This is a genomic window from Agrobacterium sp. 5Ca50, from assembly GCF_055381905.1.
The window spans coordinates 1080450-1138120 of the sequence record NZ_AP026438.1; the positions used below are offsets into that span (position 1 = coordinate 1080450).

Here is a 57671-nt window from a genome sequence, read left to right on the forward strand (position 1 = left end):
TCCGAGTGCAGGGTGGTGCCCCTGCGCCGTGTTTTGCCTTGCCGCCATTACTTCTTCAGCCAGACATTGGCGAAATTGTCATCGGTGCCGAGCGCCGTGGTGATGAGGTCCTGAACCTTGTCGCGATAGAGCGTCGGGAAGACAATGTCGTGGGTCCAAACCATCGGTACATCCTGCGACAGGATCTTCTGGACCTTGGAGTAGATTTCCTTGCGCTTTGCGTCATCCTGCTCGTGCGCCCCCTGATCGAGCAGAGCATCCACTTCCGGGTTGGAATAACCGTTGATGTTACCGCCGGTGCTGCCGGCATTGTCACCCTTGACGGTCTTGTAACCGTAGGAAATGCCAATACCCGGATCGGCGGTGGTGTAAACGAAGTTCTGGGCAATATCGTATTCGAAAGTGGTCAGGCGCTTGAACCAACCGGCAACGTCAACGGACTGGATATCCACCTTGATACCAACGGCACCTAGCGCCTCGCGCAGATATTCCGCCTGCCGCGACCACAATTCACCATAGGGTAGAGGCACCAGCTTCAGGGTGAAACGTGTACCGTCGGCACCAGCCTTGTATCCTGCCTCATCCAGCAAAGCGGCGGCCTTTTCCGGATCATAAGAATAGGTCGTCTCGACGCTTGTGTCCTTGTAGGCCGACAGGCTGGAGAACGGGCCGTTGATCGGCTTGCCGTAACCCGCAAAGATGGTGTTGATGATGAAGTCGCGATCGATCGCCTGGGTGATCGCCTGACGAACTTTCTGGTTGGCAAGAACCGGATTGCGGTTGTTGATGTGCACGTAACCGATTGGCTGCAGGAACTCCCAGCCACCCTCGTTGACGGCAACACCTTCAAGCGCCGAGAGGCGGGGAATGTCGAAGTTCTCGACGTCACCCGAGCGAAGTACATCGACCTGTCCGGTTTCAAACGCAATGGCGCGGGAATTGGCATCCGGCACAATCTGGAAGTCTATTTCATCAAGATAGGGTTTGCCCGCATCCCAATATTTATCGTTGCGAACCAGGCGGATGATGCTGCCTTTTTTCCACTCCGAGAACTTGAACGGGCCGGTGCCGATAAATTCGGAATTTGCAGGCGCGGTGCGCAGATCGGTAACGCCGACATATTTATGAGCCGGAACGATAGCCACGTTGAGTGACCAGAGGAAGGCCGGGTAGGGTGCCTTGAGGGTAAAGACGACTGTTAGATCGTCAGGCGTTTCGATGTGGTCGATCTGGGCGCTGAGATCTTTTGAGCGTGCATGCTGTATTGGCAGGAAATCGCCGATGCTGAAGGCGACATCCTTTGATGTGAAGGGCTCACCATCATGCCAGGTAACGCCAGGGCGCAGCTTGAACGTATAGGTCTTGCCATCGGCGGAAATCTCCCAGCTTTCCGCCAGCCGCGGAATAGGGGCGATCTCCTTGGCCGAATAACCAAGCAGCGAATCATAGATCTTGTTGCCGACAAAGGTCGCCGGACCCAGGCGGTTGATGCCGGGATTGAGCGAGATGGGCTCCGGCTGGACGATCAGGTTCAGTGTTCCGCCACTTTCAGCTGCAAAGGCTGCCGACGATAATGCGGCGCCGACAAGTGCCCCGGTTAAACCAAGCGTAAATGATCTCCAGCTGCGTGCCATTCTTCCAGAATCCTTAATTTCTATAATTTTTATAGATATGATACATAAACGAGCGGAAGGCGCGGCATGTCTGTTCTAAATTTTTGCCGATAAATGAAAATCTTCTATCGCCGAGCACCGACCCGGCATGATTTTCGTCATCTGATGATCCGCAGTTTCGAGGCATGCGTACAGGCTGCAGAACGGGCAGGGCGGAAGTCTATTCCGCAGATTGCTTCTTAAACAGGCAGATATTTCCCCCTGAGCTGAGAAGTTTGGAAGTTTGCAACATTCTCGGAATGCCTAAAATCTATAAATATTATAGACATTATCAATTAAGGTTATTCCGATGAAATCTCATTCTCACCGCTCAGCACTGGGACGTGTTGCGTCGAGCCTTGCCATTATCGTTGCGCTTGGGGGACAGGCGCTGGCAAGTGAGCCGCAATATGGCGGTACGCTGCGCATTGCCTCCCTGCAGGCGGATCTCGATGCGTTCGATCCGCTGACCGGTTACAGCACGGATTCCTGGGAAATCCTGCGTGCTGTTACCCGCCAGCTGGTCACCTATCCCGGCGCATCCACCGACATCAAGGACGATACAAAGCTGGTGCCGGACCTTGCCAAGTCCTGGGACGTGTCTGATGAAGGCAAGACCTATACCTTTCATCTGAAAGACGACGTCTTCTTTTCCGGACCGATTGACCGCAAGATTGTAGCAGGCGATTTCGTCTACAATATCAAGCGCTTCTGTGATCCAAACAAGCAGGTTGCCGCCATCAACTACTTCAACCTGGCGATCTCAGGCTTCAAGGCCTATTGCGAAGAATTTGCCAAGGTTCCGACCGGTGATCTCACTGCAACCAAGGCCTTCATCGACGCCCACGAAATCTCTGGCGTCAGCGCCCCTGACGACAAGACGCTGGTCATCAAGTCGGATTCGAAGAACTACGACTTCCTCAACATTCTCTCGATGAACTTCGTGTCGCCACTGCCACCGGAAGTCGCGTCGAAATATTTCCCTGACTCAGCCGAGTTCCGCAAGAACTTCCCGTCCAGCGGTCCTTATTACGTTGATAGCTATCAGGACGGCCAGAAGCTGGTTTTGAAAAAGGCCAAGAACTTCAAGCCGGAAAGTGACGAGGCCCGCAAAGCCTATGTCGATGAGATCGTCGTTGATTTTACTGCCAATAGCGAAGACAGCATCGTCCAGAAGATTGAGGCAGGTGAGGCGGATCTTTCGCTTTATCTCGACACGCCGCCAAGAACCGCGATCAGACGTTTCCAGACCCAGAAGGCGGAACAGCTGCATTCGTCCAACAGCGGCGCGGCCAACTTCATCACCTTTAATGCTCGCCCGGAAGCACAGAGCGACGGTGCCAATGCGTTGAGAAAGCCGGAAGTGCGCCAGGCGCTGACCTATGCCGTCAACCGCGCCCACCTCGTGCAGGTTCAGGGTGGCCCGATTGCCGCCGTGCCGCTGTCGCAGATCATCACCTCGACAATTCTCGGTTATGAGGCGTTTGATCCTTATCCAACCGAAGGCAACAAGGGTGACGCGGCAAAGGCAAAGGAATTGCTTGCCAAGGCTGGCTATCCCAATGGCGTGAAGTTTGATGCGATCTATCGTACCACAGCCCAGTTTGAGGCGATTGCCGTTGCGGTGAAGGAAGATGTGGCTGCGGCCGGTATCGAGCTGAACCTGATCCCGGTTCCACCGACCCAGTGGTACGCCTTCATTCAGGATGCCAAGAGCAGATGGGACATCTCGCTTGGTGGCCAGTTTGCGCCAGATTGGCAGGGTCCAAGCACCCGTATGCTTCTCGGCGGTTGGTTGAACTCGGATGCCTCGCCATGCGGCACGGGCAACGTCAACTCGATCTGCTACAGCAATGCCGAACTCAACAAGCTGGCAGCCGAGGCATTCCCTTCGGACAATCCAGGTCCGCTGTGGACCAAGGCCGACAAGATCGTCTCCGCCGACATTCCGTGGATCCCGCTGTTTGAAAAGCGCAAGATTGCGATCACCTCTGATCGCATCACCCACTGGGCGTGGTCGTCGCTGGCTGTTCAGGCCGACATCACCAACATTGCAGTGAAGAACTAGTCCGATGAGCGTCTTTTCCGTTCACGATTTGCAGGTTCGTTTTGGCACCGTCGAGGCTGTCAGAGGCGTATCATTTGATGTCGAAGCGGGAAGGACGCTGGCAATTGTCGGTGAGTCCGGATCGGGCAAGAGTGCCAGCCTGCTGGGGGCAGCTGGTCTGATACCAGCCTCGGCAAAGGTTCGCGGCAGTGTTCTCTACCGGGGGCGGGAGATACTGGGCGCGTCACCGGCGGCGTTGCGGAAGATAAGAGGGGCTGAGATCGGCTTTATCTTTCAGGACCCGCTGAGCAACCTTCATCCACTCAAGACGATTGACGACCAGATCGGTGAGGCGATATCGGCGCACCGATCCATCGGCAAAAAGGAGAAGCGCGAGCGTGTTCTCGCGCTTCTCCACGACGTTGAAATTTCAAACCCGGAAAAGCGGCTGGATGATTATCCGCGCCATCTTTCGGGCGGTATGCGCCAGCGCGTGATGATTGCCATTGCCATTGCGCTGAACCCCGGCCTGATCATCGCCGATGAGCCGACCACGGCGCTCGACGTCACTGTTCAGGCATCCATTCTTGATCTGCTGCGACGTCTGCAGGAGAGGCACGGTACCGCACTGGTCTTCGTCAGCCATGATCTGGCTGTCGTGTCCGATATCGCCGATGATGTTGTGGTGATGCGAGACGGTCTTGTGGTCGAACGTGCCGCTGCCGATGCGATCTATACCACACCGAAACATGCCTATACGCGCGAATTGTTGAGTGCGGCGCGGCTGGACGGTCCCAGAAATTATACGCAGCCACCGGCCGTCAGCTCCGCCCAGTCGCTGCTTGACGTGGACGGTCTCAGCCGTTCTTTCGTTGCAGGCCAGCCGGTGCTGGAGGACGTGACGTTTTCGATCGCCAAGGGCGAAATTCTCGGACTGGTCGGTGAGTCCGGGTCGGGAAAATCAACCATCGGTCGGCTGATTGCCGGTCTTGACCGGCCCGATGATGGCTCTATCGCGCTGTCCGGCGTCAATTACGCAAGGGCCGGGCGGCCGACCACGCTGACCGGTGCAGCACGCCGCGACATTCAGGTGGTTTTTCAGGACCCTTACGCCAGCCTCAACCCCAGGCGAAGCGTTGAAGCCATTCTTGGAGACAGTTTCGTGATTGCCGGTGAACGGGACCGCACGCGCCTGCGCCAGCAGGTCCGTCAGTTGCTGGCAGAGGTGGAGCTGCCGGAGGCCATTGCCACGCGTTTCCCTTCACAGCTCTCAGGTGGTCAGCGGCAACGGGTGGCCATTGCACGGGCAATTGCCTCGCGCCCGTCGCTTGTCGTGGCGGATGAGCCGGTGTCGGCGCTCGATATCACCACACAGGCCAAGATCGTCGAGCTGCTGCGTCGCCTGCGCGACCGGCTGGGAATTTCCTTCCTGTTCATTTCGCACGATCTCGGTGTGGTCGGTGAATTGTGCGACCGCGTCATCGTGCTGGAGAAGGGGCATATCGTCGAGGCCGGCCCGACAAGGCGCATCTTCGAGCGGGCAGAGCACGCTTACACAAAGCGTTTGCTGGCCTCGATGCCTGGCGGCAAACGTCAACCCGTCAATACCGTGGTGAAGGCCGTGTCCTATGTCGGTTGATGTTATCGAAGAGGCACCGCGCCGTCACTGGTTGCCGAAATTTGCCGCTGTCTTGTGGCGTGAACGCAGCGTGCGGATTGGCGCGATTATCGTCTTTGCCGTGCTGGTGGCGGCCGTCCTGGCACCTCTGGCCGCCTATCTGACCGGGCATGGCCCGACCGACCTGTTTCCGGATGTGGCGCTGGATGAGATGGGCCTGCCGGTCGGACCATCCTGGGCCTTTCCGCTGGGGGCAGATGGCAACGGTCGTGATGTGTTTGTGCGCACACTTTATGGCGCGCAGATTTCACTGCTGGTCGGCATTCCCGCCACCACGGCAGCGATGATCATTGGGACGCTGATTGGCATGATCAGTGGTTTTCTTGCCGGTCGGGTCGACCGGATCGTCAGTCAGGCCATCGATGTCGCCATGTCGTTTCCGTTTGTTGTCACGGCGCTCAGCCTGCTGTCTTTGAACAGGGGCGAGCAGGGCATGCCGGTAATATCGCCTGTGATTGTCGTTATTCTGGTCATTGCGCTGTTTTCCTGGACCTACTTTGCCCGCCTGACGCGCGGCATGGTGCTGGAACTGCGCTCCAGCCCGATGATTGAGGCATCGCTGGTTTCTGGCGCTTCAAAAGCCCGCATCATCTGTCTCGATATCCTGCCCAACATCCTGCCGACCCTGCTGGTCTATTGGGCTGTGCAGCTTCCGGCCAATATCGTGGCCGAAGCGACGTTGTCCTTTCTCGGGGTTGGTATTCAGGCACCGATGCCAAGCTGGGGCAACATGATTGCCGAGGCGCAGCGCACCTCGCTTTATCAGGACCAGCCCTGGTTTCTGGCCGGCCCCGCACTGGCTCTTTTTCTCACCGTGGTCGGCTTCAATACAATGAGTTCCGGGCTCAGAACCGTGCTCGATCCGCATCAAAGGCGTTTGTAATCCATGACCAGAAACCTTCTTTCCACCGTGTTTCGGTCCGCCTCGACACTCGTCATCGTGCTGATCCTGTCGTTCTTCATCACCCGTATTGCCTATCGCAATCCGGCCGCCATGCTGGCACCGCGCAACGCCACGCAGGAAACCATAGATGGCGTGGCGCGGGCGCTGCGTCTCAACGAACCATGGTATGACCAGCTGTGGTATTACCTGTTCCGCGGGCCGGACATTCAGGGCGCGCCGATGGGGCTGATGCATTGGCCGCCAGCACTCGGCTTTTCCTTCCGCAAACAGGCACCGGTTACTGACCTCATTTTGGCCAAGGCGCCGGTGACGATCTCGCTGGCACTGGGTGCGCTGGTCATCTGGATGACGATATCGATCATTTCAGGCGTTGTCGCCGCACGGTGGCATGGCCGCTTCATCGACCATGTGCTGGCCTTTTTTGCCTATGTCGGCCTGTCCATTCCGACCTTTCTGAGCGGCATTCTGATCTCCTATTTCTTTTTCTACCAGCTGACCAACCACGGCTATGGCTGGTTTCCGAGCAGTGGTTACGTGCCGTTGACGGAAAATCCGCTGGAATGGGCAAGGCACCTTATCCTGCCATGGGCAACGCTGGCGATCGCCGAAATCGGCATTTTCCAGCGCATCGTCAGGGCAGGCATGCTCGACGTGCTCGGCCAGGATTACATCCGCACCGCCCGTGCCAAGGGCTTGAGTGAAAGCAGGATCTACCTGTCGCACGCGTTGAAGGCAGCCCTTAATCCGATCATCACGCTGGGTAGGCTTGAGCTTGCCGTCATCATGGGGGGCGCCATCGTCACCGAAACGATCTTCGGCCTCGACGGCATTGGGCGCATGGCGATCACAGCTGCGCTGGACGGCGATTTCCCGCTGGTCATCGGTACGACGATCTTTGCCGCAGCGGTTTTCGTGGTGTGCACCCTGACCGTTGATCTGGTCGCGCAATGGCGTGGTCCGGCGTGACGCCGCGTGACCTGGCCAGTCCTGTTCGACGCGCTGATGGCAGCCCGTGCCGCTCAAACCCGACAATTATGCAGATGGGCCTTCAAGGCCCGTCGCCAACACAACAGACATTTGCGCAGCATCTTTTCCTGATGTTGCGCCATCATGAAGGAGAATGACATGACCGCAGTGGATGCAACGCTTTCCCGCACCTATTTGCGCCCCGCAACTGCCCGGGAAGAGACGCTTGTCGAGCGCTTCCAGCCGGTGTTTGACCGTATTGCCGAAGGCAGTATTGAGCGTGAGCGCAACCGCACCTTTCCTTTTGAACAGGTGCAGTGGCTGAAGGATGCCGATTTCGCTCTGGTGCGTGTGCCAATGGAGTTTGGCGGTTTTGGCGCCTCGCTGGAACAGGTGTTTTACCTGCTGGCCCTGCTGGCAGAAGCAGACGCCAATGTCGCCCATATCTGGCGCAACCATCTGGCCTTTGTCGAAGACCGCCTGAATGCACGGCCATCTGCCGCCAATGAGCGTTGGTTGAAGCGTTTCCGCGACCGTGAATTTGTCGGTGGCGGCTGGACGGAAGCCAATAACGGCACCTATGCCACCATTAAGACCACGGTCACCAAAACCGATGACCATTATCGGGTATCCGGCGCGAAGTTTTATGCCACCGGCAGCCTTTATGCCGACTGGCTGGATGTCATCGGCAAGGACGCCGAAGGCACGCTGATCACCACACTCGTTAACCGCCACCAGCCTGGCGTTGAACTGACGGATGACTGGCCGGGTTTTGGCCAGCGCACGACGGCCAGCGGCAGTGCGGTTTACAAGGATGTCGTGGCGCATGAGGGGGATGTCTTTCCGGCCAGCGAACGTGTTGTCTATCAAGGGCATTTTTACCAGACGGCGCTGTTGGCCGTTCTGACCGGCATTACCCGTGCTGTGCTGCGCGATGGTATCAAGGCGCTCAAATCCCGCGGCCGCAATTACCCGCAGGGCCTTGATCCGGTGCCCGCACAGGATGCGCAGTTGCTTCAGGTTATCGGTGAAGTGTCGGTGCGGGCCTTTACGACCGAAGCAGCACTTCGTCGTGCCGCCAGTTCGCTTGACCTGATTGCCGCCGCCCATGCGGTGGGCAATGTCGAATTGCGTGACCAGCGCGCAACGGCAGGCGAAGTGGCTGTTGCGCAGGCGCAGATCGCCATCGTCGAGAGCACGCTTTATGCTGCCACCCATGTGTTCAACGCGCTTGGTGCATCGGCGACATCGGAGGAAACCGCGCTTGACCGCCACTGGCGCAATGCCCGTACGCTGGCGTCGCATAATCCGGTTGCCTACAAGGCGCGCATCCTCGGTGACTATCTGGTCAACGACAAGTCCCCGGTGTCGAGCATCGCGCGGCTTGGTCGTGGCGGGCAGGGCAACTGAGGAGCGGCGCAATGACAAAACCCTATCTTGCCCTTGCACTGGCCGGGCCGCATTTGCTTCAACTGACCGGCAGCCGTGAACTGCTGTCGCGTTGGGATGCCTTGCCCGTTGCATTCACGGTGCTTGGCATCGACCGCATTGACGGCAGCGAACCTGCATCCGTCACCCTGGCCAGCAGTGCTGCCGGTGCCACACTGGCAGGCGCGACCGAAAATGGCCGTTTCCTGATTGCCGCCGCGCCACAACGGGACCACCCCTATAATCTGGCACGTCGTGTCGCGTCGCTTGCCCATCTCTCCGGCGGGCGCAGTGGTCTGCTTGTCGGCATTCGCGATGCCTATGCACCGGAGGGTCCAAAAGATGCTCCGGCATGGGGCGGGGCAGGGCTTGGCGGTGGCGCACAGCTGAATGCAAAGACAGCCTATGACACAGCCGTTGCCGTGCGGGCTCTGGAGCAAAGCTGGCCGCATGATTCCATCATCGGTGATCGCGATAGCGGCATTCTCGTACAGTCAGATCGTATCGTGCATGTCGATATCGCCAACAGCTTTTCGATTGCCGGGCCGCTCAACGCGCCGGAACCACAAACCGGTGCCTCCGTCATCGCCTGGTATGGCCATACGAAAGCGGATGCACCGCCAGCGGGAGAAGATAACCCGATTGAGCTGGTGCTGGGTGGCGCAGGTACCGTGCCTGTCGTTTCCCTGGGAGAGACGCCTCCCACCGATGCTGTGTCCGGTGTCTTGTTGAAAGCAGGCAACGAGCAATCGGTGCGGGAGTTGCTGGATGTCGCCGAGCGCTGGCTGGCGGATGGTTTTGCACCAACCGCGCCTGGCGGTTCGCTCCGGGACGCCCTCAACCTTTCGGCGCCACGACCGCTGCCATCGACGGTGCGCCCCGCGTTTCCGGCGCCAAAACCTCACGTCTCTCTGTAGACGGTATTGGAGACATTTCAGATGACAAACAAACGATCTGGCCACGTCCTGCTCGGCATCAACGTGCTGGTTCTCGGATATCTTCCGGCGGCGTGGAAAACCCCATTGCTGGAAAAGGATGCCTTCATTGATCCAGCCTATTGGGAAAATATTGGCAAGACCGCAGAGCGTGGTACGCTGGACGCGCTGTTTCTGGCAGACGGTCCGCTGCTCGGTGACCCGGCCTATGATGCCAATCCGGTACGGCTGGAACCGTCGGTCAACTGGGGGCATGTGGCGGCCGCGACCTCTCGTGTCGGTCTGGTGGCAACGGCCTCTTCAACCTTCAACGATCCGTTTGAACTGGCCGAGCGCTTCTTGTCCTGGGACCACCAGACGGGTGGACGTGCGGCATGGAATGTCGTGACAACCCGTGGTGTACCGGCGGCCCGCAACTTCGGCATTTCAGACATTCCAGCCCGTGATGACCGCTATGAGCGGGCCAGCGAATTTGTCGACGTCGTTCGGGCGCTGTGGGCGTCTGCGGCTAACGGGCGCGACATTGATCACCACGGCGAGTTCTTCGATATTTCCGGGCGCCTGCGTGTGCCACCATCCAAACAGGGCCAGCCAATCATCTTTCAGGCCGGTGGCTCGCCGCAGGGCCGCACACTGGCAGGTCGCATCGCGGAAGGTGTGTTTGCCGCAGAACTGACCAAGGCGCAGGCCATCGAGCATTATCGTCTGGTCAAGGGATTTGCCCGCGACAACGGCCGCTCGCCGGATGATGTGAAAATTCTGCCCGGTCTGTTGCTGAGCCTCGGCAGCACGGAAGAGGAGGCGCGTCGTCGTAGCGATGAAATCCATGACGCCGGTCCGGCATCCTATTCCGTGGGCTGGCTATCGCAGGCCATCGGTTACGATGCCTCGAAACTGGAACTGGACGAACCGTTTCCCGATGAAGTTCTGGGTCCGATCAAGGACGCCAAGACCTTCCTTGGCAGCATCGGTTTTCGTGAATCCATTATCACGCAAATCCGTAAAACCAACCCGACGGTGCGCGAATATCTCAAGCAAACCCGTTACACCGGGTCGGGCCATGCCGGGTTTGTCGGCACGCCGGAACAGCTGGCCGACCACATTGAAGACTGGTTCCATGCCGGGGCCATCGATGGTTTCAACCTGCAGCCGGATCGGCTGATCGATGGTCTGCCGGTTATAGCAGATGAGCTGGTGCCAATTCTGCGCAAGCGTGGCCTCTATCGTCACGAATATGAAACCGAAACGCTGCGGGATCATTTCAAGGCGGCGTCACCAACCCCGGCTTTTTGAGGACGCTGGTTTTCCTCATGCCTTGTGCTTGTCACAGGCATCCAGTCGCCGCGCGTCTGCGCGGCGGAAAGGGTCTTTTCATCCCAAAGACTTGGGATGACTGTGTTCCTGTGACAAGCACAGGGAAGAGGGAGTGTGAGGCACGCTCCATAGTCCCATTAGTTTTCAGGTCGCCACACTTCTGGCGCCCACATGACCATTGCGTCCGGCAAACCAGCCATTGATGGCAGCGATGGTGCCGATCACCACAAACAGGATGGCGCAGCCGGCAAAGCTGCCGGTCCAGCCGCGGATGAAACCGACAATCAGAGGTCCGGTGGCCGCCAGCAGATAACCCACGCATTGCGCCATGCCCGAGAGATGGGCGGCAATATGTGCATCACCAGAGCGCAGCACGATCACCGTCATGGCGGCTGCAATCAACCCGCCTTGGCCGACACCCTGAATAACCGCCCAGATCCACACGGTTGAAAGTGGCGCAAACAGCAGACCGATCAGGGCACCAACTGCCAATGCGCACAGCGTGACGTTGATGATGGACTGATTTTTGCCACGCACGGCAATATGCGGAACAACGAGGCAGGCGGCGGCCTGCACCATGACCGATATTGATACCACGGCACCGGCGGTAACACCGTCAAGGCCGCGATCCCTGAGGATAGGGACCAGCCAGCCAAACACGCTGTAGGCCAACGCCGACTGCAATCCCATGAACAGGGTGACATTCCACGCCAGCCTGTCGCGCCACAGACCTTCAACACGAAAGCCGCTGCGCGCCGCGCCGCGCTTGACCATGAACACCTGCGGCAGCCAGATGGCACCAACCACCAGTGCCGGAAGCGCCCAGGCCGCAAGTGCGGCATTCATCGAGCCGCCGAGCATGGCTTCCAGTGGCAGGGTCAGGCCGGCCGCACCCGCCGCACCGGCGCACAGCGCCATGGTGTAGAGGCCGGTCATCAAGGCGGCCTGTTTGGGAAAATCACGTTTGACCAAACCTGGCAACAACACATTGCCAACCGCAATGCAGGCACCGGCCAGTGCCGTGCCGATGAACAGCAGCGGCATTGATGACAGGCCGCGCAAGGCGGTGCCAAGCGACAACAGCAGCAACACGCCAAGCAGCGTCCATTCGGAGCCGAAACGCTGTGCCAAGCGCGGTGCAAAAGGCGAAAATGCACCAAGGCAAACCACGGGAAGCGTGGTCAGCAGACTGGCACCAAGGGCAGACAGGCCAAGCTCGGAGCGAATTTCCGGCAGCAGGGCGGAGGCGCTGGAAAACACCGGTCTGAGGTTAAAGGCAATCAGCACTAGGCTGGCACCAAGAATGACACGGCCAATTGTGCTGAATGCCGGTGGTGCCGGCGGCGGAACAATGTCCACCTCGGCATCAACTAGGGTTTCGCCAAGCGGTTCCAGTGTCTCGGCAAGCGTGTTTTCAAGCGTCTGCGCAGGATGAGCGGCAGTGGCGTGAGCTGGGGTAGGGGAATGAGAATTCATGAAAGCAGCAATCGATCAAGGGTGGAAAAGACGGGCGCCATAAAGCGTCGCACCGCGGCGGCAGCCTTGTCGGCATCGCCCGTTTCTATGGCGTCGACAATGTCGGCATGGGCCTGCATGTCGGGTTCGGGAACTTCCTCATCAAGCGTCGCTTCAATGGTCTCGGTGATGGAGGAGGAGAAGAAATTGTAGATTTCGATCATCGCCTGATTGCACGACGCGGCTATCACCGCCCGGTGAAACGCCAGGTCGCGGGCAATGAACTGTGTCTTGTCGCCACCGGAATAATTGCCGCGCTCGGCCAGCAGGCGTCGCAATTCGGTAATCATCTCAGGGGTGTGGCGGATGGCGGCCAGCCGTGCGGCCTCGACATCAAGCGCGCAACGCGCCTCGAACTGGTCACGCAAACTTGCTCTGCGTGCCTGTGTCAGCGGTGCCGCCATGTCTGTGGTTGACAGCACATAGGTGCCGGAGCCTTGCCGGGTCTCCAGCAGCCCTTGCGCCACCAGAACGCGCACGGCTTCGCGCACCGTGCCGCGGCTGATCGACAGCATCTCAGACAGGGTGGTCTCATTGGGCAGCTTCTCGCCAACCTGCCAGCGCACGGCGATGATCTCGCTGCGAATGGCGTTGATAGCACGTTCCGTCAGGCTTATTTTTTCAAGGTTCTGCATGATCTAATCATAAAGTCATCTGATGACTTTGGATTATGCCTGCGCATCTGTTTTGTCAATCATCAAGGTGGGGGTGCATACCGTCAATTGTTTGACGTTGACGGCTCAACAAATGCTCCTCATGCCTCGTGCTTGTCACAGGCATCCAGTCGTCACGCGTCTGCGTGACGAAGAGACTCTACCATCCCCAAGACTGGGGATGACTAGATTCCCGCAACAAGTGCGGGAATGAGGGAGATCGGAGCGTCACTCGGTGCCCCCACCTCTACCCTTGTGGGAGAGGAAGAAAAATCATGGTCTTAGCAAAGCTAAGTCACAGATTTTTCAGGTGAGGGGTTGCCTTTATTGCACGGTGTGTATGCATTCTACTGCAACTTGAGCTTTCGCCACGCTGGCTGTCTTGCTCCAACTGTCCCACACCCCGTCCTCATGCCTCGTGCTTGTTACAGGCATCCAGTCGGCGCGCATCTGCGCGGCGGAAAGGCCCTTTTCATCCCCAAGACTGGGGATGGGCCTGGATCCCTGTGACGAGCACAGGGGAGAGGGAGGCTTGGGCACCGTCAGCAGTTTTAAGGTTTGCCGCCAGATTAGGTGGCCTCTCTTAGTCTTCTGTGAGCGCTTCTAACATCCGTTCTCTGCGTGAATGGACAGAATGAAATCACGTTCGTTGCGTTTTACCGTGATTATCGTAGCGGCACCATTGCAGGCCTGTGATCGACTGCGGAAACGATAGCGGACAGCGAAGCGGTTATCATCAATTGGATGAACGTCGATCAACGTAATTGGCTCGGCAAGCGATGAGTAAAACTTTGTCATCGCAGTTGCGCTAAAGGGGCCCTTTTTAGTTTTTTCAGGCACAATGAAGTTAGTGGCCAATTTACCATCACCGGAGTGCAAGGCAGCGTAAAAGGCTTCTATTGTTGTCGCTGCGGTGCCGTAACTTGTTGTTATATCCCGTGCTGAAGAAATCTCAGTTACCCAAGCCAGCAGAGGGCGGTGGTGGTGCCCTGTCATCGCCGGCATTGGGTCTTTAACATCTACAAATACGTAGGTGTCGCGCAGCGCCGCCATATCCTTGGCTGTTTTTTCGGTCGGGACAAGCTGCACCTCATCGAACATGGTGTCAGCATCAGCAAATTCGTCGCCGGTAATGCAAATAGGCTGATCGAGCTTGAGAATATATCCGGGTTCGGGAGTGTCGCCCTTCTGCACATCCTCAAAATTCGGCGGACCTGCAAACATGCGGTGGGTGAGGTGGCCGCTCAGCGCAGATGGTTCTTTGTTGGAAACGTCGTAACAGGTTGCCTGAGCAAATGATGCAAACGATAAGAGTGTAACCGTGGTACAGAGCAATATATATGTTTTCATTATTCCCCAGCCTCGCAGCGATGGAAAAAGGCTTCGCTCGCGCAACTCATCTCTAATTGTTCATTTTTATGCTAATCTTGATCCCTCGAAATAGCGCGCAATTCCAATGTGACTAGATTGCCGAATTGCATTTGGGGGTTGGATCGACAGATTGGCTTTCACATTCTGTCTTTGTTGGACGTATAAAAAGTTTTTCATACTCTGAAGGGAACTTTACTTCATTTTCTGTAATGTTGAGCTTGCCGGATCTCAATATGTAGGTGAGGGGAGTGTGGCTATGACTTCGGCAATTTTTACAGTAAACTCTGTCATTTAAGTAAAAGTCCGCAGCAAAGTTTTTTGTTATTTTTGCACTTCGATCTTCGCACCATTCACACTCAAAAAAATCTCGCATAGTGTTGTTTAATGTGCGCGAAAGTTCATCCAAACGGCCCTCGTAAAGATTGCCATATATTCCCAACGCCCTAAATAGTATCTCATTTGTACTTCTTTCGCTCGTGGCCAAGTAGATGGAGAATTTATGGATAGCCATCTGTAGAAGTAGAAAAAGTACGACCGGTAGACAATCATATACGCGGTAGTTTTGATCGCCTTGCTCGTCGGAAAAAATACCGTTTAGACCTAATCGAGGCGTTAGTAACGAGGTATGCCGCGTTGTTACGAGATGCGTCGCTTTTTGCATCCTAATTTGCAGGCCGTTTGGCATATTTTTGTTGAATATTATATCGTTAATGAGCGCTCCGCTAAAGGGAGACTTTATTGGTAGAAAAGATATCGCGCTGTCAAATAGTGCTATTCGTTGCGATGCGTCGATCTGAATGACTTGTTTTTGCTGCAGGGTTCCATCCGCGAATGACCGGATGAATGCGTCGTCGTCTGACACCAATTTTGAGAGAATGATCAAATTTTCAGACAACGGTTTCCTTAATAAGGAAAAAGCAACATTAAACTTTCTTTTTTCCAACGCGATAAGTGCTTCGTATATGAAGTGTAGTGTGTCGGATAGAAGTGCCGTGAAGATATCGATCTTCATCGGAATGCATACTGTGCCGCCAATTTCGGCTAACGCGATAAGCACATCTTCTCGGTTAACTCCGTCAGAGACATCCCTGAGTGCTGTTTCGACAACTTTATGCCAGTGGTTAACTTGGTTAGATTGAGACGCCTCTAGAAGCAATCTAGCTGTTTGATCGTGCAGCCAAAAACAAAACTCATGCCGCGGAATGGCGTCCCGCGGCATGAGTTGTAGTCTGTCTTCTGGGATGATCCCGAGAGGACGAAGCGGCATCCTTAGCTGCAACCGCTCGTCGCGCCGCATGTGTCGCACTTCTCGCAGGTGCCGTTACGCACCATGGTGAAGTTCTGGCACTCGGAGCACATGTTGCCGGTGTAGCCCTGGGCAATCGAGCGCATGCGGCGTTCGTTTTCCACCTTCTTGGCTTCCGTCTTGGCAGATGCTGCGTCGGCAGCGGCCTTGTCGGAGAAGAGGGCAGTTGCTGCCTGTTCGGTCTCGGTTGCCAAGGATTCCTCGGCAATCTCTTCCGCCAGTTCCTTGGCGCGCTCTTCGTAATCGCGCTTGAAGGCGACGATTTCAGAGGTGGAAACGGCGGTTGCCACTTCCAGCTTGCGCACGGCACTGCCACTGAATGAGGTTACGCTTGCCGAGGCACGCGCTGGCGCCGCTGTTGCTGCACCCTTAGGCTCGGAGGAAGCGCGTTCGCTGTTGGAAACCAGCGTTGGCTTGTAACCGCGGGTCCAGCCAGTGGAAACCAGGTTGGTCTTGCCTTCCTGAATGCCCTTGCCGAGTGCCGTGTTGGAGAAGTCCGACGTGTCGACATGGGCCAGATCGTGACGGCCAAGATAGGACACGGCCAGTTCGCGGAACACGTAGTCGAGGATCGATGTTGCGTTCTTGATCGCGTCGTTACCGATGACCATGCCAGCCGGTTCGAACTTGGTGAAGGTGAAGGCCTCCACATATTCTTCCAGTGGCACGCCATATTGCAGGCCGAGCGAGATGGCGATGGCGAAGTTGTTCATCATCGCACGGAAAGCAGCGCCTTCCTTGTGCATGTCGATGAAGATTTCGCCGATGCGACCGTCACCGAATTCGCCGGTGCGCAGGTAAACCTTGTGACCACCCACAGCAGCCTTCTGGGTGTAACCCTGACGACGGTTTGGCAGCTTTTCACGCTCGCGGCTGACACGCTCGACAACACGCTCAACGATCTTTTCGGTGATGGTGACGGCCTGTGCCGCAACTGGCTGCTGCATCAGCTCTTCCAGTGCGTCTTCGTCGTCCTCATCCTCAACCAGCGAGGAATTGAGCGGCTGCGACAGCTTGGAACCATCGCGGTAAAGGGCGTTGGCCTTCAGCGCCAGCTTCCAGGACAGCATGTAAGCTGCACCGCAATCTTCAACCGTTGCATCATTCGGCATGTTGATCGTCTTGGAGATCGCACCGGAGATGAATGGCTGGGCAGCCGCCATCATGCGGATGTGGGATTCTACCGAGAGGTAACGCTTGCCGATCTTGCCGCATGGGTTGGCGCAATCGAACACGGCCAGATCTTCGTTCTTGAGGAACGGCGAACCTTCCAGCGTCATCGCACCGCAAACGTGAACGTTTGCTGCTTCGATGTCCTTCTTGGCAAAACCCATGTGCTCCAAGAGGTTGAAGCTCATGTCGGACAGCTGCTCGTCGGAAACCTTCAGCGTATCCTTCAGGAAGTCCGCACCCAGTGTCCACTGGTTGAACACGAACTTGATGTCGAACGCGCTCTTGAGGGCAGCATTGACGGCTTCAATCTTCTCATCAGTGAAGCCCTTGGCCTTCAGCGTGGTCGGGTTGATGGCCGGTGCCTGGTTGAGGTTGCCGTGACCGACAGCGTAAGCTTCGATTTCGGCAATCTGGCTTTCGGAGTAACCGAGAGAACGCAGGGATTCTGGAACAGCGCGGTTGATGATCTTGAAGTAACCGCCGCCGGCCAGCTTCTTGAACTTTACCAGCGCAAAGTCAGGCTCGATACCGGTTGTGTCGCAATCCATGACGAGGCCGATCGTGCCAGTTGGCGCGATAACCGTGGTCTGGGCGTTGCGGTAGCCGTGCTGTTCGCCAAGTTCCAGCGCCTTGTCCCACGCTGCCATGGCATGTGTGACGAGATCAGGGTCGGTGCAATCTGCGTGGATCAGGGCAACCGGGTTTACCGACAGCTCTTCATAACCATAGGCCAGACCGTGGGCGGCGCGGCGGTGGTTACGGATAACGCGCAGCATGTTGTCGCGGTTTGGTGCAAAGCCCGGGAACGGACCTAGCTCGCCAGCCATTTCAGCAGACGTGGCGTAGGAAATACCGGTCATGATCGCGGTCAGAGCACCGGCAATGGCGCGGCCTTCGTCGCTGTCATAAGGAATGCCCGAAGACATCAGGAAACCGCCGATGTTGGCGTAACCGAGACCCAGTGTACGGTATTCGTAGGAACGCTCGGCAATCTGGCGCGATGGGAACTGAGCCATCATGACAGACACTTCGAGAACAACGGTCCACAGGCGAACGGCGTGTTCGTAGTCTGCAATGTTGATGCGCTTGGTGGCTGCATCCTTGAACTGGATGAGGTTCAGCGAAGCAAGGTTGCAGGCCGTGTCGTCAAGGAACATGTATTCCGAGCAAGGGTTGGACGCGCGGATCGGGCCGGCAGCTGGCGACGTGTGCCAGTCGTTCATCGTGGTGTTGAAGTGCAGGCCCGGGTCAGCCGATGCCCATGCGGCATGGGAAATCTTTTCCCAGAGGTCACGTGCCTTCAGGGTCTTCATGACCTTGCCGTCGCGGCGTGCCGTCAGGTTCCAGTCACCGTCATTTTCAACGGCGCGCAGGAAGTCGTCCTTCAGCGAAACGGAGTTGTTGGAGTTCTGGCCCGAAACCGTCAGGTAGGCTTCCGAATCCCAGTCCGTGTCATAGGTCTTGAACTCGATGTCCTTGTAACCCTGCTGGGCAAACTGGATAACGCGCTTGATGTAGTTTTCTGCGACCTGATCCTTCTTGGCAGCGCGGATTTCGCGCTTCAGGGCAGGGTTCTTTGCAGGGTCGAAGCAATCGCCATTGTCGGCTTCGCAGTTCACGCAGGCCTTCATGATGGCCTTGAGGTGCTTGGCAACAATCTTGGAACCGGTAACGAGGGCAGCAACCTTCTGCTCTTCCTTCACCTTCCAGTCGATATAGGCTTCGATGTCCGGGTGGTCGACATCAACAACCACCATCTTGGCCGCACGGCGGGTCGTGCCGCCGGACTTGATGGCGCCAGCTGCGCGGTCACCGATCTTGAGGAAGCTCATCAGGCCGGAAGACTTGCCACCGCCGGAAAGCTTTTCGCCTTCGCCACGCAGGTAGGAGAAGTTGGAACCGGTACCGGAGCCGTATTTGAACAGACGGGCTTCACGCACCCACAGGTCCATGATGCCGCCTTCATTGACCAGATCGTCTTCAACGGACTGGATGAAGCAGGCATGTGGCTGCGGATGTTCGTAAGACGACTTGGACTTGGTCAGCTTGCCGGTGAAGGGGTCAACATAGAAGTGGCCCTGGCCGGGACCATCAATGCCATAAGCCCAGTGCAGACCGGTGTTGAACCACTGTGGAGAGTTTGGTGCAACGCGCTGGCTGGCCAGCATGTATGCAAGCTCGTCACGGAAGGCGAGAGCATCTTCTTCGGACGAGAAATATTTGCCCTTCCAGCCCCAGTAGGCCCATGTACCGGCCAGACGATCAAACACCTGGCGCGCATCGGTTTCAGAACCGTAACGCTCGCCTTCCGGCAGTTCCTTCAGGGCCTTCTCGTCGGCAACCGAACGCCACAGGAAAGATGGAACGTCGTTCTCTTCAACCTTTTTCAGGAACTTCGGAACGCCAGCCTTGCGGAAATACTTCTGCGCCAGAACGTCGGTCGCAACCTGGCTGAACTGCGCGGGAACGTCGATATCCGCCAGACGGAAAACGATAGAACCGTCCGGGTTCTTAATTTCGCTGACGGCCTTGCGGAAGTCGATTTCCGCGTAAGGCGATTGGCCTGGCTTCGTGAAGCGGCGTTCAATGCGCATTGTGTTCGTTCCTCGTCCAATTGGCGCCCGTCAAGGGGGCGCAATAATCCGGTCCGACTTCGCGTTATCGCGCGCAGCCGGGTGTTGCCGATCTGAATGGGATGTTCATCCGTAGATGGTCATCCTGTATCTCGTGGTGATTTCGGCTGCAAGCATACTATATATAGTATTAACAGTTTCTTGCTACCAGTCCCCGCATCATATTTACGGCGGTAAATTCAGATCACAAAAAGTCTCACGCTCCATGCCTCTCATGGCCGAAACGCAGACAAACGCGTGTACTGAAACTGAAAAGAACCGGCCTCGTTCACCGATTCAGTTACCGCCGCAACATGTTTGCTACTTTCGAGATTTGCAGTGATTCCGTCAAGCCTTAGTTTGCAACCTCTTGTTAACCACAAGATATTGTGTGGGGAGGCTGTGGAAAACGGGGAAAGCAAAACCTGCTATAAATTTCAGATACTTGGCGCGGATTGCTGAAACATTGTCCACAGCGACTTACTGCACGTGAACTCGCGAAAAGCCCTATTTACTGGGCTATCTTTAAAATGTCACATTTTGTTACAGCTATTTTTGACGGCAATTCCATCCCCAGTTTTTTGCCAAAAACCGCGAAAATGCCGATCTGGCCAAAAAAGCGCAGATAAGTAAAGTTTTCGCTTGTCTGTCACCAAAAGCACCACACTTTGCCGTGGCTGCCCATTACATTCGTCTCAAACAATATTTGCGGGCGGGCACATTTTTTGTCGCAGTTGTGGTTGGCTGATTCTCTCAGCACCACTAGGGCTAGGGGCTGGGCCGGATCTATGGATATTTCGTCTGCAGAAAAATGCCCTCAGAACGCGTGTCCTGAGGGCAGATATGTTACGCGGATTTCACACAGCCCAGCGCCGCACGCTAGCGGCGGCGATGGCGATGACAGCCATGGCCGCAAATGCAATGGAGATATCGCGGTAAAGCGCCTCGAAACCAAACCAGCCGATCCAGGGTTGGCTGGCAAGCGGTGATGTGAAATGCCCGAGAAACATCGACGCCGTGACCAGTCCTGCAATGCGGCCGCGCAGGGCAGGTAGTGCGATCTTGATTGTCAGCGACATGATGCTGGGCATCACCACACCAAGTCCGGTGCCGAGCACACACAGCGCAACCAGTGCCGACACCATGCCACTTGCCTGCGCAAGCATCAGAAAGCCGGTTGCCATGAGAGCAAGCCCGCCGGCCAGAATGCCAGGCACCGCCAAACGCGATCGCAACAGGCCAAAGCTCATAGCAACGAGCGCGCCAGCCAGATTGAAGGTGCCAATGGCATAGCCGATAGCGCTGGCACTGTTGATCTCCAGATGCCGCAGGAAAAACGGCAGCTGTGATGGCACGGTGTAAAACAGCACATTGATCAGATAGGTCGCCAGTGCCAGCAACAGCACCTGCGACCAGTTTGCGGACACCACAGCTTTTGCCGGGCCCCCTGATGGTGCTGTCTTTTTGGCCGGCTCGCTCAGAAATGCCAGCACTGCAGGCAGAATAAGGAATGAGGCGGCATAGATCGCAAAAGGCACCCGCCAGTGAATATCGGCCAGAATGCCGCCGGTCACCACAAAGGCAACACCGCCAAACTGCGTAAAGGCCTGTTGCAGTCCAAGATAGCTTTCCCGCTCGGTGCCGGTAAAATAATCGCCAGCCAGCGTGGTGCCGACGGTCATGATGCCACCAATCGCCAACCCGAGAACGGCTCTGCCAACCAACAGGAAAAACAGATTGTCCGCCAGAAGGCCGGACATGCCGGAGAGGCCATACAGCACCATGCTGATGATCAGCAGCTTTTTGCGGCCAAACCGGTCTGCCAGAATGCCGGCAATGGGTGCCGACATCGCCACGAATATCGCCGGCAGTGTCAACACCATGCGGCTCAAAAGCGCGACATGCTCAGTATCGGCAAAGGTCTGCTCAATGGCGGGAAGGGAAGGTGCCACCGTGGTGCCGGCCATGATGGTCAGGGTTGCCACGAACAACAAGGTGCCCTTCAGGGCAAAGCTACGCTCTATCATTATGCCGTCTTTCGGTAAGGCGTGACCTCACGTCCCTGTTTCAGCGTGTAGGCCCACCATTGCAGCTTGGCCATCATGGTCTCGAACGCAGTTGTCGCAGAGGCGCCGGCATCCAGCCGCCCATCCGGGCCAACGCTTTTCCAGGGATTGGCAAAGCTGACCACATCCCGCGTGGTCACCGCATGCAGTTCGGAAAACACCGGACGAAGCTGCTCGACGGCGCGAAGCCCGCCGGAAATGCCACCATAACAAACAAAACCGACGGGTTTTGCGTTCCATTCATCATAGGCGGAATCGATCAGGATCTTAAGCGCACCGGAGTAGCTGCGATTATATTCCGGCGTGATGACGATGAAGGCATCGGCAGAGTTGAGGCTTTCGCGCAGTCTTTTCGCCGGCTCCACATCCGTACAATGTCCTTGCGGCAGGTTCAGTTCACGCGGGTCCAGCACCTCAACCTCGATATGTGGCATTGCCGCCAGTTGCTCACTGACCCAGGCCGTCATCACATCGGCAAAACGCACGGAGCGGGCACTGCCAATAATGACGCGGATGGAAAGTGTTTTGTCAGTCATGGAAAATCCTTTGGTGTTGAATAATCCGTGTGGTAATTCCTCAAGTAAGGTTGAGGTCAATAGTGATGACAAAAAAACTTCGGCAATTGCCGATTATGCGGGACTTGAGTGTGGGCGAGGTGGCGGAACGCGCCGGTGTTGCCGTGTCCACCTTGCATTTTTATGAGGCGGAAGGGCTGATCAAGGGCTGGCGCACCAGTGCCAACCACCGACGCTACGGGCGTGATGTGCTGCGCCGCATCGCCATTATCAAGGTTGCGCAACGTGCCGGTATTCCACTCAAGGAAATACAGGGCGCGCTCGGCGCATTGCCGGATGAGCGAACACCCAATTCGAAGGATTGGCAGCGATTGGCGGCGGATTGGCGCTCAGACCTCGATGACCGTATTGCCCGGCTGACACGGCTGCGCGACCAGTTGACCGGCTGTATCGGCTGCGGCTGTCTGTCCACCGATGAATGTCCCTTGCGCAACCCCGGTGACGTGCTGGGTGAAAACAGTGTTGGTCCGGTGCTGCTGGAGCCGAATGGCTGACACAAAAAAGGCCGCGCCAAGCGCAGCCTTTTGAGATGTCATAGAATGACGTGCAATGACGCGGATCAGCCGCGCGAACCCTTGGCAATTGGCTCCTGATAGGAGAAGCCCATGTCCCATGGGAAATAGATCCAGGTGTCCTGGCTGACCTCTGTCACGAAAGTGTCGATCATCGGCACGCCTGATGGCTTTGCGTAGACACAGGCAAAATGCGCTTGTGGCAACATGTCGCGCACTTCCGAAGCGGTCTTGCCGGTGTCGGTCAGATCGTCCACCACCAGAATGCCCTTGCCCTGTTCGGTGGTCAGTTCAGGCGAAATGCCTTTCAGCAGGTTCATCTCACCCTGATTGACGTAATCATGGTAAGAAGCGATGCAAACCGTCTCGATGAGACGGATGTTCAGTTCGCGCGAAATGATTGCGGCAGGTACAAGGCCGCCGCGCGTAATACAGACGATAGCGCGGAAATCCTGGTTTAGACCTGCGAGGCGCCATGCAAGTGCGCGCGCATCTCTGTGGAATTGATCCCATGAAACGGGGAAAGCTTTATCGGGGAGAGAAGACATGAGAAAAGCCACCATGAGCGTGTTGTGTTGATGGCTTTCGCTAATAGCGGCAACACCGCTGAAAAATCAAGCTTTCCACAGGTCGCCTGGTTCGTTTCACACAGCTGTTATAAAATTACACTAGCTGCTTTCCTGTTTCCTAATTCCCGCAGGAGAAGAAAAAATGCGTATTTTTAGCAAATTTGTCGCCGCATTGGTGATTGGCACAACTTTGACGACGCCTGTGTTTGCGCAGGATAAGCCGGCAAAGAACGTCATTCTGCTGATTTCGGATGGCGCAGGGATCAACACATGGCACGCCGCCAGCTATTATCGCCACGGCGCGCTGGGCCATGAAGTGTATGACGATTTCGACGTGAAGGTGTTCTCGTCCACGCATCCGCTCAACACCTCCAACACCCCGACCAAAACTGCCGAAGGCACCGTGACGTTCGATCCTGCCGAACTCTGGAAGTCGGAAAAGTCTGACAGCGTGTTTGAAGGTTCGCTCGGTAACTATCCCGGTTATTTCACCGGTTATGATTATACCCGGGCTTATTACACAGACAGCGCCGCAGCAGCCACCGCACTCGCCAGCGGCGTCAAAACCTATAACAATGCCATCAACTGGTCGAATGACGACGAAAAGCTGAAGCACATCGGCGAATATGTCGTTGAAAGCGGTCGCGCCCTTGGTGTTGTCACCAGCGTTCAGTGGAGCCATGCAACACCGGCCGGTTTCCTTGCCCATAATGCAAGCCGCAATGAATATGCCGCCCTCGGCAAGGAAATCGTTGAAAGCGGTCTCGCAACTGTTGTCATGGGGTCCGGCCACCCGCTGTTTGACAATAACGGCAAGGCAGTCGAGCCAAAGGATGACAAGGCCTATCGTTACGTTGGCGGCAAGGACACCTGGGACAAATTGAAATCTGGCGAAACCGCCTACAAGCTGATTGAAACCAAGGCTGACTTTGAAGCCTTGGCAGCCGGTTCGCTTGACCTCGGTGACAAGACCAAGGTCATCGGCACCGTTCAGAACAACGCGACCACCCAGTTCAACCGCAGCGGCGTTGGTTTTGGCGACAAGCTGGACAACCAGCCTGAATTGGCCACCATGACCAAGGCAGCCTTGAACCTGATCTCCAAGGATGAAGACGGTTTCTTCCTGATGGTCGAGGGCGGCGCGGTGGATTGGGCAGCCCATGCCAACAACCTGCCACGCATCATTGAAGAGCAGATCGAATTCAACGAAGCCGTTGAAGCGGCCGTCAAATGGATTGAAGAAAACAGCTCTTTCGATGAAACCATGATTATCGTCACCACCGACCATGGCAATGGCCTGCTGCAGGGACCGGATTCCGATAACAAAGCCTATTCCGACATCATCAACCAGGGCGCTGGCGCCATGCCGCTGGTGCGTTGGAACTCCGACACCCACACACGCGAGCTGGTTCCGGTTTTCGCCAAGGGTAATGGTTCGGATTTTTTCACCAAGAATGCCAAGCCGCATGATGGTCTGGCCCGTTACCACGTTCCTGCTGCAAGCCAGGTTTACGTTGATAACACCGACATCTTCCGCGCGTCGGCTGCCGCACTCGGCATCACCATTGACCAGAAGACCAACTGATCAAACGGCAGATAACAATGGAAAAGGGCGGCAAAATTGCCGCCCTTTTTCTATTCGGTCTGGTGGGGACTTGAAGCTTTAACGCGACAGCAGCGTCAGCGCGGTCATCGAATCCAGAAGCGTGCGGGTCACGCCGCCAAACAGCATTTCCCACCAGCGCGAATGGGTATAGGCACCCATGACCAGCAGATCGACACTGTCATCCGAAAGGCGGTTTTCAATTGCCGCATGGGCCGAAAGCGTGCCTGAGGTCGCTTTGGTGGCCACGGTCACCTTCACGCCGTGGCGCGCAAGGGTTGCTGCGAGTTCTGCGCCAGCCATAGCCGGTGACTGCGTCGCGGTTTCTGGCGGATCAACCGTGAAGATCTCGACGCTTTCTGCTTCTTTCAGGAACGGCAGGGCATCAAAGGCCGCACGGGTTGCTTCGCGTGAACCGTTCCAGGCAATCAGCACCCGCTTGATCGGTTTGGGTTCTGTGAGAATATAAGGCACTAAAAGAACCGGGCGGCCGCTTTCAAACAGAAAGCTTTCAATATCGGAACGGCTGTCGGAAAGGCTGGACGAATCGCTCTGTCCGGCAATCACGATATCGGTGCAACGGGCGCTGTCGACAGCGGATGCCGAGGTATAACCAACCGAGGAAACGAAGCTGCGCCACTCATGCGACACACCATTTTCCGAGAGTTTTTGCTCGAAAATCCGGGCGATTTCCTTGGTCTCTTTCTGCGCAATATCCTGAATAGCCTGAATGGAGGCGGGGTCGGGAATTTCCATGGGCGCAACAACGGGGACTGCCGCCATAGTTTCCATATGCAGGCCAATCACATGCGACGAGAACCTGTTCGCCAGAGCAATGGCGAATTCACTAACCTTTGCTGCGTTTTGAGTGCTGTCCAAAACGGTCAGAATTGTTTTGTAGCTCATGACGATCTCCTCAATGGTATGCGTCTCAAGTGTCTTGAGACTGGTCCTTCTCGAAATATGTCGCCTTGATCCTGATCAAGTTGTCACCGTCTTTCGGTCCGGTGAAAAGATAACGCGCCAAAGCACTTAACGGTTCACGTGCTGGCGGCAGCCTTTTCACGCCCGATCTGTTCCAGCATGTCTGAAACCGCCTGTGCAGCAGCATGCAATACCGCCGCATCACGAGCGCGAACGACGATTTCTGTCGAGAATCGCTGTCCGTCATATTTTGGGTAGGAGCCAATGCTGGTTTCAGGATGGTTCTTCTGAACTTCGCCCAGTGCCGTGCCGATATCGCCTTCGCCGTATGGGCTGGCAACCGACTGCGACAGCAGCTTCACACCGGTTTTCAGGTGCGGGACGACATTATGCACCATGGCCTGAAAGACCTGCGGCACACCGGCCATCACATAGACATTGCCGATGTTGAAACCGGGGGCGGTCGACACCGGATTTGCGATATGGGCAGCACCTTGGGGCAGACGCGCCATGCGCTGGCGGGCCTCGGTAAATTCCATGTCACGGGCGCGATACATGTCGGCCAGCAGGCGCATGGCTTCCGCCTCATGCACGCACGGCACACCAAAGGCTGCCGACACCGCATCGGCGGTTATATCGTCATGGGTCGGACCAATTCCACCCGATGTAAAGACATAATCATAACGGCTGCGCAGGGCATTCAATGCCTCGACAATGGCATCCTGCTCATCTGCGACAATGCGCACTTCCTTGAGGTCGATACCCGACAGGGTAAGCACATCGGCGAGGTGTCCAATATTCTTGTCTTTGGTGCGGCCTGAGAGCAGTTCATCGCCAATGGCAAGCATGGCGGCGGTAACGGAAACGGGTGCAGTGGTCATGAAAAATCCGCGGTTGTGTCTGTAGAACGTAGCGCGATGCCGATGGAATGCAAGCGCGTCATTGCTACGAAAAAGTGAATGCAAGACAAAAAGCGTTCAACATCATTGAACACTGCGTCTTGATGTGATCGGCTGGTGAGGTTGCCGTATCCGGGCTACATCTTTGTCACCTAATTGATGAGCGGCAGGATTATGCTGCGACAACTTCTTAAACGGGTCTTCGGCCCCCAAGCAAAGGAAACCGAGAAAATGGCAAAAGTACTGGTTCTGTATTATTCCTCCTACGGCCACATTGAAACCATGGCATATGCCGTAGCGGAAGGTGCAAAGTCTGCCGGTGCAGACGTTGTCGTAAAGCGCGTACCTGAACTGGTTCCGGAAGACGTTGCCAAGTCCTCGCACTTTAAGCTCGATCAGGCAGCGCCAATCGCAACGGTTGATGAACTGGCTGAATATGATGCGATCATTGTTGGCGCCGGCACACGTTTCGGCACAGTTGCCTCGCAGATGCGCAATTTCTGGGACCAGACTGGCGGTCTGTGGTTCAACGGCAAGCTGGTGGGCAAGCTCGGTTCGGTATTCACCTCCACAGCGACCCAGCACGGCGGCCAGGAATCCACCATTCTCAGCTTCATCCCAACCTTCCTGCACCACGGCATGGCCGTTGCCGGTCTGCCATACGCCTTCCAGGGCCAGATGGGTGTTGATGAAATCAAGGGTGGTTCGCCTTACGGTGCGTCGACCATCACCGACGGTGACGGTTCGCGCCAGCCTTCGGCCATCGAACTCGAAGGCGCAAAGTACCAGGGCGCGCACATTGCCAAGCTGGCTGCAAAGCTCGCTTCCTAAGATTGCGATAGGTCTTTAAATGCCGCCGCCTGTCAGACCCGACAGGCGGCTTTTTGTTTTGGGATTTTCAGGATCAGGCGGTCAGTCGCGGTGAATGCGCGGCCTGCGGGAGATCATACGTCGTAACGAATGTTTTTGTTGGACAAGGGCAGGGGCATTGCTTTAAATAAAATTGGTTTATTGGTCAGACCAATATTAAGGCGATGAAACCCATATGAAAACTGTTCGATTGTCTGATGCCATTGCAGAACAGATCGAGGTGCTGATCAGTGCGCGCGGGCTGAAAGCGGGTGACCGCCTGCCTGCCGAACGGCAACTGGCACTGGAACTGAAGGTGTCGCGCTCGTCGCTGCGTGAAGCCATCCAGCAACTGGCCAGCAAAGGCCGTCTGACAAGCCGCACCGGCGGTGGCAATTATGTCCAGGAACCGCCACGCGGCTGGTCGCAGAATGCACTTGTCGATCCGCTGTCACGGCTGTTTGCCAGCGATCCGGCCTACCGGTTTGACGTGCTGGAAATTCGCCACGCGCTGGAAGGGGCTGCTGCCTACCACGCCACCTTGCGCGCAACGGATGAAGACAAGGCTCGAATCTCCGAATGTTTCGAAACTCTGATCAGCCTGCAGGGCAGTGACGATTCGATGGCACTGGCCAAGGCGGATGCCGCCTTTCACCTGTCCATTGCCGACGCCTCGCACAATCTGGTGCTGATTGAAGTGATGAAAGGGCTGTTTGATCTGCTGAAAGCCAATATTTCGCAGAATCTCGAGAAACTTTACGTCATTCCAAAGGTGACCGAGCCGCTGTCATCGCAGCACCGCGAATTGCGCGATGCCATTCTGGCCGGTGACGGCGAGCGCGCGCGCCGGGCGGCGCATGTTCATATCGATTTTGTCCATTCATCGTTGAAATCCATCGACGAAGACGAAGCGCGCCTAGCGCGCTCATTTTATCAAGGTAGTGTGAGGGGGTAACACCATGATTATTTCTGCGTCTACAGATTACCGCGAGGCCGCACGACGCCGGCTGCCGCCGTTCCTGTTCCATTACATCGATGGCGGTGCCTATGCCGAACATACGTTGCGCCGCAATGTCAGCGACCTCTCTGACGTCGAGTTGCGCCAGCGTGTGTTGAAAAACATGTCTGATCTTAGCATCAACACACAGCTGTGGGACGACAAGCTGTCCATGCCGGTTGTGTTGGCGCCGGTTGGCCTGAGCGGCATGTATGCCCGCCGTGGCGAGGTGCAGGCGGCGCGTGCGGCGGCCAAGAAGGGCATTTCCTACACCATGTCCACCGTGTCGGTATGCCCGATTGAGGAAGTGACGCCGGAAATCGACCGGCCGATGTGGTTCCAGCTTTACGTGCTGAAAGACCGCGGCTTCATGAAAAACGTGCTGGACCGTGCGGTCGCGGCCGGTGTGAAAACGCTTGTGTTCACCGTGGATATGCCGGTGCCAGGCGCCCGTTATCGTGACGCCCATTCCGGCATGAGCGGCCCCAATGCCGAACTTCGCCGTTACTGGCAGTCGGTCACCCATCCGCGCTGGGCCTTTGATGTGGGCCTCAACGGCAAACCGCATGATCTCGGCAACGTTTCGAAATATCTCGGCAAACCAACCGGCCTGGCTGATTATATCGGCTGGCTTGGCGCCAATTTCGATCAGTCGATTTCCTGGAAGGATCTGGAGTGGATCCGTGAATTCTGGAAAGGTCCGATGATCATCAAGGGCATTCTTGACCCGGATGATGCCAAGGATGCCGTGACCTTTGGTGCCGATGGCATTGTGGTCTCCAACCACGGCGGCCGCCAGCTGGATGGTGTTCTTTCGTCCGCACGCGCCTTGCCGGCCATTGCTGACGCGGTGAAGGGCGACATCAAGATCCTCGCCGATTCCGGCATTCGCTCGGGCCTCGATGTGGTGCGTATGCTGGCACTGGGTGCCGATGCGGTGATGATTGGCCGCGCCTTTGTGTACGCGCTAGCCACCGCCGGTGAGGAGGGGGTTCTCAACCTTCTCAATCTTTTCGAAAAGGAAATGCGCGTTGCCATGACGCTGACGGGGGCAAAATCCATCTCCGACATTTCGTCTGACCTGCTGGTAAAGGCAATGAGGCAGCTTTGATGCATGCACTGAACACTGACGCCGCAACCCTGTTGCGCGAATTTGGCGGTATTGTTGGGGCAGGCCACGTGCTGACCGCCGCCAAGGCGACACGCCGGTTCCGCAAGGGGCACCGTTTTGGTGATGGCAACGTGCTGGCCGTGGTAAAGCCGGGAACGCTGGTGGAGCAGTGGCGGGTCGTCAAAGCCGCCGTTGCCGCCGGACGAATCGTCATCATGCAGGCCGCCAATACCGGCCTGACCGGCGGCTCGACACCTGACGGTAATGATTACGACCGCGAGATCGTTATCGTGTCGACACTGCGCCTGAAGGGCATTCAGGTGATCAATGACGGCAAACAGGTCATCTGCTTGCCCGGTGCGACGCTCGACCGGCTGGAACAGACACTGAAACCGCTGGGGCGCGAACCGCATTCGGTTATCGGTTCATCCTGCATCGGTGCCTCGGTACTCGGCGGCATCTGCAACAATTCCGGCGGCTCGCTGGTGCGACGCGGACCGGCCTATACCCAGCTGGCCCTTTATGGCCAGGTGGATGAGGCGGGTGAACTGCACCTCGTCAATCACCTCGGCGTTAAGCTGGGTGACAACCCGGAAGATATTCTGTCACGGCTGGAAAAGGGCGCCTACAGCCCGGACGATATCGTCAATGATCCGACGCTCGTCGCATCGGACCAGAACTATGCCCAGCATGTGCGCCAGGTTGATGCGCCAACACCGGCCCGTTTCAACGCTGACGTCTCCCGCCATTTCGAGGCGTCCGGCTCTGCCGGCAAGCTGGTCCTGTTTGCCGTGCGGCTCGACACGTTTCCGATGGAAAAGAGCGCGGTGTTTTACATCGGCTCCAACGATACGGCCGACCTGACGGCGGTGCGTCGCCATATGCTGACCGCCTTTGATACGCTGCCGATTGCAGGTGAATATATTCACCGCGACGCTTACGATATCGGCGAAAAATACGGCAAGGACACCTTCCTGCTGATCGACCGTTTCGGCACGGACAAGGTGCCGGCTGCCTTTGCGCTGAAAAGCCGGGTCGATGCGTTTTTTGAAGGGTTCAAGCTGCGTGGTGTGACCGACCATATTTTGCAGGCGGTGATGGCGTTGCTGCCGAGCCATCTGCCAAAACGCATGCGGGAGTTTCGCAAGCGGTTCGACCACCATTTGCTGCTCAAGGTTTCGCTCGACAGTGCACCGGAAACCAAGGCCTTTCTGCAAAGCTATTTTGCCAGCCGGGAAGGTGACTTCTTCGAATGCGACGCAGAGGAGGGGCGCAAGGCGTTTCTGCACCGCTTCGCCATTGCCGGTGCCGCCATCCGGTACCGAGACACGCATCGCAGTTCGGTGGAGGACATTGTCGCTCTCGACATTGCACTGCGCCGTAACGACGAAGACTGGCTGGAAACCCTGCCAGAATCGATGGAGGGCAAGCTGATCAGCAAGCTCTATTACGGCCACTTCTTCTGCCATGTCTTCCATCAGGACTATATCGTCCGCAAGGGGCATGACCCGATCGCCATCGAACATGAAATGTGGGACTTGCTGGACCGGCGTGGTGCCGAATATCCGGCCGAACACAATGTTGGCCACCTCTATAAGGCCAAACCTGAACTTAGGGCTTTCTACCGGTTGCTCGATCCGGCCAACGTGTTGAACCCCGGTATTGGCCAGACATCAAAATTCTTCTGCTGGGCGGAACGGTAAGGCAAAAAAAAGGGTGGTGAGAAACACTCACCACCCACTCTTTTATTTAGAAAGACGCCAGTAGCGGTAACGCTACGCACCCTGCGATCGCAATCAGCAGGAGTATTTTTATATAGCGGACGCGGCGCGTTCGTCCGCCATCCCAATCGTATGCCATTCAACCTCGCGTTTTTAATCGCGCTTAATAAGTGAACGCTCATCCTTGTGTGAAACTGGAAAATAGGCACAAAACCTTAAGAATTTGTAGGTTGAAAATAATAGGGACAACAACCGAACGGGTGGCGTCCGGGTGCGGTGAGGCTAAAAACCATTATTCGAAATAAAAAAAGCTGATATTCAAAACGACCCTCTTGCGCATCGTTTAGGATTATTCTAAACCCCGGCAACCACAACAAAATACGCTTAGCGATGGCCTCGTGGCGGAGTGGTGACGCAGAGGACTGCAAATCCTTGTACCCCGGTTCAATTCCGGGCGAGGCCTCCAACACCTCAAAGATGGTGTCTGTAAACGTTTGATTTTCAATTGATGTTTCTGTGGTGTGGCATTCTGAACTTGAACCGTTCCGCACCACTTAAATTGGGTGTGGCAGTCTGTACCTCGTTCACCTTACATCTTCAGCGTCTGCCTGAAGCAGTTATGAACCGATTCCATCTCAATTCATTCTCTCCACAGTCTGTCGCAAGGCGGGCACGCTCAGCATTCCGAATGTAGATTTTTGATTTTTTGCCGCGCCAACGTTAATCGGCAGCAGAATTTATAATGTCGAATATGTGAAATATGCAGCTTCACCGAAATCGTAGTACTGCACCGTCTTTCCACTGACGCTAATTCGGAAGTGCTGGCCTGTATCGAAATCGTATCCATTATAAATACCGCCAGGCGAAGCATTCAAGGTGAAATGCGAACCGACACCATAATGATATAATGTCGGCATGGTGCCGCCGAAGTGGCATCCGGACTCATAGTCGTACGCTGATATGGTGTCGCCTGTAACTGATGCCGATATGGAAGTGTTCACGCCCCGTGAATGATCGTAGACGGCAGAAACGATTTGGGTATTAGCGTGCGCTGAAGCTGCAGCGACAGCCGCGATCCTCACATTTGACTTCATAGCGTCCTCTTCGTTTATTGAGCATTGTTGAGTGAAGTGAAGTAATCCGGCCGGCCAAGATCGGCATTACTTCCTCGCCCTACCGTGTGAACACCACCGAACAGGATCGAAAGAGCGGTTAATCTTTTTCCAGAACTGCGATGTAATGAGGGTACTGGCAAAGGCGGTTGGGCGCTGGTTGCAATTCCTATCGAAGTGCCCTCAGCGCAATGGGTCGCCTTTGGGGCTGGATGCGCTAATTACTTCGTCGAGACTGAGATCGGTTGCTACCAGTCTCCTTAATCTCGCTGTCTTCTAAACAGCCCGCTAGCGACCACTTCGTAACAGGCTTAAGGTCATCATATTTTGTAATTACCCAGTTCATCGAAGGCCCGATGTCGCCCGCGTCGGTAACTAAATGATTACATTAACAAATCTTTGATTCTGTAATTGCTCCACCCCAAACTTGGAATCGCCGGAATGCGGGGAATGGATGGAATTGCGGGGATCTGTGGTATCGAAGGCACCGTTACGATCGTGTAAGTCCATGATCATTCTTCCCCTGATTGAATTTGACCAAAGGAATCAAATTTAACGCGAGATGGCAAGAGGCGGCATCGGTCACCAAGGGCGCCGCGCAGACAGTCGATCTCCCCACCTTCGGAAGAGCAACTGAATGCACTCGAAGCCATCTTTGGTTCACTTGTCGGAATCGGCGATGATGAGAACGATACGAGCGGAGAGGGCGAGGCGGGCAGTTGACGCGCTCCAATTGCTCTCGATGGTACATACGTGAAAGGTAAGCCGGCAGTGCTGGGGTTCACCCTTGCGCTGCCGGTTGAACGATCAGTTGATGCGAGCGTTGTGGCGCAGGATTACTGCGGCTTCTTCTGCTTGCTGGCCTCTACAGCCCGTGCACCCAGAGTGGGAGCGGCGGCGACCGGTGCAGCCTTATCCTTCTTGGGTTTGCGTACTTCTTTGTTGCTTCTAACTTGACCCTTGGCCATTCGAATCTCCTCTTCAAAGCAAAAGATAGCCGCGCTTTGCGTGACAATAGCAAGGGAAATCGGAGTTGTCATTCGGGAAGGGGGCGGCAGAGCTCCGTTGTGCCGATCAGGTGGCATCCTGACAAATGCGACCCGTCCCATTGGCGCTGGCGCCCCGCAGCAAATTATCCTGTATAGTTGGCCGATAGCGCTGGAGTTCACCTTGTGCTGCCAGCGGATTGAGCGGTTTGCACGGGCGTGTGGTGGACCTGAGTCAAGCCAAAAAAGGAAATCAGCGAACCGAATGTAGGTTTACTGCCTAGGCTTTAAGTTGCGTGCTCTTTTTGCGTTTCCACCGGGCGATTGAAAACAAAATTAGCGCAAAAATAAAGCTTTGAAAGGTCGCCGTGAGAGCGGACTCAACAAGAGGATTCACAGCGCTTTGGTCTACAGTAGAGCCGTAATAGGCCACCAAAAGTGTGATAAGCAGAACGATCACAGCGGTTGAGACTGCCGAAAGCAATGCGCCCAACAGGGAGTAAGCAAAGCCGAGTGGAAGTCGATTTGCAAAATATCCCCCGACAGCCAGCGCCACACCAAACGCAACAACAAAATTCATCGGCCGTCCCCCTTGAGCATTTGTGGGGATTATGTCTCGGCAAATGTCTTTGTCCAGACTTGCCGAAAACCACAGTTAATATTGGCACGGCGATGCCGACTATTGACGGCTAAAATCGTGGCGACAGTGTCATCGCGCGCATTAAGCAGCCGAGACGGGTTTTACACCCGGGTATATGCAGGCACGCCTCTTGCAAACTCTGGCGGTCCACTGGCGTCGCGGCCTCGAACTCTTTGCCTTGCTCAAATTTTTTCTGATGATGATTGCAACAGTACTTAAGGCATCGAGAATTTTTGTATGATTTTCATGAATAAACAGACCTTCTCACATAATCGATTGCCTTGAAAATGTCCTCTGGACTTTATTCTGGCTTCTGATACGGATTTGCGCAAAGACACTCCCCTCGCAAGACCTTGCGCTATACGATCATGCCGTGGGTTGTCCAAATATTACACGGGCCACCTTGAGGAATTGAATGTATTATCACGTAAGCAGTATTGAACATGCTGTGGGCGCTACTATCGAGCCCGGCAATTGGGGGACAACAGTCCGTTTGTTTGGCCCCGAAACCGCAGTTAAAGCCGTATCTCACTTTGAAATAATACTGTGGGAAGTCGCACTGGAAACAGCGAGGTTGGCACTTGCCCCTCAACGTCCGTCACGCCTCAATTGTGTGTTTGTGTTCGAAACAGTCGATATGGCCTTTGCCTTTCAACGCCAGTACCGGCCCGATGCGCATGTTTTCGAGCTGGAACCGACCGGCGAAGCCAGCATCTACTGCGGTGATTTTGCCTTGATCGCGAAAGCTGATCGCAACAGACCATATGCGGACTACATGGCAGAAGAGAGCAAGGCATATTGGACAGCTCCGAGCGCAGACGAACCTGAAATACTATATGGAGGCGCCTTGCGCGTTGTAAGGCAGGTTCTGGCCTCTGATGCACCGCTGGTTACCCCAAACCAAGCTGCCGCAGGGTAACCAACGTCTCTTTACCAACGGCTAGATCAGTTGGTGCGCGTAGGGGCGCCGTCCACTAGCTCTTGATAGAGCCCCATATCCAGAAAGGCCTCGGATTTGACAACGAGGCCATCTTTCATGGTCAATATCCAGAGATATTCGTTGCTGTAGGTGTCATTGGTGGTTGTCGTGGCGGAAGCGTCGAACCGCACGATCACGTCGTCATCCACCGCCCAGATTTTTTTGACCACCGGTTTAAGCGGGGTACTCAGCCGCGACAGAATAGGCGCGGAAGCATCGTTTACGAAACTGTCCAGGCCGCTATAGGTGCGCGAGTAGGGACCCGAGCCGCGAACTGTCCATTCGACATCAGGTGAAACGACGCGCGTGAAAGCTCCCCCTCGTTCTGCCCAGTCTTCAAATGCCTGCTTTACGATGGTCTCGTTGCGGGCCGTCACATCAGTGCTGACCGCCGTGCCAGCGTTGGCATGGGCCGATGACGCAGCAAGTGCAAGCGTCGCGATGATCGTCCAAGATCGAGCAATTTTGTAGATCGTCATGTCTTAAACCTTCCATGTTTTCAAGGTCAACTGCGCGCGTGGCGCGTCAGCAGTGGCGTTGATCGGGAAAGGCTGTCTTCACGTTCGGGGCTGCTCTTAACCTGTAATGGGGCTTATCTTTTACCAAGCCCCACATCTCCTTCCCAATCGGCAATGAGTGTAACGGTGTTAGAGCGTTTAAATTACCCGCCTAATACTGCACAGGCTGGTTAGCTGGACTTACCAGTTTCGGAGTCAGCAAAAGCCGTCAGCGCCCACGGTGCCGCGGGCGGTCGGGACGATGCACAAGAAGCTTTGACTGCTATTTTTCTAGAAGCATGGCATCGGTCACGTCGCGGCCGGTGTGGCGGGGGATGATCATCTTCGTCAGATCAAAGCCTTGCCGGCGTGCCTCAGCAAGATAGTCTTCCAGCGTTTCTGCGGGAATCGAACTCTCGCGTGCCAGAACCCATAGAAACTGACGGTCAGGCGTGCCGACCAGCGCGACACTATAGTCGGGATCGATCTTGAGTACCCAGTAATCGCCATCGGTAAACGGCAGCCAGCGCAGGGCGGCAGGAAGAAAACTGACCTTCAGCTTTGCATGTGTCTCGTCAACCGGCTTTGCCTCGCCGACAGCCTGAGCTGGCTGCTGATCTTTGTCGAAACATCTGTTGTCAACGCGAATAGCGCCGTTCTCTTCGAGGGAGTAACGTGCCGTGATGTCAGTTGCGGCATCGTCTTCATATTTCAACGGCAAGCGGACAATCTCGTACCACCGGCCAAGATAGCGATTGAGATCAAGGCTCGGTAGGGCTGTAACGTCTGTCATGTCTTTAACTCTCCTTCGAGGAGAACCTGAAACGCACATGCTGCTTGTCCAGTTGCAGCGGCGAAGAACATTAACCCTTACCATGGGAAAGAGTGGATTACGCTCAGGCATACTGCCAAGAAGTGTTTGTCTCAGGAGACGGACATGAAACTCTATATTGCTCTGATCGTCGTGCTTTTTGCCAGTTCCAGCGTTGCAGGCGCCCAATCGAAGACACGCGTTGTAAAGGCTGATGTAATCGATTCCTACACCGCCTACATCGGCGCAAACGACCTTAACAATTCCAACGGAACGTCACTGACCAAACCATGGCAGATTATTCGCCAGGACCGGGCAAACTATCATGTCTATGACCTCAGAGACGTAGGGGATGAGGGTGACGAGTTCTTCTCTGATGCGAAAAACCGTCAGTCGCTCGAAGAGATGCTGAACAACGGCTCTATGTCGGCTGAGGCTCAAAGAATGATCCTGCGTGGCGACTGCTGGATCACCGTCAAGATCATGGGTCACGAAAACCGTGGCACATTCCTTGTGGTTGATGTCTGGGAGTGACAACAGCAGTAGTCGATGCTGTCGACCGGATTAGTCCGGTATAATGCTGACATCAGTATCCTCTAATCCTGTCCTGCCTTTTGTTCGTCTAGGAAGTTCAGCACCCATTCAAGCGCGTGAAACAGCTCGCTCGCGCCCGAGAAGATGTAGTCGATCGTCCAGACCCAGATGAAATAGGCGTAAATCAGCACCAGCGTCACCACCAGCAGCAACAGCCACGGCCAGAGCGGCTTCTTTCTTGGCTCCGTGTCGGGTTTGTCAAACTCGTCGATGGTGTTCTTCCTTGAGGTATAGGGATTTGCAGTCCTTTAACCCATACCGGCGGCCTCGGCGCAAGTCGTAGGAGGGGCTGAACTGGGCGCAAACCTTGATGACATTAGCGGTTTACACAGTCGCGTATCACACCAGTTGGCACTGTCACGCCCTGGCTATGTTCACCCATTAAGAATAGAGGCGGGCAGGTGGCTATTCCGTGGCGACAGCGTGGAACCAAAATTCACATTGCCCGTTGTTTTTCTCAAGGACATAGGGTCCCACGGAGGGTTGGTTAAATGCGCGACAGTTTGATCGAAGTTTCGATGTTTGGTGCCGTTATTCTGACATGCCTTTACATCACCGTGCCGCTCATCTGAGCATGTTTGTAAAAATTATCGGCTAGCCGGTTGTTTTTATCGTCACTGTGCGACACGCACGCTTGAAAGCGCAGGCATCGCCAATTAAGACGTATCGCAAGGAAACAGCGTTTATGCGCTCGTTTCGAATTTCTACTGAGGCGATACGATATGATGGATTTCGAAAAAGCACGTGTGAACATGGTCGATAGCCAAATCCGCACGACCGATGTAACGTCGCATTCCGTGCTCATGGCATTTGTGAATGTGCCGCGTGAAGCATTCGTGCCGCAAGCGCAGCAGACCATCGCTTACCGCGATGAAAACGTGCAGATCTGTCCCGCCTCTGATGGCCGTCCGGCCCGTTACCTCACCGCACCTTCGCCTCTGGCAAAGCTGTTGCAGCTGGCCGCCATCACCAAGGACGACGTTGTTCTGGAAGTTGGTTGCGGTACCGGTTACGTTTCAGCAGTTCTATCGCAGCTGGCCGGTTCGGTTGTTGCAATCGACAATGATGAAAAGCTGGTGGAAGCGGCAACAGAAACCCTTGCCAAGCTGGGTTATGACAATGTTGCAGCCGTCGTTTCCGACCTGGAAAAGGGCTATGTCAGCGAAGCACCTTACGATCTCATCTTCGTAAACGGTGCCGTAGAATTTATTCCAGACGCACTTCTCGACCAGCTTCGTGACGGTGGCCGCCTTGTAACCGTCGTTGGTTATGGCAACTCCGCAAAGGCAACGGTCTACAGCCGCGCCGCCACAGGCATCTCGGTAACGACCTCATTCAACGCCTCGGTCAAGCCGCTTCCAGGCTTCCAGAAGGCCAAGGAATTCGTATTCTGATCAGGCAGATGCTGCTTGTTCACGGATAAACAAAGGCCCGGTTTTGACCGGGCTTTTCTGTTTTTCCACAACAATAATCTGTGTATCGCGGCAATTCCCGTCAAAAGGGTCATTCAGTTCCGATTCGCACTGCCATAAACTAGCGGTGATTCGGGGCGTGTTTCGTGTTTGCCCCAGCCAATAAACAGCAATGGAAAACGGGGATAGAAATGGCTCAGCCAAGTGTAGCGCGTGAACCGTCCATGGAAGAAATCCTGGCGTCGATCCGCCGTATCATCGAAAGCAATGAGCCTGGCCCGTCTGGCGCTTTTGCTGGCAAGCTTCCTCCTGTTTACGACGATGAGAGCGACGACGATTTTGGTATCGCTTTCACGCAGGCTGGCAACCCGGCTTCATCCGCCGAGCGCCGTGGCGAGATGACAAGCCCGCCGCCCCACGTGCCGCCAGCCGCAAACCAGACCCATGGCGCGGCAGCGCAACCCGTTCCAGAAAAGGCCATGTCGCTTGCTGATGTTGCAGCCCGGGTGAGGGCCGCCACCGGCCGCACGCTGGAGCCAGCCTTGAGCGCGCTGACCGCTGAAACATTGCAGGACAAGCCGGAAGCAAAGCCTGTTGCTGCACATGCCGCTTATGAAAGCCCTGTCATGGCTGCCCGCATGGCGGAACTGCGTGGTTCGATCGACGATACCGCCGCCGAAATTTCGCGCCCATCGCAGCCGTTTTTCAGCGAAGAAAGACAGGCGACCATTTCGCCGTTCCCGGTTCGTGAAACGCCAGCTGTGCAGAGCGCGCCGGCTGTTGCCTGGGACGAAGAAACCTTCGAGCAGGCGCTTGAGCTTGCCGACGTTCACGAGGCCAGCGCGCCAGTGGTAAATCCTGCGCCAGTCGCAGAGACAGTACAGTTTGTTGAGCCTGTTGCGGAAGCGGTTGCCGAGGGGCCATCTGCCCTGTCCAGCCTGATTTCCGTTGAAGCCGGTGCGCAGATTGCCCGCTCGTTCAACGAATTGGCCGACGTGTTCAACGGTGTTGAGCGTCGCTCCATCGAAGACATGGCGCAGGAAATGTTGAAGCCGATGCTGCAGGACTGGCTGGAGGACAACCTTCCAACGCTGGTCGAGCGTCTGGTGCGCGAGGAAATCGAGCGCGTGGCGCGCGGCCCACGTCGCTAATTTCCATCAAGGTTAAACAAAAGCCGCGCCGGTCTCGGGGCGGCTTTTTTGTTGCTCAGGTTTCTGGCTGTTGCGGGGTGTAATTTCCTCACCAGATATGAGAAAACAACGGGATAGGTCAATTTGTTGACTCAGTATGGGATGAACATGATTCTGTTCCTGAACGGGATTGGATGTTACGCCTAAGCCCGCTCTTTCACCTGCAAGGCGATGCCCGATGCCGGGAAGCTGCAATGGTCGCCCGGTCGGGCAGTAGTTTTGGTTGAATATGCCACTTTCTGTTGACTCTCTACCGCCCATCCTTATTTAAAAACAAATACAAGAACTCAAAATTTCAGGTCAGGAAATGCTCGAAAAGACCTACGATTCCGCTTCGGTTGAACCGAAAATCGCCAAAGCATGGGACGATGCCAATGCGTTTCGTGCCGGTGCCAACGCGGCACCCGGCGCTGAAACCTTCACAATTGTCATCCCGCCGCCAAACGTCACCGGCTCGCTGCACATGGGTCATGCCCTGAACAATACGCTTCAGGACATCATGATCCGTTTTGAGCGCATGCGAGGCAAGGACGTGCTGTGGCAGCCGGGCATGGACCATGCCGGCATTGCCACGCAGATGGTGGTTGAACGCAAGCTGGCCGAACAGAAGCTGCCTGGCCGTCGCGAGATGGGCCGCGAAGCCTTTATCGACAAGGTCTGGGAATGGAAGGCCGAATCCGGCGGGTTGATCTTCAACCAGCTGAAGCGTCTTGGCGCCTCCTGTGACTGGTCGCGTGAACGTTTCACCATGGATGAAGGCCTGTCGCAGGCCGTTCTGGAAGTTTTCGTCAGCCTCTACAAGGACGGCCTGATCTACAAGGACAAGCGCCTTGTGAACTGGGACCCCAAGCTTCTGACGGCAATTTCCGACATGGAAGTTGAGCAGCTGGAAGTGAAGGGTAATCTCTGGCACTTCCGTTATCCCTTGGAAAAGGGCGTTACCTACCAGTACCCGGTTGCCTTTGATGAAGACGGCAAGCCAACGGAATATGAAACCCGCGATTACATCGTGGTTGCCACGACCCGTCCGGAAACCATGCTGGGCGATACCGGTATTGCAGTGAACCCGGAAGACGAGCGTTACAAGGCAATCGTCGGCAAGCATGTCGTCCTGCCGATCGTTGGCCGCAAGATCCCGATCGTTGCCGATGACTATGCCGATCCGACAGCCGGTACCGGCGCGGTCAAGATCACGCCCGCCCACGATTTCAACGACTTTGAAGTTGGCAAGCGTGCAGGCCTGCGCGCCATCAACATTCTCAATGTCGACGGTACTGTCACCATCAAGGACAACGAAGACTTCCTGGAAGGTCTCGACCATCCGGCAGCACTTCACGGTGCCTGGGATCGCCTGGAAGGGCAGGACCGCTTTGCCGCTCGCAAGATCATCGTCGAGATTTTCGAGGATGCCGGCCTTCTCGACAAGATCGAGCCGCACAAGCACATGGTGCCACATGGCGACCGTGGTGGCGTGCCGATCGAACCACGCCTGACGGAACAGTGGTGGGTCGACAACAAGACGCTGGCAGGTCCTGCAATTGAGGCGGTTCGTGATGGCCGCACCAAGTTCGTTCCAAAGTCCTGGGAAAAGACCTATTTCAACTGGCTGGAAAACATCGAGCCATGGTGCATCTCGCGCCAGCTGTGGTGGGGACACCAGATCCCGGCATGGTACGGTCCTGATGGCCAGGTTTTCGTTGAAAAGACGGAAGAAGAAGCCCTGCAGGCTGCGATCCAGCACTACATTTCTCACGAAGGTCCATGGAAGGCCTGGGTTGAGGAAAAGCTGGAAAACTTCAAGCCGGGCGAAATCCTGACCCGTGACGAAGACGTTCTCGACACCTGGTTCTCGTCGGCACTGTGGCCATTCTCGACGCTTGGCTGGCCGGAGCGGACGCCGGAACTGGCACGCTATTACCCGACCGATGTTCTGGTAACCGGCTTTGACATCATTCCGTTCTGGGTCGTTCGCATGATGCAGATGGGTCTGCACTTCATGAAGGATGACGCCGGTGTGCCGGTTGAGCCTTTCCACACGGTCTATATCCACGCGCTGGTTCGCGACAAGAACGGCCAGAAGATGTCGAAGTCCAAGGGCAACGTCATCGACCCGCTGGAACTGATCGATGAATATGGTGCGGATGCGCTGCGCTTTACGCTGTCGATCATGGCAGCGCAGGGCCGCGACGTGAAACTCGATCCTGCCCGTATTGCCGGTTATCGTAACTTCGGCACCAAGCTGTGGAATGCGACGCGATTTGCGGAAATGAATGGTGTGAAGCGTGACCCGGACTTCCTGCCGGAAACAACCACGCTGACCATCAACCGCTGGATACTGACCGAACTTGCCGTTACGGCAAATGAGGTAACGGAAGCCATCGGCAACTATCGTTTCAACGATGCTGCAAGCTCGCTATATCGCTTTGTCTGGAACCAGTTCTGCGACTGGTATCTGGAACTGCTGAAGCCTGTCTTCAGCGGTGAGGACGAAAAGGCAAAGGCCGAAGCACAGGCGTGCGCGGCTTATGTTCTGGACGAAATCTACAAGCTGCTGCATCCGTTCATGCCATTCATGACGGAAGAGCTGTGGGCGCATACGGTCGAAGAAGGCGAGAGCCGTGACGGTCTGCTGTGCCATGCCGCTTGGCCAACGCCAGAATTCACCGACACCGCTGCTGCGGCCGAAATCAACTGGCTGGTTGATCTTGTCACCGGCATTCGTTCGGCCCGTTCTGAAATGAACGTACCGCCGGGTGCAACAGCGCCGCTGGTTGTCGTTGGTGCCAATGGCGTGACGCAGTCGCGTCTGGAGCGTCATGACGCTGCCATTCGCCGTCTGGCACGTGCAGAAAACATCACGCTGGCCAGCACCGCACCGAAGGGTTCGGCACAGATCATCGTCGGTGAGGCAACGGCCTGCCTGCCGCTTGGCAACCTGATCGACGTCGCGGCTGAAAAGGCCCGTCTCGAAAAGGCAATCGGCAAGGCTGAGGCTGAAATTGACCGTATTGCCAAGAAGCTTGGCAACGAGAAGTTTATTGCCAATGCCGATCCGGAAGTTGTTGCTGCAGACCGTGAGCGCAACGCCGAGCTGGAAGTACAGATCGCCAACCTCAAGACCGCGCTGACACGGGTCAACGAGGCCAGCTGATCCGCTGCACAGAGCAACGAATAACGAAGGCGCATTCTGAAAGGGATGCGCCTTTTTTGTTGCCTGACGTTGGTAAGGACAGGGCGCTGGCGTGCTGGCCTTACCCTCCAGTGTTTCGCGATTAAGGCGTGAGCCCATTCCAGATCTTGCCACGTCAAACGGTTGGCAAATCTCGAGAAAAGCCGAAAACTGTATCGGATGTTACAGTTTTTCGCGATATTTTCCCGAATGCCCAAGCTGTAGTGATAATGTTACAGTTTGCGGGTTCAGTAGAATTTATTTCTGCGTTTTGTCTAAAATTCTAATTATGTTGGAATCTCGTCCCAAATGGCTTGATTTTTTTTGGATTTATCAAAAACTTACGTAAAACTTTTGAGCTAATCTAAAGGTAGCAGGCAAAATTCTGGCATTGTCATTTTGGGCGAACAGCTTCACTGTTTCACCATCACATTGCCTTGTTTGGGGAGAGAGATGGCAAAACGTGGATTTATTAAAGGCGCATTGTGCCTCGTCGCAGGCAGCATTGTTGCATCGCCGTCCTTTGCTGGCGGTTTGGAGCGCGGTGGTTACAACATCGACCTCCTGTTCGAACCTTCAGATTACGCCTTGGATGCTTCCGGCACCTTCGTGATGCCGCACCGCAAGGTAAAGAATGCGCGAGATAATGTGGCCAAGGGTGGTCCGCTCCCAGCATCTTGGTCTACGACTGCTGACGATTCCGAGAGTTTCTGGTCGCCGCGCATTGGCATGAAGGCGTCAATCGGCGATTTCGGCGACTGCATGTTCGATTATTCGCAGCCTTGGGGTGCGGATCTCAATCCCGGCATCTGGCAAGGTTCCAGCTACAACATCGACACCAAGGTCAAGTCGCATAACTATGCTGCGACCTGCCGTGTGAAGTTTGAAGCCGGTAAGGGTGATTTCTCGATCATCGGTGGTGGTTTCTATCAGGAAATCAGCGGCTACAAGTATCGTCAGGTTCTCGGACCGGCTGTGCTTGGCCTCAATCCGGCTTGGGCGAGCTTCAGCGGTGTCGGCAAATTGGAACTTGAAGGTGACGGCTGGGGTTGGCGTGCAGGTGTAGCTTACGAAATTCCAGAAATCGCTTTCCGTGCAAGCCTTGTTTACAATAGCGCGGTCGATCATGACCTGAGCGGTATTGCAGACGTAACAAACGTCCCGCAGACACCTGCAGGCCTGTCTCCAACGCTGGCGAAGTATGGTGGCAAAATCGTACCGGTCTATGGTTCCATTTCGATGCCGGACAGTGTTGAACTCAAGGTTCAGTCAGGCATTGCGCCTGACTGGTTGGCGTTTGGCTCGGTGAAGTGGACCGACTGGAGCCAGATTCAGACAATTCCGTTTTGTGCTGTCGGCACATCGCCCTGCGTACCTAGCGGTTCAGATACGCTAAACACGCTTGATCTTTTCTATCGTGATGGCTGGACTGTGTCCGGTGGTGTTGGCCACAAGTTCAGTGATCAGTGGAGTGGGGCGGTTAGCGTCACCTGGGATCGTGGTACCTCGACCGTCATCGGTACACAGACAGACACCTGGATGCTCGGCACACAGCTGATCTATTCGCCGAACAAGAACATCGAGTTCAAGATCGCCGGTGCGGTTGGTCTGCTGACCTCGGGTAGTTCGTCGATTGCTGGCGCTCCGTGCGGTGCAGGCTTTACCTGCGGTAACGAGGCTGGTTATGACTTCGGCAACGATGTCGTGGCGGCCATCTCAACCGGCATCAAGGTCAAGTTCTGATCGACGCATTTACTGAAGCAGAATGACGTCTGATTGGAAAAGTGAAAGGTCCGGTCCCTGCCGGGCCTTTCTTTTTTTGTGGCTCAAAATTGTGACGATTTAGCAACACATTTCTGCAACCTTATGCACGCGGTGAGAGAGAGGTGCATTTGTCCATTTCCCGCCACAAAGGAAGCGTTTCGCTATTCTCACGGGTGGCGATTTTGCCGGGGGGCAAGCGTGTCGCGTAGCATCCGTGAACGTGGTGAAAGTGAAAACGGTTTTGAATTCAGGGTGTAAGGCTTATCAGCGGAGACGGGCATCTCCATCGATTGCAACTGCCACACAGGCTGTTGGTAAACGCCGTTATCTTGCCGGAAATGTTTCCTATATCTGTTCCCGTGAAACACGGAATTGGACTCGGCTTCCAAATGACCGCGTAGTGATAACTGCGGCCAGAAAGACGCAGTCGCCTCGGAAAATCGCAAATGACTGCGGTTTGTCTTTGCAGTGTGACAGCGGTCTTGGATATACGCCGAGACGAATGAAAGAAGTTCGGTGAAATGTTGAAACGTGAAGCCAACATCCTGAAACCCCTGTGTATGGGTTTCCTCATTGCCTCCCTGGCAATGCCAGCAGCTGCATTCGATATCAATGCGGGTGTCACGAAGGAATCCGGACCGTTCGACCTCTTCAAATTCGGCTTCAAGGCCTACAAGAACGGTAAGAAGGAAGACGCGGTAGAAGCCTATCGTTATGCGGCCGAAAAGGGCCACACAGGCTCCCGCTGGGCACTGGCCAACATGTATGCCTATGGTGACGGTGTCGCAAAAAACGACTTCGAAGCCTTCAAAATCTACAATGAAATTGCCAGCCAGGGCGTAGAGCCGGGTTCTGAAGACACAGGCTTCTTCGTGAACGCTCTGCTGTCGTTGGCCGACTATTATCGCCATGGTATTCCGGGCAGCCCGGTAAAGCCTGATATGTCGCAGGCCCGCCAGATCTACTTTCAGGTGGCATCGACCTTCGGCGTTGCAGAAGCGCAGTTCCAGCTTGCCCAGATGATTCTGGCGGGTGAGGGCGGTCGCGCGGATGCCATGCAGGCCAAGAAATGGCTGAACCAGGCGCGCCGCAACGGCCATGCTGGTGCCATGTCGGTGTTTGGCAATGTGATCTTCCAGGAAGGCCAGACTGTACGCGGACTTGCCTTCATGACCGCAGCTCTTGATCGTTGCAACCCTTCTGAATGCCCTTGGGTTCAGGATCTGCAGGAACAGGCTTTTGCGGTGGCTGGTGAGGGTGATCGCCGTGACGCCATCTCGCTTGCCCAGAGCATCCGCTCCGGCAATTTGGACTGATCCCTGATAAGGATTATCCCTGTAAACAGCTCACGCCTTTTTAGCGCCGCCACCTGACAGGTGACGACGGATGTGAACGCATAAATTCATGGGGTGAGGGAAGCCTGCGCGACCGCAGGCTGATAGGATCAGCTGGCGAAGTTGAAGAAACCGCAAACCGGCACATGGTCCGATGGCTTTTCCCAGGCGCGCACATGTTTCTCGATCGAAACAGCCTGCAATTTGTCAGAGGCTTCCGGCGACAACATCAGGTGGTCGATGCGAATACCGTTGTTCTTTGGCCATGCCCCAGCCTGATAATCCCAAAAGGAATAAAGTCCCGCCGCATCGGTTGTCGCACGGGCCGCATCGACAAAACCGAGATTTTCCAGACGGCGGAAACTCTGCCGTGTCTGCGGCAGAAACAGCGCGTCGCCTTCCCAGACTTTCGGGTCGTGGCAGTCATAGGGTTCGGGAATGACGTTATAGTCACCGGCCAGAATGAACGGCTCTTCAAGCTCAAGACGTTGCGCCGCATAGGCACGCAGACGCTCCATCCAGCGCAGCTTATAGGGGTATTTTATCGGATCATCCGGCGGGTTACCGTTTGGCAGGTAAAGCGAGCAGACGCGAATGACGCCGCCCTTGACCGAGAACACACCTTCAATGAAGCGGGCCTGTTCATCGGTATCATCACCTGGAAGGCCACGGCGCACTTCGTCCGGCTTGATCTTTGAGAGAAGCGCAACGCCATTGAAGCCCTTCTGACCATGTGTTTCCACGTGGTAGCCGAGAGCTTCAATTTCGAGGCGAGGGAAACCTTCATCAACGGACTTGATTTCCTGCAGGCAGGCGATGTCCGGACTGGAATCCTTCAGCCACTGGCAAAGGTTTTCAATGCGTGCCTTGACGCCGTTGATGTTCCATGTGGCGATTTTCATCGGATACCCCGTTTTTCTCGAGGTCTATCTTTACCCGATGAAAAGGCAATTGACACCCGTTTTACCGCTGAACTCACAGGAAGGGTTTAAACGGAAAAACTCGTTCCACATCCGCAACTTGCAACCGCATTCGGATTCTTTATCTGAAACGATTGACCGAGAAGATTATCGACGAAGTCGATCTCGGAGCCGGCCATGTAGATCAGCGACATGCTGTCGATCAGAACCTTGGCGTTGTCGCGTTCAATCACCACGTCGTCGTCGGCTTGTGTGTCCTCAAGGTCAAACTTGTAGGAGAAGCCGGAACAGCCGCCACCTTCCACGGAAACGCGAAGGGCCTGCTTGCCGGCATCTGCGCTGACGATTTCGGCGATTCTCTTGGCTGCCGATTCGGAAAGGGTTACGTCTATCTGTGTCATGTTGTCCTCATGGCCGGGGTCAAGGTCCGGAGAGATTTGTTTAAACGCAATTATAAAACACTCAAAGAAGAGGTCTATACCCTGCTTGAAGGAAAAGTCTGTGTTTCCGTTACTATGCGACAGGCCTTAGCATAGGTATGAATGTGGGTGTGAAACGTCAATGGCAGTCGAGAACAGGGTGAGACATGAGAATTGATCAGCGTGCATTGGGTTTTGGAAGCGGTGAGAGGGCAGTGTTTGCTGCCGACCCGTGGACGACACGCGGCCGCCTTTTTCCTGAACCATCCAGCCTGACCCGTTCCGAATTCCAGCGCGACCGTGACCGCATCGTGCACACAACGGCGTTCCGTCGGTTGAAACACAAGACGCAGGTATTCATCAGCCCTGATGGCGACCATTACCGCACACGTCTGACCCACACCGTTGAAGTGGCGCAGATTGCCCGTGCGCTGGCGCGTGCGCTCAAACTGGACGAAGACCTCGCCGAAGGCGTGGCGCTGGTGCATGACTTTGGCCACACTCCATTTGGCCACACCGGCGAAGATGCACTGGATGAGATGCTGAAACCCTATGGTGGTTTTGACCATAACGCCCAGTCACTGCGCATCGTCACCAAGCTGGAGCGCCGCTACGCTGATTTCGATGGCCTGAACCTGACATGGGAATCGCTGGAAGGTCTGGTCAAACACAATGGTCCGCTGGTCGATGCCAACGGGCAGGGGCTGCGTGGCCCGGTTCCACTGCCGATTGTCGATTATTGCAAGCTGAACGATCTGGAAATTGGCAGCTTTGCCAGCCTTGAGGCGCAGGTCGCGGCCATCTCAGATGATATTGCCTATAATACCCATGACATAGATGATGGCCTGCGCTCCGGTTATCTGACCTTCGAGATGCTGGAAGAAGTGCCGTTTCTGGCCGGGCTGATGGCAGAGGTGCGCGCCAAATATCCAAATCTTGATGGCGAACGTTTCGCCAATGAAATCATGCGCCGGCAGATTACCCGCATGGTTGAAGATGTGATTGCCGTCACGCAGCACAATCTGTCTGTCGTCAATCCGCAGAGTGCCGCAGATGTGCGCGGCGCCGATATTACCATTGCCACATTTTCTGAAGGTATGGCCGAGACCGACAAGCAGATCAAGAAGCTGCTGTTTGGCCATATCTACCGCCATCCGGAGATCATGCGCGTTCGTGCCGGTGCAACGCAAATCGTTTGCGATCTGTTCAAACGCTACATGCAGGAGCCCAAGGAAATGCAGGGCCACTATTGGGTCGACCATATCGCTGGCCTCAGCGAAGGGCAGCTGGCACGGCATGTTGGAGATTATCTCGCGGGCATGACCGACAGTTATGCACTGAAGGCGCACCAGCGATTGTTTGACCATACCCCCGATTTGCGATAGGCAGCGCCTCAACTTCTTTAACCATGGATACGGATGGAAACCCGTTCGCGCAGGTGGATGCAATGAACCTTTTTGCCGACTTCGATACCAGAATCAAAAACGCGCTCGAAACGATCGATATCGTTAAGGACAACCGCGCAGCCGTTGATTTCGGCCGAGTAACCGTTGAAGCCCCTCGTGATGCAAGCCATGGCGATGTCGCCACCAATGCTGCAATGGTGCTGGCCAAGCCGCTTGGTACCAACCCGCGCGCCCTGGCGGAAATCATTGTCGAGAAGCTGAAGGGTGAACCTGACGTTGCCGACGTCAATGTTGCCGGCCCCGGTTTCATTAACATCAAGGTCTCCGTCGGTTACTGGCAGCGCCTGCTGTCGGCAATGATCGAGGCTGGGATTGATTTTGGCCGCTCGACAATGGGCGAGGGCCACAAGGTCAACGTCGAATATGTTTCGGCAAACCCGACCGGCCCGATGCATGTTGGCCACTGCCGTGGCGCCGTTGTCGGTGACACGCTTGCCAACGTGCTGTCATTTGCCGGTTATGACGTGACCAAGGAATACTACATCAACGACGCCGGCTCGCAGATCGAGGTTCTGGCGCGGTCGGTATTCCTGCGTTACCGCGAAGCGCTGGGTGAAGATGTTGGCGCCATTCCACCAGGCCTTTACCCCGGTGATTATCTCGTGCCTGTTGGTAAGGAACTGGCTGACGAATACGATATCAAGCTGCGCGCCATGCCGGAAGAAAAGTGGCTGCCGATCGTCAAGGACAAGGCCATCACCGCAATGATGGCGATGATCCGGCAAGATCTCGAAGCGCTGAACGTCAAGCACGACGTGTTCTATTCCGAGCGCACGCTGCATGCAGGCAATGCCGGTCCTATCCTGTCGGCCATCAATGACCTGACCTTCAAGGGCCACGTCTACAAGGGCACACTGCCGCCACCAAAGGGCCAGCTGCCAGAGGACTGGGAAGACCGCGAACAGACCCTGTTCCGCTCCACCGAGGTGGGTGACGACATGGACCGTCCGCTGATCAAGTCGGATGGCAGCTACACCTATTTTGCGGCTGACGTTGCCTACTTCAAGGACAAGTTCGACCGCGGTTTCAGCGAAATGGTTTATGTGCTCGGCGCAGACCATGGTGGCTACGTAAAGCGCCTTGAGGCGGTTGCACGTGCCGTTTCCGAGGGCAAGTCCAAGCTGACGGTTCTTTTGTGCCAGCTGGTCAAGCTGTTCCGTGACGGTGAGCCGGTCAAGATGTCGAAGCGCTCGGGTGACTTCATCACCCTGCGCGATGTTGTGGATGAAGTCGGCCGTGATCCGGTTCGCTTCATGATGCTCTATCGCAAGAATTCTGAGCCGCTTGACTTCGATTTTGCCAAAGTAACGGAGCAATCGAAAGATAATCCGGTATTTTATGTGCAGTATGCTCACGCACGTTGCATGTCTGTTTTCCGTCAGGCGAAAGAGGCCTTTCCTGACCTCGACGTCAGCGCGGCTGACCTCGCAGGAGGTGCTGCTTTGATCAGCGATGTCAATGAGTTACAGCTTATTGCCAAGCTGGCGGAATATCCGCGTCTGATCGAATCCGCGGCCTCTTCGCAAGAGCCGCACAGACTGGCATTTTACCTCTATGATCTGGCAAGTTCGTTCCACGGACACTGGAATAAAGGTAAAGATCAGCCTGAATTACGATTTGTTAACGATAAAAACCGAGAATTAAGCGTTGCCAGACTTGGGTTGGTGAATGCTGTCGCGAATGTTTTGAAGTCCGGACTGGCCCTCGTAGGGGCCGATGCACCGGCCGAAATGCGCTAAAGCGTCACCATTTACCCACAATGCGCTGGCAAAAGCCGTAATGCGTAGATAGTGGAACGTGAAATGGTCGAGAAAAACGCCGCGTATAATCGAGACGCTCGGAGTGATGTATTCGCTGAGGATGATCCCTTGGCGGAACTGACCCGTATCGTCGGTTTCGATGAACGTCCTTCACATGTCGTTCCTGTTGCTGCGCAGACACCTGCGCAGCAGGTTGAAAGACGGGAACCTGAATTCAATCTCGAAGACGAGCTGTTGCGCGAATTCGAGATTTACGATGCGCCACGCCTGGATCCTGTCGCCGAGTTTACTCCGCGCGAACCGGTGGCGCCGCCGCAGGCTTATGAGCGGCCTGCCGCACCGGCCCCTGTCTATCAGGAAGAGCCGCGCTACGAGCCTGAACCAAGCTATCACGAAGAGCCCCACGCACCTGTCGTTCAGGTACCTGCCGTTTACGACGAGCCAGAGGTTTCGCTTGAGCCATCCTTTGCGCCTTCCTACGAGCAGGAAGTTGCCGCTTACGCGAAGCCTGCCGAACCCGATTACCCAGAGCCGCAATTTGCGCCAGAACCGGAAGTGAGTATTCCGGAGCAGGGTGGTTGGAACTACGTCAGCGAACCTGGTGTGGTCGAGTATCGCGAGCCTTCTTTTGAGCTGCCCTCAGTCAGCGTGGCTGCAGAGCCAGCCCCTGCGCAGGAAGAACCTGAGCTGCCGCGTGTCGAGCCTGCCTTCAATCTGGCCGATGAGCTGGAACTGAACTTTGGCTCAATGGCATCCACCTTGCAGGCCCAGAACACCGTGCCACAACTGGCCCCGGTAGCGGCTCCTGCCGCAACGCCGCAGGCCGCTCCGCATCTGCACCGTTCGTCGCTGGAAGTGTCGGGGCTGCGTTTGCCGCTGGCAAACTTCGGTTCGCGCGCCACGCCGGTTGCACCACGTCCGCAGGCAGAGCCTGTGCGTCAGGTGCCGGTTGAGCCAGTGTTCGAGCCTGCGCCCGAGCCGGTCGCCCAAGCTCCTGTCACTCAGGCGCCTGAAGCACCGTTTTCCCCAATGGATGAACTGCTTTATGACGTTGATCACTATTCCGTCCGCAACGACAATACCGCCGCCCAGCAGCCGGTCTTTACCCCAGCTGCCCCGGTTGCACCTGTTGCGGCTGCGCCGCTTCTGCAGCGCGCCGAACCTGTAAGCCCTGATGTCTTCCAGGTTGCGCCGTCCTTCTACGAGCCTCCACGCAGCCAGGCGACGCCACAGGCACCAAAGCATGTCGCGCCTGCTCAGGCAGCGCCGGTTGCTCCTGTTGCCGCCGCACCTGCCGCTGAGTTCGAGCCCTTTGCGGATGATGCATTCGAAATGGCGCTTGATGATATCGATCTGGATTTCGATCTGTCCGACATCGGCAATGTTGAGCCGGTCGCCGCAAAGCCGATTGAGATGCCACGCGTTGTGCCTGTACCGGCACCTCCGGTTGCTCCTGTTGCGGCTCCAGTGGTTGCAGCAGCTGCTGCCTTTGCTCCGCAGAGAACGCAGCCTGCCGCGGCGGCTCCGCAGTCATTCTCTTATGCGCCGCAGCCTGCCAAGCCTGCTCCAGCACCGGTTGCTGCACGGGCACCAGCGCTTGCACCAGTAGAGCTTGAGCCGCTGCCATTTGACCACGGCCAGATTGGCGATACCGAAGATCGTCCGGAAACCATTGGTGAGATGGAAGTGCCGGATCTGCCAGTTGGCGTGTTTGAGCCGAAGCCGGCCCCACGCCGTCATGATGATGATCTGGACCTCGATACCGAGCTTGCAGCACTGTTTACGCCTGCGTCCACGCCAGCCGGTCTTGATCGCAACAGAAATGCTCCAAACCAGTCCGCTGCCCGTTTGCAGCAGGCCGCAGCACCGTTTGAAAATCTGGATGATTTTGAAAAGGCGCTGGAAGAGGATTTCCGCCACAGCATGAAGGCGGCATCTGAGGGCAGGGCTGAACAGCAGCATGCACCGCAGAACCTCTATGAGCAGCCAATGCAGCCATATGAAAACGAAGAGCGTCGTTCGCGTCGCTGGATCGTTCCGGTTGCCGCACTCGGTGTTGTTCTGGTTGCCGGTGGTGTTTACGCGCTGATGTCCGGTGGTTCGCAGACGTCCGGCAACGGTGCGCCAATCATCATTTCTGCCGACAATGATCCGGTCAAGGAAGTGCCTGAAAATCCAGGCGGCAAGACTGTGCCGAACCAGGACAAGGCGGTGTATGACCGTGTTGCTGGCCAGACCGCAGCTGATCCCAAGCAATCGTCGCTGATCTCTTCCAACGAAGAGCCAGTTGATGTTGTGCAGAAGACGCTGATCCCTGAGAACCTGCCAATGGAAGGTGAGGACGAAAGCGATTTCGGCAACATGGGTACACCGGTTGGTGAAACCGAAGATCCACGCCTGCTGGCGCAGAATGATGCACCAGCCCGTGCGTCCGAGTCCGAAAGCAATGCACCTGCCGTATCTCCACGCAAGGTCCGTACGATGATCGTCAAGCCGGATGGCACGCTCGTCGCACAGGAAGTGCCAGAGACACCAACAACGACACCGGCAACAACAGCATCCAACGCTGCACCTGAGCCAACACCTCTGAGCACCGCTGACAATGCCACGGCTGCAAACGATGTGCCGAAGGTCATCGAAACCAGCCCGGTTGCAGTGGCAACGGCTCCAGCTGCAACGGCAACACCTGCTGCAACGGCTCCAGCTGCTGCCAATAACGGCGCGCCTGTACCGTCGGCACGTCCGGCCGCCCAGCAGGCAAATGCTGCCGTTACCTCCAACCAGCCCGTTGCAACAGCACCTGCGGCCCCGGTTGCTCCAGCACAGCCTGAGCAGGCTGCCCCGGTGCAGAACACCGTCTCGACCGGTGGTTATTATGTGCAGATCGCCTCGCTGCCGAGCCAGGCTGAAGCGCAGAAGTCCTACCAGAGCCTGTCCGGCAAGTTCGGTTCGGTCATTGGTGGTCGTGGCGTTGACATCAAGGCAGCGGAAGTCGCTGGCAAGGGAACCTACTACCGGGTTCGCATTCCAGCTGGCGACAAGAATGAAGCCGCAGCACTGTGCGAACGTTACCGTGCCGCTGGCGGAAGCTGCCTGATTGCCCGCTAATTGCTGATGGCATAAAATTCAAAAACCGGGTGCGCTTGCCGTTCCCGGTTTTTTATTGCCCGATCGGTACATCCGATCATCACATCCAATCCTCCACATGAAGCCGGTGAGCGCCATGACAGAATCTAAAGCCGTAATTTTGGGATGCAGTGGCCTGACACTGACGCCTGAGGAAGTTGCCTTTTACAAAGCGGAACGTCCGTGGGGATTTATTCTGTTTGGCCGCAACATCGCAGAACCGGATCAGATCTCCGATCTTGTGGCGTCGATGCGGGATGCAATTGGCCGCCCCGATGCACCTGTGATGATCGACCAGGAAGGTGGACGCGTACAGCGCATCAAGCCGCCGATCCTGCAGGCCTATCCTTCGGCAGAAGCCTTGGGTGAAATCTACAAGGCAGACCGGGAAAAGGGGCTACGCGCCGCCTGGCTGATGTCGCGCCTGCATGCCTTTGATCTGATGAAGTTCGGCATCACAGTGGATTGCCTGCCGGTTCTGGATGTGCCGGTACCTGGCGCCAGCAATGTCATCGGCAACCGCGCCTATGGTTTTGATCCCGAGACGGTGTCGCTGATGGGGCAGGCGGCGGCTGATGGCCTGAAAGCCGGCGGCATGTTGCCTGTCATGAAGCACATGCCCGGCCACGGGCGCGGCATGGTGGATTCTCACCATGAGCTGCCAATAGTCGATGTTCCGGTGGACGAACTGGACAAACATGACTTCGTGCCATTCCGTGCCCTGAACAAGGAACTGATGGCAATGAGCGCACATTTGGTGTTTACCTCGATCGACCCGGATGCACCGGCCACCACATCCAGAAAGGTCATCGACGAGATCATTCGTGACCGCATCGGTTTTGATGGCCTGTTGATGTCTGACGACACCTCGATGAATGCGCTGCGCGGGACATTGGGCGAGCGCGCTGCCAATATTGTGGCAGGCGGTTGCGATATGGTCTTGCATTGCAACGGCGTGATGAGTGAAATGCTTGCTGTCGTGAAAGAAGTGCCGGTCCTGTCTGGACGCGCTTTGGAGCGTGCGAAGGCAGTTGAAGCGGGCTTCCAGCAGGCTGATGGCGGCGATGAAGCGGCGCTGAGAGCAGAATTCAACGCAATGTGGGCAGTGGCCTGATATCATCAGGTAAAACAGGCCGGTTTCCGGCGGATGGGAAGATGGCGGCAGACAAGTCCCGCACCAGCACACCTATGGACAAGCTCTGGCAGGAAAACACTGCCGAGCGGGCCACGGGTGAAGCCGCGCTGATGATCGACGTTGCGGGCTTTGAAGGCCCGCTCGATCTGTTGCTGCATCTTGCCCGTACGCAGAAGGTGGACCTGTCGCGCATTTCGGTGCTGGCGCTGGCCGAACAATACCTGTCCTTCGTCGATACGGCGCGGCGGGTGCGCATCGAGCTTGCCGCCGACTATCTGGTTATGGCGGCGTGGCTTGCCTTCCTGAAATCCAAGCTTCTCATTCCGCAGCAGGCCAAGGATGAGGGCCCAAGCGGTGAGGAAATGGCCGCAACGCTGGCCTTCCGCCTGAAACGCCTTGAGGCGATGCGTGAGGCGGCGGAAAAGTTGGTCAACCGCGACCGTCTGGGTCGCGACGTCTTCGTGCGTGGTGCACCGGAACATATTCCCCATACCAGCCGCTCGGTGTTCGAGGCCAATCTCTATGATCTGCTGAGTGCCTATGCAGCGCTTCGGCAGCGCCATGCAATTACCCATGTGACGATTGAAAAACGTCAGGTGTGGTCGCTGGTCGATGCCCGTGAACTGCTGACCTCGCTGCTGGGCGATATCGATGACTGGACGGCGCTCGACCAGTATCTGTTGCAATATATAGCCGACCCCGCACACCGTGTGACAGCGATTGCCAGCGCCTTTGCAGCATCGCTGGAACTGGTGCGGGAAGGCACTCTCGAAATACGGCAGGATGGCGCCTTTCAGCCGATTTTCATGCGCAAGGGCACCGGCAAACCGGTGCTAGGCCAGCCTGATCAGGATACCGAGAATGAGTGACCATGAACCGATGGACGACAACACCATTGCGGACGTGGTGAAAACCGAACCACCGGTAGCCCTGAGCCGCGTGGAGCGTGAAGCCGAACGCATTGCCGAGGCGCTGGTGTTTGCCTCTGCCGAGCCGGTATCGGAAGCCTTCATTGCCGAACGTCTGCCCAAGGACATGGATGTGTCGGCATTGATGTGGCGCTTGAAGGTTGCCTATAACAACCGGGGCGTCAATCTTATCCAGATTGGCGGGAACTGGGCTTTCAGAACGGCCAGTGACCTGTCATTCGTCATTCGCAGCGAAGACAAGGAACCGCGCAAACTGTCACGTGCGGCCCTGGAAGTCCTTGCAATCATTGCCTATCACCAGCCGGTGACGCGTGCGGAAATCGAAGAAATCCGTGGTGTGCAAACCTCCAAGGGTACACTTGATGTGTTGATGGAAGCGGGCTGGGTGCGGTTTCGCGGGCGCCGGCGCACACCGGGCCGGCCGGTCACCATGGGCACGACGGTCGATTTTCTCGATCACTTCGGTCTTGAGGAACTGCGCGACTTGCCCGGTCTCGAAGAACTGAAGGGGGCAGGGCTGCTTTCCGGCCGTATTCCGGCCAATTTCGGCATACCGATTCCATCCATGAACGATGACCTGACGGATGAAGAAGATCCGATCACCCAGCTGGATCTGGAAGAATTGGGCCTGTTGATGCCCGGTGGCGCCGGCGACGACGACTAATAAAACTAAAATGCTGGAAAACCTCGCGGGAGTTTGACCTGCGACAACTCCTCAATTGCAGGGGCGTGCATTTTGGTGTTTGAAAAACAGCAATAAACATCTTACATCGGTTAAAAGCGCAATTCAGGAGTTTCGGTTATGGGTTCTTTCAGTGTGTGGCATTGGCTTATCGTTCTGGTCATTGTCCTGGTTCTTTTCGGCCGCGGCAAGATTCCGGAACTGATGGGTGATGTTGCCAAGGGCATCAAGAGCTTCAAGAAGGGCATGGCTGACGACGACGCAACGCCGCCCGCATCGACCGACAGCAAGACGGTTGATCACAAGGCTGACGAAATCAAGTAAGACTTGGCCGTCAAGGCCAGTCTGACCGGCGAGGCGAGCGTGTCTCGGGAGCATATTGATGTTTGACATTGGTTGGAGCGAGATTCTGGTGATTGCGGTCGTATTGATCGTTGTCGTCGGACCCAAAGATTTGCCTCCAATGATACGTGCCTTCGGCAAAATGACGGCCAATCTTCGAAAGATGGCGGGCGAGTTCCGCAGTCAGTTCGATGAAGCGCTGCGTGAAGCTGATATGGATGATGTCCGTCGTACCATTTCCGACGTACAGAACCTGAATCCGACAAACTCCCTGCGGGACGCCATGAACCCGCTGCGCCAGCTTGGTCAGGATATCAAATCCGATTTGCAAAAGGCAACGACACTGGATGACGCAAAGTCGGGCACGTCCGCAACCTCTGTGACACCAGCTTCCTCGACACCGGTTTCGGTGCCTGAACCTTCGATGATGTTGCCAGATAGTCCTCCGGCAATCATCCCCGATGCTGCAACGCCAGCACCTGTTACTGCCAAGGCAAAACCGGCTGCAAAGCCGCGGGCGCCGAAGGCATCGCCCCCCAGTGCTGCAACGGCAAAGGCTGCCACCACGGCCGAGGCAATCACGGTTGCTGCAAAGCCGGCCGCCAAGCCTAGAGCCAAAACGGCGCCAGTCGCACCTGCTGCTGATACGGTCGAGACAGCAAAGCCGGTCGCCGTGAAAGCAACGCCAGCCAAGGTTACGCCGGCGAAAGCCGCGCCAGCCAAAGCCGCGCCAGCCAAGACCGCTGCTGCCAAAAAGCCATCCGTGGCCAAGGCTGCAACTGATGTGGCTGACAAGCCTGCCGCCGCCAAAAAGCCAGTGGTGCGGAAAACCGCCGCCACTGCAAAGACTGCCAAGAAGGACGAAGCATGAGCGGCGATATCGAAGACAAACCCCAGCCGCTTGTCGAGCATCTGATGGAGCTGCGCACGCGGCTCATCTGGTCTCTGGTGGCTTTTTTTGCTGCTTTTGTGGTGTGCTTCGGCTTTGCCAAGCACCTGTTCAACTTTCTGGTCATTCCCTACA

General features: G+C 56.1%; 49 protein-coding genes and 1 tRNA gene (2 of these 50 cut by a window edge). 30 read left to right on the forward strand and 20 right to left on the reverse strand.

The window, feature by feature from the left end; translation table 11 throughout:
• Together ACZ5FM_RS05185 and ACZ5FM_RS05190 are read right to left on the reverse strand one after the other, a co-directional pair.
• Window positions 1-48, reverse strand: the 5' end (the start) of a protein-coding gene (locus ACZ5FM_RS05185) for an ABC transporter permease (protein WP_464039886.1). The gene continues 996 nt to the left of window position 1, outside the view; only the first 48 of its 1044 coding nucleotides appear in the window; the start codon lies at window positions 46-48; its stop codon lies off the left edge, out of view.
• Window positions 48-1634, reverse strand: a complete 1587-nt coding sequence (locus tag ACZ5FM_RS05190) for an ABC transporter substrate-binding protein (protein WP_464039888.1) — start codon at window positions 1632-1634, stop codon at window positions 48-50. Before ACZ5FM_RS05190 ends, ACZ5FM_RS05185 begins: the two co-directional genes overlap by 1 nt.
• A 328-nt stretch (window positions 1635-1962) precedes the next feature.
• Here ACZ5FM_RS05190 and ACZ5FM_RS05195 point away from each other — a divergent pair, with 328 nt between their 5' ends.
• The 7 genes from ACZ5FM_RS05195 to ACZ5FM_RS05225 all read left to right on the forward strand — a co-directional run bounded on the left by ACZ5FM_RS05195 (window position 1963) and on the right by ACZ5FM_RS05225 (window position 10903).
• Window positions 1963-3720 (forward strand): ABC transporter substrate-binding protein, encoded by a 1758-nt coding sequence (locus ACZ5FM_RS05195; RefSeq protein WP_464039889.1) that lies wholly within the window; start codon window positions 1963-1965, stop codon window positions 3718-3720.
• 4 nt (window positions 3721-3724) lie between these two features.
• Window positions 3725-5338, forward strand: coding sequence for a dipeptide ABC transporter ATP-binding protein (locus ACZ5FM_RS05200; protein WP_464039890.1), 1614 nt, complete (start codon window positions 3725-3727; stop codon window positions 5336-5338).
• On the forward strand, window positions 5328-6260 hold the full coding sequence (locus ACZ5FM_RS05205; protein WP_464039891.1) for an ABC transporter permease: 933 nt from the start codon (window positions 5328-5330) through the stop codon (window positions 6258-6260). The genes ACZ5FM_RS05200 and ACZ5FM_RS05205 overlap by 11 nt, the downstream gene beginning before the upstream one ends.
• A gap of 3 nt (window positions 6261-6263) precedes the next feature.
• Window positions 6264-7247, forward strand: a complete 984-nt coding sequence (locus ACZ5FM_RS05210) for an ABC transporter permease (protein WP_464039892.1) — start codon at window positions 6264-6266, stop codon at window positions 7245-7247.
• A 159-nt stretch (window positions 7248-7406) separates the two neighbouring features.
• Window positions 7407-8657: an acyl-CoA dehydrogenase family protein gene (locus tag ACZ5FM_RS05215; protein ID WP_259145070.1), complete on the forward strand. Its 1251-nt coding sequence runs from the start codon at window positions 7407-7409 to the stop codon at window positions 8655-8657.
• A gap of 11 nt (window positions 8658-8668) precedes the next feature.
• Entirely contained in the window at window positions 8669-9592 is a 924-nt protein-coding gene (locus ACZ5FM_RS05220; RefSeq protein ID WP_464039893.1) for a hypothetical protein, read from the forward strand.
• A 21-nt stretch (window positions 9593-9613) separates the two neighbouring features.
• Window positions 9614-10903, forward strand: a complete 1290-nt coding sequence (locus ACZ5FM_RS05225) for an NtaA/DmoA family FMN-dependent monooxygenase (protein WP_464039894.1) — start codon at window positions 9614-9616, stop codon at window positions 10901-10903.
• Between the two features lie 165 nt (window positions 10904-11068).
• Here the strand turns inward: ACZ5FM_RS05225 and ACZ5FM_RS05230 are convergent, their stop codons facing one another.
• The 7 genes from ACZ5FM_RS05230 to ACZ5FM_RS05260 form a co-directional block, all read right to left on the reverse strand.
• The gene (locus ACZ5FM_RS05230; RefSeq protein ID WP_464039895.1) at window positions 11069-12400 is read right to left on the reverse strand and encodes a CynX/NimT family MFS transporter; all 1332 of its coding nucleotides are present in this window, start codon (window positions 12398-12400) and stop codon (window positions 11069-11071) included.
• Window positions 12397-13074, reverse strand: a complete 678-nt coding sequence (locus ACZ5FM_RS05235) for a FadR/GntR family transcriptional regulator (RefSeq protein WP_250982732.1) — start codon at window positions 13072-13074, stop codon at window positions 12397-12399. Before ACZ5FM_RS05235 ends, ACZ5FM_RS05230 begins: the two co-directional genes overlap by 4 nt.
• A 621-nt stretch (window positions 13075-13695) precedes the next feature.
• On the reverse strand, window positions 13696-14442 hold the full coding sequence (locus ACZ5FM_RS05240) for a hypothetical protein (RefSeq protein ID WP_464039896.1): 747 nt from the start codon (window positions 14440-14442) through the stop codon (window positions 13696-13698).
• A 112-nt stretch (window positions 14443-14554) separates the two neighbouring features.
• Entirely contained in the window at window positions 14555-15760 is a 1206-nt protein-coding gene (locus ACZ5FM_RS05245) for a hypothetical protein (RefSeq protein ID WP_464039897.1), read from the reverse strand.
• The gene (locus tag ACZ5FM_RS05250) at window positions 15733-19536 is read right to left on the reverse strand and encodes a vitamin B12-dependent ribonucleotide reductase (protein ID WP_275640958.1); all 3804 of its coding nucleotides are present in this window, start codon (window positions 19534-19536) and stop codon (window positions 15733-15735) included. The genes ACZ5FM_RS05245 and ACZ5FM_RS05250 overlap by 28 nt, the downstream gene beginning before the upstream one ends.
• A gap of 875 nt (window positions 19537-20411) precedes the next feature.
• Window positions 20412-21581, reverse strand: a complete 1170-nt coding sequence (locus tag ACZ5FM_RS05255) for an MFS transporter (protein WP_464039898.1) — start codon at window positions 21579-21581, stop codon at window positions 20412-20414.
• Window positions 21581-22156, reverse strand: a complete 576-nt coding sequence (locus tag ACZ5FM_RS05260) for an NADPH-dependent FMN reductase (RefSeq protein WP_464039899.1) — start codon at window positions 22154-22156, stop codon at window positions 21581-21583. Before ACZ5FM_RS05260 ends, ACZ5FM_RS05255 begins: the two co-directional genes overlap by 1 nt.
• A gap of 65 nt (window positions 22157-22221) precedes the next feature.
• On the opposite strand from ACZ5FM_RS05260, the gene soxR reads away from it, so the two are divergent.
• Entirely contained in the window at window positions 22222-22689 is a 468-nt protein-coding gene (gene soxR / locus ACZ5FM_RS05265; RefSeq protein WP_259145051.1) for a redox-sensitive transcriptional activator SoxR, read from the forward strand.
• Between the two features lie 65 nt (window positions 22690-22754).
• Here the strand turns inward: soxR and gpt are convergent, their stop codons facing one another.
• Window positions 22755-23255: a xanthine phosphoribosyltransferase gene (gpt, locus tag ACZ5FM_RS05270; RefSeq protein WP_259145043.1), complete on the reverse strand. Its 501-nt coding sequence runs from the start codon at window positions 23253-23255 to the stop codon at window positions 22755-22757.
• Between the two features lie 163 nt (window positions 23256-23418).
• Here gpt and ACZ5FM_RS05275 point away from each other — a divergent pair, with 163 nt between their 5' ends.
• On the forward strand, window positions 23419-24861 hold the full coding sequence (locus ACZ5FM_RS05275) for an alkaline phosphatase (protein WP_464039901.1): 1443 nt from the start codon (window positions 23419-23421) through the stop codon (window positions 24859-24861).
• 78 nt (window positions 24862-24939) lie between these two features.
• On the opposite strand, the gene ACZ5FM_RS05280 is transcribed toward ACZ5FM_RS05275, so the two are convergent.
• A complete protein-coding gene (locus ACZ5FM_RS05280) occupies window positions 24940-25785 on the reverse strand; it encodes a universal stress protein (RefSeq protein ID WP_464039902.1) in 846 nt (281 codons plus the stop codon).
• 134 nt (window positions 25786-25919) lie between these two features.
• Complete coding sequence (locus ACZ5FM_RS05285; RefSeq protein WP_464039903.1) at window positions 25920-26684, reverse strand: competence/damage-inducible protein A; 765 nt, start codon at window positions 26682-26684, stop codon at window positions 25920-25922.
• Window positions 26685-26933: 249 nt separating this feature from the next.
• Between ACZ5FM_RS05285 and wrbA the strand changes: the two genes are divergently transcribed.
• The 5 genes from wrbA to ACZ5FM_RS05310 all read left to right on the forward strand — a co-directional run bounded on the left by wrbA (window position 26934) and on the right by ACZ5FM_RS05310 (window position 31846).
• A complete protein-coding gene (gene wrbA, locus ACZ5FM_RS05290) occupies window positions 26934-27533 on the forward strand; it encodes an NAD(P)H:quinone oxidoreductase type IV (RefSeq protein ID WP_192487654.1) in 600 nt (199 codons plus the stop codon).
• A gap of 214 nt (window positions 27534-27747) precedes the next feature.
• Entirely contained in the window at window positions 27748-28506 is a 759-nt protein-coding gene (gene lldR / locus ACZ5FM_RS05295) for a transcriptional regulator LldR (RefSeq protein WP_250982723.1), read from the forward strand.
• 4 nt (window positions 28507-28510) lie between these two features.
• Entirely contained in the window at window positions 28511-29659 is a 1149-nt protein-coding gene (gene lldD, locus ACZ5FM_RS05300; RefSeq protein ID WP_250982722.1) for an FMN-dependent L-lactate dehydrogenase LldD, read from the forward strand.
• Window positions 29659-31362 carry a D-lactate dehydrogenase gene (gene dld / locus ACZ5FM_RS05305; RefSeq protein ID WP_464039904.1) on the forward strand — a complete coding sequence of 568 codons (1704 nt, stop codon included), beginning with the start codon at window positions 29659-29661 and terminating at the stop codon, window positions 31360-31362. Before lldD ends, dld begins: the two co-directional genes overlap by 1 nt.
• A 410-nt stretch (window positions 31363-31772) precedes the next feature.
• Window positions 31773-31846, forward strand: a tRNA-Cys gene (locus ACZ5FM_RS05310).
• Between the two features lie 271 nt (window positions 31847-32117).
• On the opposite strand, the gene ACZ5FM_RS05315 is transcribed toward ACZ5FM_RS05310, so the two are convergent.
• From ACZ5FM_RS05315 to ACZ5FM_RS05325, 3 genes are all read right to left on the reverse strand, one after another.
• Entirely contained in the window at window positions 32118-32474 is a 357-nt protein-coding gene (locus ACZ5FM_RS05315) for a hypothetical protein (RefSeq protein WP_464039905.1), read from the reverse strand.
• A gap of 854 nt (window positions 32475-33328) precedes the next feature.
• A complete protein-coding gene (locus ACZ5FM_RS05320) occupies window positions 33329-33460 on the reverse strand; it encodes a hypothetical protein (protein WP_256435694.1) in 132 nt (43 codons plus the stop codon).
• A gap of 298 nt (window positions 33461-33758) precedes the next feature.
• Window positions 33759-34058 carry a hypothetical protein gene (locus tag ACZ5FM_RS05325; RefSeq protein WP_275640973.1) on the reverse strand — a complete coding sequence of 100 codons (300 nt, stop codon included), beginning with the start codon at window positions 34056-34058 and terminating at the stop codon, window positions 33759-33761.
• A gap of 475 nt (window positions 34059-34533) precedes the next feature.
• On the opposite strand from ACZ5FM_RS05325, the gene ACZ5FM_RS05330 reads away from it, so the two are divergent.
• Window positions 34534-35037 carry a hypothetical protein gene (locus ACZ5FM_RS05330; protein ID WP_464039906.1) on the forward strand — a complete coding sequence of 168 codons (504 nt, stop codon included), beginning with the start codon at window positions 34534-34536 and terminating at the stop codon, window positions 35035-35037.
• A gap of 26 nt (window positions 35038-35063) precedes the next feature.
• Here ACZ5FM_RS05330 and ACZ5FM_RS05335 read toward each other — a convergent pair whose 3' ends face one another.
• The gene (locus ACZ5FM_RS05335; protein ID WP_464039907.1) at window positions 35064-35576 is read right to left on the reverse strand and encodes a nuclear transport factor 2 family protein; all 513 of its coding nucleotides are present in this window, start codon (window positions 35574-35576) and stop codon (window positions 35064-35066) included.
• Window positions 35577-35877: 301 nt separating this feature from the next.
• Window positions 35878-36387 carry a lipocalin family protein gene (locus tag ACZ5FM_RS05340; RefSeq protein WP_464039908.1) on the reverse strand — a complete coding sequence of 170 codons (510 nt, stop codon included), beginning with the start codon at window positions 36385-36387 and terminating at the stop codon, window positions 35878-35880.
• 144 nt (window positions 36388-36531) lie between these two features.
• On the opposite strand from ACZ5FM_RS05340, the gene ACZ5FM_RS05345 reads away from it, so the two are divergent.
• Window positions 36532-36939: a hypothetical protein gene (locus tag ACZ5FM_RS05345; RefSeq protein WP_464039909.1), complete on the forward strand. Its 408-nt coding sequence runs from the start codon at window positions 36532-36534 to the stop codon at window positions 36937-36939.
• Window positions 36940-37001: 62 nt separating this feature from the next.
• On the opposite strand, the gene ACZ5FM_RS05350 is transcribed toward ACZ5FM_RS05345, so the two are convergent.
• Window positions 37002-37130 carry a hypothetical protein gene (locus tag ACZ5FM_RS05350; RefSeq protein ID WP_464039910.1) on the reverse strand — a complete coding sequence of 43 codons (129 nt, stop codon included), beginning with the start codon at window positions 37128-37130 and terminating at the stop codon, window positions 37002-37004.
• Between the two features lie 591 nt (window positions 37131-37721).
• On the opposite strand from ACZ5FM_RS05350, the gene ACZ5FM_RS05355 reads away from it, so the two are divergent.
• The 5 genes from ACZ5FM_RS05355 to exoR all read left to right on the forward strand — a co-directional run bounded on the left by ACZ5FM_RS05355 (window position 37722) and on the right by exoR (window position 45850).
• A complete protein-coding gene (locus ACZ5FM_RS05355) occupies window positions 37722-38393 on the forward strand; it encodes a protein-L-isoaspartate O-methyltransferase family protein (protein ID WP_250982712.1) in 672 nt (223 codons plus the stop codon).
• Between the two features lie 209 nt (window positions 38394-38602).
• Window positions 38603-39562, forward strand: a complete 960-nt coding sequence (locus ACZ5FM_RS05360) for a PopZ family protein (protein WP_464039911.1) — start codon at window positions 38603-38605, stop codon at window positions 39560-39562.
• Window positions 39563-39908: 346 nt separating this feature from the next.
• Window positions 39909-42752, forward strand: a complete 2844-nt coding sequence (locus ACZ5FM_RS05365) for a valine--tRNA ligase (RefSeq protein ID WP_464039912.1) — start codon at window positions 39909-39911, stop codon at window positions 42750-42752.
• 471 nt (window positions 42753-43223) lie between these two features.
• A complete protein-coding gene (locus tag ACZ5FM_RS05370) occupies window positions 43224-44513 on the forward strand; it encodes an outer membrane protein transport protein (protein WP_464039913.1) in 1290 nt (429 codons plus the stop codon).
• Between the two features lie 542 nt (window positions 44514-45055).
• Window positions 45056-45850, forward strand: coding sequence for an exopolysaccharide production regulator ExoR (gene exoR / locus ACZ5FM_RS05375; RefSeq protein WP_192487670.1), 795 nt, complete (start codon window positions 45056-45058; stop codon window positions 45848-45850).
• A 128-nt stretch (window positions 45851-45978) separates the two neighbouring features.
• Here the strand turns inward: exoR and xth are convergent, their stop codons facing one another.
• The gene (gene xth / locus ACZ5FM_RS05380; protein WP_464039914.1) at window positions 45979-46770 is read right to left on the reverse strand and encodes an exodeoxyribonuclease III; all 792 of its coding nucleotides are present in this window, start codon (window positions 46768-46770) and stop codon (window positions 45979-45981) included.
• Between the two features lie 86 nt (window positions 46771-46856).
• A complete protein-coding gene (gene erpA / locus ACZ5FM_RS05385) occupies window positions 46857-47189 on the reverse strand; it encodes an iron-sulfur cluster insertion protein ErpA (protein WP_192487672.1) in 333 nt (110 codons plus the stop codon).
• Between the two features lie 185 nt (window positions 47190-47374).
• Here erpA and ACZ5FM_RS05390 point away from each other — a divergent pair, with 185 nt between their 5' ends.
• The 9 genes from ACZ5FM_RS05390 to tatC form a co-directional block, all read left to right on the forward strand.
• Window positions 47375-48592: a deoxyguanosinetriphosphate triphosphohydrolase gene (locus ACZ5FM_RS05390; protein WP_464039915.1), complete on the forward strand. Its 1218-nt coding sequence runs from the start codon at window positions 47375-47377 to the stop codon at window positions 48590-48592.
• Window positions 48593-48654: 62 nt separating this feature from the next.
• Window positions 48655-50412, forward strand: a complete 1758-nt coding sequence (argS, locus tag ACZ5FM_RS05395) for an arginine--tRNA ligase (RefSeq protein WP_464039916.1) — start codon at window positions 48655-48657, stop codon at window positions 50410-50412.
• Between the two features lie 129 nt (window positions 50413-50541).
• Window positions 50542-53541 (forward strand): SPOR domain-containing protein, encoded by a 3000-nt coding sequence (locus tag ACZ5FM_RS05400; RefSeq protein WP_464039917.1) that lies wholly within the window; start codon window positions 50542-50544, stop codon window positions 53539-53541.
• Window positions 53542-53656: 115 nt separating this feature from the next.
• Window positions 53657-54673, forward strand: a complete 1017-nt coding sequence (gene nagZ / locus ACZ5FM_RS05405; RefSeq protein WP_464039918.1) for a beta-N-acetylhexosaminidase — start codon at window positions 53657-53659, stop codon at window positions 54671-54673.
• A 41-nt stretch (window positions 54674-54714) separates the two neighbouring features.
• A complete protein-coding gene (locus ACZ5FM_RS05410) occupies window positions 54715-55563 on the forward strand; it encodes a segregation and condensation protein A (protein WP_464039919.1) in 849 nt (282 codons plus the stop codon).
• On the forward strand, window positions 55556-56287 hold the full coding sequence (scpB, locus tag ACZ5FM_RS05415; protein WP_312943892.1) for an SMC-Scp complex subunit ScpB: 732 nt from the start codon (window positions 55556-55558) through the stop codon (window positions 56285-56287). Before ACZ5FM_RS05410 ends, scpB begins: the two co-directional genes overlap by 8 nt.
• Before the next feature lie 138 nt (window positions 56288-56425).
• Complete coding sequence (locus tag ACZ5FM_RS05420) at window positions 56426-56629, forward strand: twin-arginine translocase TatA/TatE family subunit (protein WP_192487679.1); 204 nt, start codon at window positions 56426-56428, stop codon at window positions 56627-56629.
• Window positions 56630-56687: 58 nt separating this feature from the next.
• A complete protein-coding gene (gene tatB, locus ACZ5FM_RS05425; RefSeq protein ID WP_464039920.1) occupies window positions 56688-57518 on the forward strand; it encodes a Sec-independent protein translocase protein TatB in 831 nt (276 codons plus the stop codon).
• Window positions 57515-57671: the 5' portion of a twin-arginine translocase subunit TatC gene (gene tatC / locus ACZ5FM_RS05430; protein ID WP_250982700.1), read on the forward strand. The gene runs 656 nt beyond the window's last position; 157 of the gene's 813 nt are visible here — the first part of the coding sequence; its start codon is at window positions 57515-57517; its stop codon lies off the right edge, out of view. Before tatB ends, tatC begins: the two co-directional genes overlap by 4 nt.

Bases quoted from the DNA above. Each gene is read 5' to 3' on its own strand.
- ACZ5FM_RS05190 (WP_464039888.1), bottom strand. From the start codon at position 1,634: ATGGCACGCAGCTGGAGATCATTTACGCTTGGTTTAACCGGGGCACTT.
- ACZ5FM_RS05195 (WP_464039889.1), top strand. From the start codon at position 1,963: ATGAAATCTCATTCTCACCGCTCAGCACTGGGACGTGTTGCGTCGAGC.
- ACZ5FM_RS05200 (WP_464039890.1), top strand. From the start codon at position 3,725: ATGAGCGTCTTTTCCGTTCACGATTTGCAGGTTCGTTTTGGCACCGTC.
- ACZ5FM_RS05205 (WP_464039891.1), top strand. From the start codon at position 5,328: ATGTCGGTTGATGTTATCGAAGAGGCACCGCGCCGTCACTGGTTGCCG.
- ACZ5FM_RS05210 (WP_464039892.1), top strand. From the start codon at position 6,264: ATGACCAGAAACCTTCTTTCCACCGTGTTTCGGTCCGCCTCGACACTC.
- ACZ5FM_RS05215 (WP_259145070.1), top strand. From the start codon at position 7,407: ATGACCGCAGTGGATGCAACGCTTTCCCGCACCTATTTGCGCCCCGCA.
- ACZ5FM_RS05220 (WP_464039893.1), top strand. From the start codon at position 8,669: ATGACAAAACCCTATCTTGCCCTTGCACTGGCCGGGCCGCATTTGCTT.
- ACZ5FM_RS05225 (WP_464039894.1), top strand. From the start codon at position 9,614: ATGACAAACAAACGATCTGGCCACGTCCTGCTCGGCATCAACGTGCTG.
- ACZ5FM_RS05230 (WP_464039895.1), bottom strand. From the start codon at position 12,400: ATGAATTCTCATTCCCCTACCCCAGCTCACGCCACTGCCGCTCATCCT.
- ACZ5FM_RS05235 (WP_250982732.1), bottom strand. From the start codon at position 13,074: ATGCAGAACCTTGAAAAAATAAGCCTGACGGAACGTGCTATCAACGCC.
- ACZ5FM_RS05240 (WP_464039896.1), bottom strand. From the start codon at position 14,442: ATGAAAACATATATATTGCTCTGTACCACGGTTACACTCTTATCGTTT.
- ACZ5FM_RS05245 (WP_464039897.1), bottom strand. From the start codon at position 15,760: ATGCGGCGCGACGAGCGGTTGCAGCTAAGGATGCCGCTTCGTCCTCTC.
- ACZ5FM_RS05250 (WP_275640958.1), bottom strand. From the start codon at position 19,536: ATGCGCATTGAACGCCGCTTCACGAAGCCAGGCCAATCGCCTTACGCG.
- ACZ5FM_RS05255 (WP_464039898.1), bottom strand. From the start codon at position 21,581: ATGATAGAGCGTAGCTTTGCCCTGAAGGGCACCTTGTTGTTCGTGGCA.
- ACZ5FM_RS05260 (WP_464039899.1), bottom strand. From the start codon at position 22,156: ATGACTGACAAAACACTTTCCATCCGCGTCATTATTGGCAGTGCCCGC.
- soxR (WP_259145051.1), top strand. From the start codon at position 22,222: ATGACAAAAAAACTTCGGCAATTGCCGATTATGCGGGACTTGAGTGTG.
- gpt (WP_259145043.1), bottom strand. From the start codon at position 23,255: ATGTCTTCTCTCCCCGATAAAGCTTTCCCCGTTTCATGGGATCAATTC.
- ACZ5FM_RS05275 (WP_464039901.1), top strand. From the start codon at position 23,419: ATGCGTATTTTTAGCAAATTTGTCGCCGCATTGGTGATTGGCACAACT.
- ACZ5FM_RS05280 (WP_464039902.1), bottom strand. From the start codon at position 25,785: ATGAGCTACAAAACAATTCTGACCGTTTTGGACAGCACTCAAAACGCA.
- ACZ5FM_RS05285 (WP_464039903.1), bottom strand. From the start codon at position 26,684: ATGACCACTGCACCCGTTTCCGTTACCGCCGCCATGCTTGCCATTGGC.
- wrbA (WP_192487654.1), top strand. From the start codon at position 26,934: ATGGCAAAAGTACTGGTTCTGTATTATTCCTCCTACGGCCACATTGAA.
- lldR (WP_250982723.1), top strand. From the start codon at position 27,748: ATGAAAACTGTTCGATTGTCTGATGCCATTGCAGAACAGATCGAGGTG.
- lldD (WP_250982722.1), top strand. From the start codon at position 28,511: ATGATTATTTCTGCGTCTACAGATTACCGCGAGGCCGCACGACGCCGG.
- dld (WP_464039904.1), top strand. From the start codon at position 29,659: ATGCATGCACTGAACACTGACGCCGCAACCCTGTTGCGCGAATTTGGC.
- ACZ5FM_RS05315 (WP_464039905.1), bottom strand. From the start codon at position 32,474: ATGAAGTCAAATGTGAGGATCGCGGCTGTCGCTGCAGCTTCAGCGCAC.
- ACZ5FM_RS05320 (WP_256435694.1), bottom strand. From the start codon at position 33,460: ATGGCCAAGGGTCAAGTTAGAAGCAACAAAGAAGTACGCAAACCCAAG.
- ACZ5FM_RS05325 (WP_275640973.1), bottom strand. From the start codon at position 34,058: ATGAATTTTGTTGTTGCGTTTGGTGTGGCGCTGGCTGTCGGGGGATAT.
- ACZ5FM_RS05330 (WP_464039906.1), top strand. From the start codon at position 34,534: ATGTATTATCACGTAAGCAGTATTGAACATGCTGTGGGCGCTACTATC.
- ACZ5FM_RS05335 (WP_464039907.1), bottom strand. From the start codon at position 35,576: ATGACGATCTACAAAATTGCTCGATCTTGGACGATCATCGCGACGCTT.
- ACZ5FM_RS05340 (WP_464039908.1), bottom strand. From the start codon at position 36,387: ATGACAGACGTTACAGCCCTACCGAGCCTTGATCTCAATCGCTATCTT.
- ACZ5FM_RS05345 (WP_464039909.1), top strand. From the start codon at position 36,532: ATGAAACTCTATATTGCTCTGATCGTCGTGCTTTTTGCCAGTTCCAGC.
- ACZ5FM_RS05355 (WP_250982712.1), top strand. From the start codon at position 37,722: ATGATGGATTTCGAAAAAGCACGTGTGAACATGGTCGATAGCCAAATC.
- ACZ5FM_RS05360 (WP_464039911.1), top strand. From the start codon at position 38,603: ATGGCTCAGCCAAGTGTAGCGCGTGAACCGTCCATGGAAGAAATCCTG.
- ACZ5FM_RS05365 (WP_464039912.1), top strand. From the start codon at position 39,909: ATGCTCGAAAAGACCTACGATTCCGCTTCGGTTGAACCGAAAATCGCC.
- ACZ5FM_RS05370 (WP_464039913.1), top strand. From the start codon at position 43,224: ATGGCAAAACGTGGATTTATTAAAGGCGCATTGTGCCTCGTCGCAGGC.
- exoR (WP_192487670.1), top strand. From the start codon at position 45,056: ATGTTGAAACGTGAAGCCAACATCCTGAAACCCCTGTGTATGGGTTTC.
- xth (WP_464039914.1), bottom strand. From the start codon at position 46,770: ATGAAAATCGCCACATGGAACATCAACGGCGTCAAGGCACGCATTGAA.
- erpA (WP_192487672.1), bottom strand. From the start codon at position 47,189: ATGACACAGATAGACGTAACCCTTTCCGAATCGGCAGCCAAGAGAATC.
- ACZ5FM_RS05390 (WP_464039915.1), top strand. From the start codon at position 47,375: ATGAGAATTGATCAGCGTGCATTGGGTTTTGGAAGCGGTGAGAGGGCA.
- argS (WP_464039916.1), top strand. From the start codon at position 48,655: ATGAACCTTTTTGCCGACTTCGATACCAGAATCAAAAACGCGCTCGAA.
- nagZ (WP_464039918.1), top strand. From the start codon at position 53,657: ATGACAGAATCTAAAGCCGTAATTTTGGGATGCAGTGGCCTGACACTG.
- ACZ5FM_RS05410 (WP_464039919.1), top strand. From the start codon at position 54,715: ATGGCGGCAGACAAGTCCCGCACCAGCACACCTATGGACAAGCTCTGG.
- scpB (WP_312943892.1), top strand. From the start codon at position 55,556: ATGAGTGACCATGAACCGATGGACGACAACACCATTGCGGACGTGGTG.
- ACZ5FM_RS05420 (WP_192487679.1), top strand. From the start codon at position 56,426: ATGGGTTCTTTCAGTGTGTGGCATTGGCTTATCGTTCTGGTCATTGTC.
- tatB (WP_464039920.1), top strand. From the start codon at position 56,688: ATGTTTGACATTGGTTGGAGCGAGATTCTGGTGATTGCGGTCGTATTG.